Below are 56,651 nucleotides of genomic sequence, written 5' to 3' on the forward strand. Positions count from 1 at the left end.
TCGTCGCAGAGGATGACGCGGACGGTCATGACGGCGCTGCGAGGGAGGATGACTGCATGCTTCCACTCTACCGCGGTCACGGCCCGTCGGGCCAGCCCGTCGCAGCGGCCGCCTTCACCGCAGCATGTCCCAGGAGGTCGGGTCGTCCGGGTCGTCCTGCAGGCCGTCGAACTCGCCGGGCCCGGTATCCCCGCCGGCCTCGAGCGGCACCGACAGGATGATGGTGGTGCCGCCCGGTCCGCTGGAGAGGTCGACCCAGCCGCCGACCTGTGCCGCGCGTTCACGCAGTCCGCGGATGCCGAAGGAGCGGGCCTTGGCGAGGTCCTCCTGGATCAGGCCGCGGCCGTTGTCGCTGACCTCGAGCGACAGCACGCGGCCGGCGACCGTGAGATCGACTTCCACGCGGGTGGCGTAGGCGTGCTTGCTGATGTTGGTCAGGGCCTCCTGCGCAGTGCGGTAGGCAGCCAGCGGGACGCCCGCCGGCAGCGGCGGCAACTCGTCGCGGCTGGTGCGGAACACCGTCACCACGCCATTGCGCTTCTCGAAGCGCTGGGTCATCCACTGCAGCGCCGCGATCAGGCCTTGTTCCAGGATGGCCGGGCGCAGGTTGTGCATGATGCGCTGGCTCGACTCGATCGCCAACGTCACGGTCTCCAGTGCGCCCTGCGCGCGCTGCGCCACCGCCGGGTCGCGGGCGTGCCGCTCGATCCACGCCAGGTCGAACTTCAGCGCGGTCAGCGAGCCGCCCACGTCGTCGTGGATCTCGCGAGCGATCGCCGTGCGTTCGGCCTCGATGTTCGCTTGCAGGTGCTGGGCCAGTTCGCGCAGGCGCTGCTCGCTCTGGCCCAGGGCCAGGTCGGCTTCCTGCTTGGCACGCAGCGCCTCGGTGCCTTCGATCGCGTGCAGCAGGGCCGGCACCAGCCGCGCCAGGTTTTCCTTCAGCAGGTAGTCGTTGGCGCCGGTCAGCATGGCCTGCACCGCCACCTGCTCGCCGATCTCGCCCGAGACCAGGATGAAGGGCAGCAGCAGCCGGCTGTCGCGCAGGATCTCCAGGGCGCGCAGGCCCGAGAAGCCCGGCAGGTTGTAGTCGCTGACCACCACGTCCCAGGGTTCGGCCAGCGCAGCCCGGTACCCGGCCTCGGATTCGACGCGCAGCGCGTCGGGATCGATGCCGCCACGCCGCAGGTGGGCCAGCATCAATTCGTGATCGAGTTCCGAATCCTCCAGGTGCAGCACCCGCAGCCGCAGCGGCACGGTGGACAGGGCGGGGGGCAAAGGGGACAGGTCGGGTGCCGGCATGGGTGGAAGGGTCGAACTGGCGGTCGTTTGGCCCCGTGATCTTGACACCGCGGAACGGAGGGCTGGCGAAGAATTGTGCCAAGCCGCACCCGACCGGAGGCAGCGCGCCCCGGGCGCGTGAGGACGGGCGCACGCCCGCAGCGTTCGCGCTGCGCCCACTTGCGAAGACAACGATGCCACAAGCCCAGATCTCCGCCGAACCGGCGTTGCCGCTGCTGCTGGCTGCGGACCTGCAGGACCATCTGATGATGGCCAGCAACGATCTCGACCGCCTGCAGCGCCTGCTCGCCGACACCTGCGATGCGCTGATGCAGCGCTTCCACGGCGCCGTCGGCCAGCTGGACGGTGGCGACGCGATCGACGCCGGCACCGTGCGCGACGTGCGCCGCCTGCTCGGCGAAGCCGTCACGGCCCTGCAGTTCCAGGACATGGCCTCGCAACTGATCGCCCACACCCACCAGCGCCTGCGCAACTGCGCCGACCAGCTGGCGCGCGACGCGTTCGGCGCCGACGGCGACGGCGAGGCGGTGATCGCCCCCCCGCCGCTGCGTCCGAATCCCGTGACGCAGGACGAAATGGACGCCGGCACCGTCGAGCTGTTCTAGCGCGGTGTCGCCGCACTCAAGTAGTTCCTCCAGCAACCGATAAGTCACCGAGAAATCCGGAGAGCGCAATGCATTCAATCCTGGCCGTGGACGATTCCGCATCGATGCGGCAGATGGTGTCCTTCACCCTCAAGAGCGCAGGCTACGACGTCACCGAGGCCGTCGACGGCCAGGACGCGTACGACAAGGCCGCGCAGCGCCAGTTCGACCTGGTGCTCACCGACCAGAACATGCCCCAGCTCGACGGCATCGGCCTGACCAAGAAGCTGCGCGAGCACCCGAGCTTCAAGGCCACGCCTATCCTGATCCTGACCACCGAGTCCAGCGACCAGATGAAGCAGGCCGGCCGGGCCGCCGGTGCGACCGGATGGATGGTCAAGCCCTTCGATCCGGCCAAGCTGCTCGAGGTGATCAAGAAGGTCATTCGCTGAGCCCCGTCAAGACGAGACACGAGGAATCGACATGGGCGACACGAACACGGCCAGTGCCAACCAGGGCGCCGGCATCGACCTGAGCCAGTTCTACCAGGTCTTCTTCGAGGAAGCCGGCGAGAACCTCGATCGCATGGAGCAGCAGCTGCTCGCGATCGACGTGGCCGCGGCCGACGACGAGGAACTCAACGCCATCTTCCGCTGCGCCCACTCCATCAAGGGCGGCGCGGCGACCTTCGGCTTCGCCGACGTGGCCGAGCTGACGCACCAGATGGAGACGCTGCTCGACAAACTGCGCCGCCACGAGCTGCAGCCGACCGCGGCGATGGTCGACGTGCTGCTGCAGTCGGGCGATGCGCTGCGCTCGCAGCTGGCGCGCCACCAGGGTGCGGGCGGCGATGTGCTCGACACCTCGGAGCTGCTGACCAGCATCCGCGCCTTCGTGGGGGGGCAGGCCCCGGCGCCGGCTGCCAAGGCCGCGCCGGTCGCGGCCGCCGCGCCGGCCGCCGTCGTGGCGGCGCCGGCACCGGCGCCGGCCTCCGCTGAGGCGGCGGACGACGTGCCGGTCACGATGAACGGCGACCGCATCCTCGAGCTGACGCTCGGGCCGCTGCAGAAGCCCGAACTGGCCGACAGCATCGTCGAACTCTTCAAGGAGATCGAGGGCCTCGGCACCATCGATCCGATCGACGGCGGCATGCCGCAGGACGGCTTGCGGCGCTTCCGCGTCACCACGCCCAGCAGCGACGCCGACCTGCTCGACCTGTTCGGCTTCCACGTGGCGCGCGAGGAGGTGCAGCTGCGCCCCTGGAGCGGCGAGCGCGTCGCGCCGGGTTACGGCTTCTATCCCAACGCACCCGGATCGCCGATGACCGAGGAAGACCCGGGCTTCGGCTTCTTCGACAACGCGCCCGGTGCGCCTGGCGCCTCCGCCCAGCCGCCCACCGAGGCCGCAGCACCGGCGGTGGCTGCAGGCGCTCCGAAGGCGGCCGGCAAGGCCGAGGGCAAGGCCCCGGCCGCCACGCTGGAGGCATCGTCGATCCGCGTGTCGGTCGAGAAGGTCGACCAGCTGATCAACCTGATGGGCGAACTCGTCATCACCCAGGCCATGCTGGCGCAGAACAGCACCCACCTCGATCCGGTGCTCTACCAGAGCATGGTCTCGGGCCTGACGGCGCTGGACCGCAACACCCGCGACCTGCAGGAAGCGGTGATGTCGATCCGCATGATCCCGATGCAGACGGTGTTCAGCCGCTTCCCGCGCATGCTGCGCGACCTGGCCAGCAAGCTCGGCAAGCAGGTCGAGCTGGTGACGCAGGGCGAAGCGACCGAGCTGGACAAGAGCCTGGTCGAGAAGATCACCGACCCCCTGACCCACCTGGTGCGCAACTCCTGCGACCACGGCATCGAGATGCCGGAGGAACGTCGCGCCAAGGGCAAGCCCGAGGTCGGCACGATCACGCTGGCGGCGTCCCACCAGGGCGGCAGCATCGTCATCGAGGTGCGCGACGACGGCAAGGGCCTGTCGCGCGAGAAGCTGCTGAAGAAGGCGCGCGAGCGCGGCCTGCATGCCCCCGACTCGCTGAGCGACGGCGAGGTCTGGGCGCTGATCTTCGAGCCCGGCTTCTCCACCGCCGAGGTGGTGACCGATGTGTCCGGCCGCGGTGTCGGCATGGACGTGGTCAAGAAGAACATCGCTTCGCTCGGCGGTACCGTCGAGATCGACTCGGCCGAAGGCTACGGCATGCGCGTCGCGGTGCGCCTGCCGCTCACGCTGGCCATCATGGACGGCATGAGCGTGGGTGTCGGCGACGAGGTCTACATCCTGCCACTGTCCAGCGTGGTCGAGAGCTTCCAGGTCGGCGAGAACGTCATCAAGACCGTCGGCGGCAGCGGCCGCGTGGTCGAGGTGCGCGAGGAATACATGCCGGTGCTCGAGCTCGAGCAGCTGTTCCATGTGCCGCGCTCGAACGACGAGCACGCCAGCGAGATCATGGTCGTGATCGAGGCCGAGGGCGGCCGCATCGCGCTGCTGGTGGACGAGCTGATCGGCCAGCAGCAGGTCGTGGTGAAGAACCTCGAGGCCAACTACCGCAAGGTCGACGACATCTCCGGCGCCACCATCATGGGTGACGGCCGCGTCGCCCTCATCCTCGACGTGGGATCGCTGGTGCGGCGCTCGCGCCACTGAGGGGCCGTCTCCGCCCGAACCGATTCCCGCTCTCCCGGAAAGACTCCAAGATGAAACTCGACCAACTGAAGATCGGCGCCCGACTCGGGGCAGGCTTCGGCACCGTGCTGTTGTTGCTGGTGCTGATCGTCATGCTCTCGTTCTCGCGACTCGTGATGACCGAGCGGGGCTTCGACAGCGCGCTCGACGTGGAGCATCGCGTGGCGCGGGCCGACGAATGGAAGAACCTGACCACGCTCAACGTCAGCCGCACCATCGCGATCGTGAAGTCGGGCGGCCTGCCGCAGATGAGCGCGTTCCTCACGCCGCAGATGAAGGACACCAGCGAGCAGATCACGCGCGTGCAGAAGGAACTGGAGGCCGAGCTGAGCCATGAGCGCAGCAAGGCACTGTTCGCCGACATCTCCGGCAAGCGCAAGGCCTACATCGACCAGCGCGAAGCGGCGCTGGCACTGCTGAAGGCCGGCGACGTCACGGCGGTCGAGCTGCTCCTGGAGAAGAGCCTGCTGCCGGCCTCCAAGGTCTACCTGGCGGCCATCGAGGACTTCAGCAACTTTGAGCGCGAGCTGGCCGTGCAGAGCGCCGCTGCGGTGAAGGCCGACGTGCAGCGCAGCAAGCTGATGCTGCTGGTGCTGGCCGGTGTGTCCATCGTCCTCGGCAGCCTGAGCGCCTGGGTCCTGACCCGGTCGGTGACGGCGCCGCTGCGCCGCGCTGCGGCCAGCACGCAGGCGATCGCCGCCGGCGACCTGTCGCAGCCCATCGAGGCCACGGGCCGCGACGAGGTGGCCGACCTGCAGCGCAGCCTGGGCAAGATGCAGACCTCGCTGCGCGACATGGTGAGTGCGGTGCGCCTGAGCACCGACAGCATCACCACCGCCAGCAGCGAGATCGCGACCGGCAACCAGGACCTCAGCGCCCGCACCGAACAGACCGCGAGCAACCTGCAGGAAACCGCGAGCTCGATGGAGCAGCTCACCGGCACGGTCAAGCAGACCGCCGAGTCCGCCCGCACCGCCAACCAGCTCGCGTCGTCGGCCCAGGCCACGGCGGCCAAGGGCGGCCAGGTGGTGTCGCAGGTCGTGTCGACGATGGACGACATCAACGCGAGCAGCAAGAAGATCGCCGACATCATCGGCGTGATCGACGGCATCGCCTTCCAGACCAACATCCTGGCGCTCAACGCGGCGGTGGAAGCCGCCCGTGCCGGCGAGCAGGGCCGCGGCTTCGCGGTGGTGGCCGGCGAGGTGCGCAACCTGGCGCAGCGAAGCGCCCAGGCCGCCAAGGAGATCAAGGACCTGATCGGCGCGAGCGTCGAGCGGGTCGAGTCGGGCAGCAAGCTGGTGGCCGATGCCGGCCGCACGATGAGCGAGATCGTGGGTTCGGTGCAGCGTGTGTCCGACATCATCTGCGAGATCACGGCCGCCGCCGCCGAGCAGTCGGACGGCATCGGCCAGGTCAACACCGCGGTGACCAACCTCGACCAGATGACGCAGCAGAACGCCGCGCTGGTGGAGGAGAGCGCCGCCGCCGCCGAGAGCCTGAAGGACCAGGCGATCCGTCTGGCCGCTTCGGTCTCGGTGTTCCGCGTCGATGCGCATGCCACGGTGTCGCGGCCGGCCGCTGCCACGCCGAGCCTGCCCGCGCCCAGCGCGCCGCGCGCACCGGTGCAGGCCGCGCCGGCACCCCAGCGCGCCGCCAAGGCGCCGCCGGTGCTGCGCGATGCCGTGGCCGCCGCCGGGCCGGCCCCGGTCGTGGCGGCTGCCGCGGCGACCGCCACGCCGGGCGACGACTGGGAAACCTTCTGATCCGGGTCCGGATGCGCACGCAGGCCTTCAGTCCGCGCCGCAACTGCCGTAAACCACTCTGACATCCCGCGCAGCGCCGCGTCCGCGGCGCTCCGACACCGCACCGAGAGGATCCACCATGGACATGATCGACGCCACCCAAGTGGCCCGCCACGAAGCCCAGCGCCAGGGCAACCGCGCCGGCGCTGGCGCCCAGCCGGGCCGTGAGTACCTCAGCTTCCGCCTCGGCACCGAGGAGTACGGCATCGACATCCTGAAGGTGCAGGAGATCCGCAGCTACGAGCCGCCGACCCGCATCGCCAACGCCCCGAGCTTCCTCAAGGGCGTGATCAACCTGCGCGGCGTGATCGTGCCGGTGGTCGATCTGCGCGTGAAGTTCGGCTGCGATGCTCAGATCACGCCCATCACGGCGGTGATCGTGCTGGCTGTCAAGGGCCGCGTCATCGGCGCCGTGGTCGACTCGGTGAGCGACGTGCTGGACCTGCCGCACGACGCCATCAAGCCGGCACCGTCGATGGGCGCGGTCGTCGACACCAGCCACCTGATCGGCATCGCCACCGTGGCCGAACGCATGCTGATCCTGATGGACATCGAATCGCTGATGACGAGCGCCGAGCTCGGCGTGATCGACGCGGTGGGCTGAGTCCGGCCACGCGCGGCGGCTCCGCCGCGCTCCCCGCCGACGGCGCCCCGAGGGGCGCCGTTGCTCATGGGGCCGACCGGAGGCGCAGCGCGGACCCGCGTGAAACGCGCGACACTCGCCGCAACGCGACTCCCGGACGCCCGGCATGCCCCTGCAACTCCTGACCCCTCACAGCAAGGACCTCGGCGGCGGCTTCACGGTGCGCCGCCTGCTGCCGTCGGCCGCCCGGCAGGCCGTCGGCCCCTTCGTGTTCTTCGACCACTTCGGCCCGATCACCGCCGGCCCCGCCGACGACCACGACGTGCGGCCGCATCCGCACATCGGCCTGGCGACGGTGACCTACCTGTTCGAGGGCGCGATGCAGCATCGCGACTCGACCGGCGTCTCGCAGCGCATCGAGCCCGGGGCGATCAACTGGATGACTGCCGGCCAGGGCATCGTGCACTCGGAGCGCACGCCCGAGGACCTGCGCGGCGTCGCGCGGCGCAGCCACGGCCTGCAGCTGTGGGCCGCGCTGCCGGCCGAGCACGAGGAAACCGCGCCGCGCTTCGAGCACACGCCGGCCGCGCGGCTGCCGCAGCTTCAGGACGGCGGCGCCACGCTGCGGCTGCTGATCGGCCGCGCGCATGGCCTGGCCTCGCCGGTCGGCACGCTGTCGCTGACGCTCTATGTCGATTACGCGCTGGCGCCGGGTGCGGCGCTGGCGCTGCCGACGCCCGCCGAGGCCACGGAGCGCGCGCTCTACGGCATCGACGCGCCCTACGAGCTGGTGATCGACGGCAACGTCGCGCGCATCGAGCCGTTCACGTTGGCGGTGCTGCCGGCCGACGCGTCCACGGTGACGCTGCGCTCGGCCGACGGCGCTGCCGCGCGGGTGGCGCTGATCGGCGGCGCGCCGCTCGGGCCGCGGCACATCTGGTGGAACTTCGTGTCCTCGCGCAAGGAGCGCATCGCCCAGGCCGCCGACGACTGGGAAGCCGACCGCATGGGCCGCGTGCCGGGCGAGACCGAGCGCATCCCGCTGCCGGCGCGACGGCCGGCCTGAGCCGCGCTCTCAAGGAAACGCCGGGCCGCCCCAGGTTTCCTTGACCCCCGCGGGGGGCGGGCTGGGCGCAGACCAGCCCTTGGGGGGTGGTCAGAACCGGATGCTCGCGCCGCCGACCTGCCCGACGCGCAGCACGCACTCCAGGCCTTCGACGATCACCGCGTTCATGCCGAAGCTGATCGCGCCGCCCACGCGCTCGTCGGCGCGGTAGCCGGCCAGCGTGTCGCCGGGCTCGGTGCCCGGGACGCCGGTGGCCGGGTCGACGTTCGGGATCGGGCAGCGCGGGCAGGGCTTCACCAGCTTCAGGCGCACCGGGCCCTCGGGCGTGTCGAAGGCGATCTCGTCGAGGTGGTCCTCGCCGTGCGCGTCCAGGCCCGTCAGCACCAGGTTGGGCCGGAAGCGCTGCATCGTCACCGGCGGCAGGTCCTTCGCCGCCAGCCGCTCGTTCAGGCCGGCGAGCGAGGCCTCGGAGATCACCAGGATCGGATAGCCGTCGCTGAAGGCGTTCTCGGCCTCGATCGTGCCGGTCCAGGCGCGGTTCGACAGGCGCTTCTGCTCGGGGTCGAAGCGCACCAGCCGCAGCGGCTGGCGCAGGAAGTCGCTGAACCACTGCGCGGCCAGGTCGCCCATGTCGTAGGCGGCGACCTCGTCGTCCCACACGCGCACGCGGGTTGCGGCCTCCGCGGTGTCGAGCGCCAGATGCAGCGCCAGCATGCCGGGTGCGCGCAGCACCAGCTCGCTGTGGCGCAGCTCGGTGGCCACCAGCGCCATGCGCGGCAGCTCGCGCTGGCTGAGGAACTCGCCGTCGGCGTCGACCACCATCCAGGCGCGGTCGAACTCGAAGCCGGTCTCGATCAGCAGCACTTCCGGCAGGCTCACGCCTGCGCAGGACTTGACCGGGTGCACGTGCAGGCCGGCAATCGTCACGTCGATATCGCTCATCGCATCAGCGTCCGAACAGCTTCTTCAGCTCGTCCTTCGCCTTCTCCTTCGCCTTGTCGCGGGCCTGTTCCTTCACCGAGGGCGCCGAGGCGCCGCTGGCTGCGGCCGACGGCGCGGCGCTGCCGCCCAGCAGGCCACCCAGTGCGCCCTTGGCCCGGTCGCCCAGCGCGCCGCGGGCCGCGCCGCTCAACAGGTCGGCGCTCACCGCCGACCATTGCACCTTGTAGTCGACCGCCTCGAAAGGCCCGACCAACTGCACGGGCACAGTCACGCCCTTCAGCAACGCGAGATCGGCGCCGCCCTGGCCCTCGGCGGTGCCGGTGACGGTCGCCTTGGCGAGGTAGTCGACGCGGCCGCGGCCGATATCCACCAGCCCTTCGCCGCCCACGCGCAGGAACGGGCTCTTGCCCGACAGATCCTTGCTGCGCGCCACGCCGTCGGCGATGTCGAAGCTGGCGGAGATCTCCGAGAAGTCGGTCTTTTCCTCGGCGCTCGAGGCCTGTACGGCGTCCTTGTTCAGCGTGACCGCCGAGCGCCACTGCCGCAGCGTCTTCGCGAGGTTGATGCCGCGCACCGCGCCGTCGCGCAGCTGGAACGCGGCCTTGCCGTCGAGCGCCTGCTTGAGGCGCTGCACGCTGGCGCCCTGCGTCGTGACGTCGGCCGTCACGCGGCCCTTGCCCTCGAGCTTCCTGAACTGCGCCACGTCGGTCAGCAACGCGGCGATGTCGACGTCGGTCGCGTCGAGCTTCAGGCCGATGCGCTGCGCCGCCGGGTCAGCGGCCGCCTGCGCGCTGGCCTGGGCCGCGAAGCGCCCGCCCCAGGCGCGCCCGCTCAGGTCGCTGACGCGCAGCACGCCGCCGGCCAGCGTGGCCTCCAGCGCCGCATCGGCAACGCTGTAGGGCGGGTAGACCAGCGTGCCGGCGCGGAAACTGAAGCGGCCGTCGAGTGCCTTCAATCCGCCCAGATCGACCGGCGAGTCCGCGCCGGGCTTGGCGCCGGCCGGCGGGGGCTTCGGGCCGGTCGATGGCGCGACGAAGCGGGTCAGGTCCAGCGCCGCGAAGCGGGCCTGGGCATCGACGTAGGGCACCGGCTTCGACAGGTCGGCGCGGCCGCCGGCGGTGAACTTCTGGTCGTTGATCGCGCCGTCGAAGCGCCAGCTCGCGTCCTGGGCGCCGGCCTGGGCCTGGCCCTGCAGCGCCAGGTTCACCGGCGGCAGTGCCGGGTCGGTGAAGGCGAGCTTCAACTGCAGCGCATCGAGCGCGGCGGCCAGCGGCTGCGGTGCCAGCGTGAGGTCGCTGCGCACCTCGCCGTTCACGCTGCGGCCGGCGCCGCTGCCCTGGACGGCAAGCCGCAGCCCCGGCACGCGGATGCGTTCGAAGCGGCCGCTCGGCGCCTGTGATTCGAAGTCCATCTGCAGCTTGCCGACCGCCGGGCCGCCCTGCAGCGAGGCGCTGCCCTTCAATGCGCTGCCGTTCAGCGTATCGCCCGTGACCTCGAGTTTCGGCCAGGCGAGCTGGGCGGCCACGCTGTCCTCGCCGCGTTGGCCGGTCAGCTTGACGTCGAGCGCGTCGAGCCGCAGTGCGCGTTTCGGCGGATCCAGGCGCAGCGCGTCGAGCGCCACCGTGCTGTCCTTCAGCGCCACCCCCAGGCGTTCGCCCGACAGCGTGAGCCGAAGCTTGTCGGCCTGCAGCGCACCGCTCGGGCCGTCGTAGGCCAGCGTGCCGGCAAGGCGGGCATCGAGCTGCTTCACGTCGAAGCCGTCGCCGCGCAGCGACAGCGCCAGGTCGCGCAGCGCCACGCTGGCGGGCGCGCCGGCCGGCAGGCTCAGCTTCAGCTGCCCGGTGAGCTCGACGTCGGCGTTCAGCTTCGGTTGTGCCAGCGCGGCCTGGCCGACGAAGCGGATCGGTGACTCGGCGCCGTCGGCCAGGCGGCCGGTACGGAGCTCCTTGACGACGAAGCGGCCGTCGAGACCCAGTGGCACGTCCTTCACCGTCGCCTGCAGGTCCTTGAATTCGATCGCGCTGATATCGAATGCCAGCGCCTGGGAGGAGGCGTTGGCGGCGGGGGCGTCCTTCGCGTCGGTGGCGGGGCTCAGCAGGTCGTCGATGTTGCGGCGGCCATCGGCGTCGCGGCGGTAGTTCACGCGCACGCCGCGCGCCGACACGCGATCGACCGCCAGCCGCTGCTTCAGCAGCGGCATCACCTGCACCGCGAGCGTGGCTTCCTGCAGCGCAGCGAACTCGTCGGGGCGCCGGTGCTCGCTGAGCTTCACGTCGCGCAGCGTCACCTCGAGGCGGGGAAAGACCGACAGCCCGATCGGTCCGTCGATCGCCAGCGTGCGGGCCTTGTGCTCGCGCATCCAGTCGATCAGCAAGCCCTTGTAGCGATTGGGGTCGAAGCTTGCGACGAGGTAGGCCGCGGCGGCCACGGCCAGGCCCAGCAGCACGGCCAGGGCGATCAGCGAACGACGGAGCCAGACGGGCATGGCATGGGCCAGGGCAGAAGGCCCCGTGCAGTGGCGGTCGGGGCATTGTGCCGCCGGCCCTGTTGCAACGAGGGGCTCCCTACAATGTGAATCGCAATGAAGCATTTCGACGTGAGCGTGCGGGGCCGCGGCGCGGTGGGGAAGGCGCTGGCCTTGTCGCTCGCTCGCCTCGGGCTGCGCGTGGCACTGTCCGGTGCCCCGGCGCCCGAGGGCCCCGATGTGCGCACCTACGCGCTCGGCGCCCGATCGGTGGCCTTGCTGCAGCAGTTGCGGGTCTGGGAGGCGCTGCGTGCGGCCACGCCGTCGGCCGCGACCCGCGTGCTCGACATGCAGGTGGCCGGCGACGCCGGCGGCACGCTGGCCTTCAGCGCGTGGCAGCAGTGCGTCGGCGAGCTGGCATGGATCGTCGATGCCGCCGCGCTGGAGCGCGAACTGGCGACCGCACTGCGCTTCTCGCCGCACGTCGCGCTGCTCGACGAGGCCCCGCCGGCGGCGCTGGTCGCGCTGTGCGAGGGCAAGGATTCGCGTGAGCGCGAGGCGCTCGGCATCGAGGTCGAACGCCACGACTATGGCCAGCGCGCGATCGCCGCGCGGCTGGCCAGCGACCGGCCGCACCAGGGCATCGCCCGGCAATGGTTCCGCGCACCCGACGTGCTGGCGCTGCTGCCCTTCGACCTGCCGGGCGAGGCGGGCGGCTACGGCCTGGTCTGGTCGCTGCCGGACGCGCGCGCGGCCGAACTGCTGGCGCTGGACGACGGCGCCTTCGAGCGCGCACTGAACGAGGCCAGCCATGGCCAGGCCGGCCGGCTGGCGCTTCGCGGCGCCCGCGCGGCCTGGCCGCTGCGACTGGCGCGTGCGACGCGCTGGCACGGGCCCGGCTGGGTGCTGCTGGGCGACGCCGCCCACGTGGTGCACCCGCTGGCCGGCCAGGGACTGAACCTGGGGCTGGCCGATGTCGACACGCTGTGCGCGGTGATCGCCGAGCGCCAGCAGCACGAGGCCTGGCGCTCGCTGGGCGACGAACGGCTGCTGGCGCGCTACGCCCGCCGCCGCGCCGCTCCCACCTGGGCGATGGGCCGCGTGACCGACGGCCTGCTGCAACTTTTTGCCCACGAGAGTACCCCGGTGAAGGAACTCCGCAACCGCGGCCTGACTCTCGTGAATCACCTGCCGGTGCTCAAGCGCTGGCTCACCGACCGCGCGTTGCGGGGCTGACGCCCCTCCCTCCCGCGCGCACCGAGGATCACCATGAAGTTCAAGACAGCCGCGCTGGCGGCGGCAACGGTCGCAGCCATCGCCACCACCCTTGCGTTGACGGCCGTGGCCCAGGTGCCGCAGGAGGCGGCGATCCGCAAGGCGCTCGGCGAGCGCCTGAACAGCAGCGCGAAGATCGACGAGGTCAACAAGGCCCCGATCGCCGGCCTGTTCGAGGTGCGCATCGGCAACGACGTCTTCTACACCGACGCCGAGGGCGCCTACCTGATCCGCGGCGAGATCCTCGACCTGAAGACCAAGCGCAACCTGACCGAGGAGCGTGTCGCCAAGCTCACCGCGATCGACTTCGCCTCGTTGCCGCTGAAGGACGCGGTGGTCTGGAAGACCGGCACCGGCGCACGCAAGATTGCCGTCTTCGCCGACCCGAACTGCGGCTACTGCAAGCGCTTCGAGAAGGAGCTCTCGAACGTCAAGGACCTGACGGTCTACACCTTCCTGCTGCCCATCCTGGGCGGCGATTCGCCGGACAAGGCGAACGCGATCTGGTGCGCCAAGGACGCCTCGGTGGCGTGGCGCGCCTGGATGGTCGACGGCGTGCAGCCGCCCAAGCTGCTGGGCGCCTGTGCGTCGCCGGTGGAGCGCAACGTCGAGCTGAGCCGCAAGCACCGGGTCAACGGCACGCCGGCCATCGTGTTCGAGGACGGCACCCGCGTGCCGGGCATGCTGACGGCGCCGCAACTCGAGAAGCAGCTCGCCAGCGTCGGCAAGTCCTGAGCCGGGCGAGCGGCGTGCCGCCGCACGCGTGCGCGGCTGCGGCGACAATCCGCCCGCGCTCCGAACTTCCTCGATGGCCCCCGTGGGATCCGCCTCTTCCGCCGACGTCAACCTGCCTCCGCACCCGTTGGCGCTGCGCCTCGGCTATGCCGGCCTGATTCCCTTCGTGCTCGGCGCGCTGCTGACCTGGCTGGTGCGGCCCGATGCGCACCCCTACGTGACCGATGCGCTGGCCAAGTACGCGGCGCTGATCGTGTCCTTCCTCGGGGGCGTGCACTGGGGCCTGGGCCTGCGGCAGCGGGTGCCGTCGCCGAGCCGGTTCGCCTGGGCCGTGCTGCCGATGCTGCTGGCCTGGATCGCCGTGGTGATGCCGCCGTACGCCGGGCTCGCCCTGCTCGGTGCGCTGCTGGTGATCTGCTACCTCGTCGATCGCCGCATCTACCCGGCGCACGGCCTGGGAGCCTGGCTGGTGCTGCGCTTCCGGCTCAGCGCGGTCGCCAGCCTCAGCTGCTTCATCGCCGCGGCCGGCAGCTGATGCCCGCCGCCTCCCATTGCCTTCCGGAACCGAGTTCTCGATGATCCGTTACCGCCTCGAGGTGGCCGACGCCCTGGCCCACCAGTTCCGCGTCACCCTCACCATTGCGCAGCCGGCCGAAGAGCAGGCGCTGAGCCTGCCGGTGTGGATTCCCGGCAGCTACCTGGTGCGGGAGTTCGCCCGCCACCTGTCCCAGCTCGAGGCGCGCCAGGGCGATCGCAGCGTGCCCCTGATCCAGAGCGACAAGGCCGGCTGGGTAGCGCACTGCCGCGGCCGTGGCGCGCTGGTGGTGAGCTACGTGGTCTACGCCTTCGACACCTCGGTGCGCGCGGCCTACCTCGATGCCCGGCGCGGCTTCTTCAACGGCACCGGCGTGTTCCTGCACGTGCACGGCCGCGAGCACGAGCCGCACCGGCTGCGGATCGCCGGGCTGCCCAGGGGCTGGCAGGTCGCGACAGCGCTGCCGCTCGCCGGTGCCGACCACGAGGCGGCCGACTACGACGAACTGGTCGACCACCCGGTGGAGCTGGGCCGCTTCTGGCGCGGCAGCTTCAAGGCGGCGGGGGTGCCGCACGAGTTCATCGTGGCTGGAGCGCTGCCCAGCTTCGACGGCGAGCGCCTGCTGGCCGACACCCGGCGCATCTGCGAGGCGCAGATCGCCTTCTGGCACGGCGGCAAGAAGCCGCCGTTCAAGCGCTACGTCTTCCTGCTCAATGCGGTGGACGACGGCTACGGCGGCCTGGAGCACCGCGCCAGCACCGCGCTGATCGCCAACCGCCGCGACCTGCCGCGCAGCGGCATGAAGTCGGCGGGCGATGGCTACGTGACGTTGCTGGGCCTGATCAGCCACGAGTACTTCCACACCTGGAACGTCAAGCGGATGCGGCCGCGCGACTTCGAGCGCTACGACTACACGCGCGAGAACTACACCGAGCTGCTGTGGTTCTTCGAGGGCTTCACGTCCTACTACGACGACTTGGTGCTGCGGCGTACCGGCCTGATCGACGAGGCACGCTACCTCAAGCTGCTGGCCAAGACCGTCAACAACGTGCGCGGCACGCCGGGGCGCACGGTGCAGAGCGTGGCCGAGGCCAGCTTCGACGCCTGGGTCAAGTACTACCGGCCCGACGAGAACACCGTCAACGCCACGGTCAGCTACTACACCAAGGGCTCGCTGGTCGCGCTGGCGCTCGACCTGACGCTGCGCAGCGAGGGCGCCGGCACGCTCGACGACGTGATGCGCGGCCTGTGGGTGCGCAGCGGCGGTGGGCCGATCACCGAGACCGACATCGCCGCGGTGCTGGCCGAGGTCGGTGGCCGCTCTCTGGCGAGCGAATTGACCGCCTGGGTGCACGGCACCGGCGAACTGCCGCTGCAGCCGCTGCTGGCGAAGTTCGGCGTGGCCTGGAGCGAAGAGCTGCCCGTGCTGGCGCAGCGGCTCGGCGCGCGGCTCAGCGACAGCGGCGGCCTGCTGAAACTGCAGTCGGTCCTGCGCGGCGGCGCGGCCGAGCGCGCCGGGCTGGCGGCCGGCGACGAGCTGGTGGCACTCGACGGCTGGCGCCTCAAGCGCATCGACGACCTGAGTGCCCTGCAGGCCTGCGAGCGCCCGATGCCGCTGCTGGCGGCACGCGACCAGCGTCTGCTGGCTCTGACGCTGCCGGCGGCGCAGGCCGGCGGCGCGGTGACGCTGGTCGCGGCAGCGCAGGCCGACGCCGGAGACCGTGCGCGCCGCCACGCCTGGCTCGGCGGCGCCTGACCGTCCGGCCGTGAGCACCAGCTCGCAGCCTGCGCGCCGGCCGGTGCGGCGCGGCGTCTTTGCGCTGCTGGCCGGCCTCAGCCTGCTGCTGCACCTGTGGCTGGCCGATCGCATCGGCGGGCTGCTCGGTGAGGGCGCGGCCGCTGCGGACAGCCCGCCCCGGATGCAGGCCGCCTTCGTACGCGAGCTGCAGCCGGCAGCACCTCCGGCCGTTGCCCCGGCCCCGGCCGCACCGGCGCGACGTGCGGCCCCGGCCGCGCCGGAGGCGACACCGGTACCGGCGTCGGCGCCACAACCCGGGCCGGTCGATCCCGTCGACCCGATCGCCGACAGCGCGCCCGCGCCCGCGTCGGCGCCGGACGCCGCTGTGGCCGAGTCGATGCCGGCGCCGGCACAGGCCGATGACGCAGCGGCGGCGGCCGTGTCCGAAACGGCCGCGAGTGCGCCCACCGGTCCGCTGCCGGGCCCACCCTCCTTCGCCTGGCCGGCGTCGACCCGCCTGAGCTACACACTCACCGGCTACGTGCGCGGCGAGGTGCTCGGCACCGCGCAGGTCGAGTGGCTGCGCGACGGCGACCGCTACCAGGTGCACCTGGACGTGGTCGTCGGGCCGGGCTTCGCCCCCCTGATGCAGCGGCGCATGACGAGCGACGGCGAGATCACCCCGCAGGGCCTGGAGCCGCGCCGCTACGACGAGCGGACCCAGGTGGCCTTCGGCCGCACGCGAACGGCCAGCCTGCACTTCGACGCCGACGGCGTGACGCTCGCCAACGGCCAGCGCCATCCCGGTCTGCCGGCGCTGCAGGACACCGCGAGCCAGTTCGTGCAGCTGACCTACCTGTTCACCACCGGCGCCGAGCGCCTGCAGCCCGGCGGACGCATCGAGATGCCCCTGGCGCTGCCGCGGCGCGTGGACCGCTGGGTGTACGACGTGATCGGCGAGGAGGTCCTGGCCACCCCGTTCGGTCCGGTGCCGGCCTGGCATCTGCGGCCGCAGCGGGAAGGCGACGCCAGTTCGCTCAGCATCGAGGCCTGGTTCGCGCCCAGCCTGCAGTACCTGCCGGTGCGCATCGTGATCCGTCGCGGGACCGATGAATTCATCGACCTGATGATCGAGCGCCTGCCCCTGCAGGCCGCCGACGAGCCCTTGGGCGGATCGGCGCTGCGCTGACCGTTCAGCTGCCGGTGCGGGCGAGGCCGACGTGCTGCTCGAACTCGGCCGCCTTCGCCTCGCCGAGCTGCTGGCGGACGACGGTGACGGCCAGCGCGAGCGCGGCCTGCATCGCCTCGGGCGTCTTGGCCTTCTCGACACGGATGTTCGTCGAATCGGCGTAGGGGCCGAGGTGCGCGCTCATCCAGCGCACGGCCCGTTGCCGCGTCTCCTGGAGTGTCAGCACCACGGCATTGACCAGCGGCGTCGCCGGGGCGGCTTCGGCCGGTAGCACCACATGCACCGCCGTGACGGCGATCACCTCGATATGACCCTGCTCGAGCAGCGCCTGCAGCGTGTCGTCGGCGGGTGGGGCGATCAGCTTCCTGAGTTCTTCGTCCGAGCGCTTGCCGTCGACGAGGATCAGTGCCTGACGCAGGCGCGGCACCAGCCGCAGTGCGCGGGTGGCAATCTCGTTGCGACCTTGTTCCGTCTTGCGGTAGATGGTGCTCATGCGTTCCGACGAAGAAAACTTCGCAAGTTTGTAAGACTAGCGCAAGCTGATGTCCCCGGCTGCGTCACCCGGTCGGCTGCGCAGCAGCAGGTGCGAAGGACAGCACGCCGCTGCCCGTTACAGTGTCACCTACTGCGAAAGGACGCCCTGACATGGACTACCAGCATCTGCTGACCGAAGTGCGCGGCAGCGCCGCGCTGAAGACCGGGTGGATCACTCTGAACCGGCCCAAGGCGCTGAATGCGCTCAACGATGCGCTGATGGACGAACTGGGCGACGCGCTGCGGGTCTACGATGCCGACGCCTCGATCGGCTGCGTGGTGATCACCGGCAGCGAGAAGGCCTTCGCCGCCGGCGCCGACATCGGCGGCATGGCGTCGCAGACCTACATGGACGCCTACAAGGGCGACTTCATCACCCGCAACTGGGAGGCGGTGCGCAGCGTGCGCAAGCCGGTGATCGCGGCAGTGGCCGGCTACGCGCTGGGCGGTGGCTGCGAGCTGGCCATGATGTGCGACCTGATCATCGCCGCGGACACGGCGCGCTTCGGTCAGCCGGAGATCAAGCTCGGCATCATCCCCGGCGCTGGCGGCACGCAGCGGCTGCCGCGGGCGGTCGGCAAGGCCAAGGCGATGGACCTGGTGCTGACGGCACGCATGATGGATGCGGCCGAGGCCGAGCGCGCCGGCCTGGTGTCACGCGTGGTGCCGGCCGATCGCCTGCTGGCCGAGGCCCAGGAGGCGGCGGACGCGATCGGCGCGATGGGGTTGCCGGCCATCCTGGTGGCCAAGGAGTGCGTGAACCGCGCCTACGAGTCGCCGCTGTCGGACGGCGTGTGGTTCGAGCGGCGCATGTTCCAGTCGCTGTTCGGCACCGAGGACCAGAAGGAAGGCATGGACGCCTTCGCGAACAAGCGCAAGCCGGTGTTCCGTCACCGCTGAGCGGCAGCGCGCTCGTCCTCCAGGATCTGCGCGAACTCCTCGTCGGTGAACAGCCTCGACCGGGTGTGGAAGGCCTTGCCTTCCGGCCCCTCGAGCGAGAAGGTGCCGCCGCCGTGGCCGTCGATCACGTCGATGATCAGCTGGGTGTGCCGCCAGTACTCGTACTGCGACTTGCTGATGTAGAACGGGCAGCCGCCGATGTCGCCGAGGTACACGTCACCGGCACCGATGGTGAGTTCGCCCGGCAGGTAGCAGTTGGCGGCGCTGTTGTCGCAGCATCCGCCCGACTGGTGGAACATGAGTTCGCCATGTTTCCGCTTGAGCAGCTCGATGAGCTCGACCGTCGCGGGTGTGGCAATGACTTTGTCGACCATGTGGATCACCCATGGAAAAAGGGGGTGGATGCCCACCCCCTCTGGTTTGCAGGCGCAGCGCCGGCTTCGCGATCAGAAGAAGCCGAGCTTGTTCTCGCTGTAGCTGACCAGCAGGTTCTTGGTCTGCTGGTAGTGGTCGAGCATGACCTTGTGGTTCTCGCGGCCGATGCCCGACTCCTTGTAGCCGCCGAAGGCGGCGTGCGCGGGGTAGGCGTGGTAGCAGTTGGTCCACACGCGACCGGCCTTGATGGCGCGGCCCATACGGTAGGCCACGTTGCCGTTGCGGCTCCACACGCCGGCGCCCAGGCCGTACAGCGTGTCGTTGGCGATGGCGAGGGCTTCCGCCTCGTCCTTGAAGGTGGTCACGGCCAGCACCGGGCCGAAGATCTCCTCCTGGAAGATGCGCATCTTGTTGTGGCCCTTGAAGATGGTGGGCTGCACGTAGTAGCCGCCGTCGAGGTCGCCGCTCATCTGGGCCTGCTGGCCGCCGATCAGCACCTGCGCGCCTTCCTGCTTGCCCAGGTCGAGGTAGGACAGGATCTTGGTCAGCTGTTCCTTCGAGGCCTGCGCGCCGATCATCGTGTCGGTGTCGAGCGGGCTGCCCTGCTTGATCGCGGCCACGCGCTTGAGGGCGCGCTCCATGAACTTGTCGTAGATCGACTCGTGGATCAGCGCGCGCGACGGGCAGGTGCAGACCTCGCCCTGGTTGAACGCGAACAGCACCAGGCCCTCGATCGCCTTGTCGAGGAAGGCGTCGTCCTTGTCCATCACGTCGGCGAAGAACACGTTCGGCGACTTGCCGCCCAGCTCCAGCGTGGCCGGGATCAGGCTGTTGGCGGCGGCCTGCGCGATCACGCGGCCGGTGGAGGTGGAGCCGGTGAAGGCGATCTTGGCGATGCGCTTGCTGGTGGCCAGCGGCATGCCGGCTTCACGACCGAGGCCGTTGACGATGTTCAGCACGCCCGGCGGCAGCAGGTCGGCGATCAGCTCGGCCAGCACCAGGATGCTCACCGGGGTCGACTCGGCCGGCTTCAGCACCACGCAGTTACCGGCGCCCAGGGCCGGCGCCAGCTTCCAGGCGGCCATCAGGATCGGGAAGTTCCAGGGAATGATCTGGCCGACGACGCCGAGCGGCTCGTGGAAGTGGTAGGCCACCGTGGTTTCGTCGATCTCGCTGACGCCGCCTTCCTGCGCGCGCACGCAGCCGGCGAAGTAGCGGAAGTGGTCGGCGCTCAGCGGGATGTCGGCGTTGAGCGTTTCGCGCATCGGCTTGCCGTTGTCCACCGATTCCGCGTAGGCCAGCAGTTCCACGTTGGCGTCGATGCGGTCGGCGATCTTCAGCAGCACGTTGGCGCGCTCGGCGGCCGAGGTGCGGCCCCACTTGTCGGCGGCGGCGTGGGCGGCGTCGAGCGCCAGCTCGATGTCCTCCGGGCCCGAACGGGCGGCGCGGGTGTAGGTCTTGCCGGTGATCGGCGTGATCACGTCGAAATACTGTCCCTTCACGGGGGCCACGAACTTGCCGCCGATGAAGTTGTCGTACTGGGCCTTGAAGGCGACCTTGGAATCGGAGGAGCCGGGAGGGGCGTAGCGCATGGGGTGTCTCCAAAGAAAGTGGGATGAGCGGGTAATCCGTCGTTTGCGACTGCAGGGGCCGCGTGCCGGTTGCCTTGGGGTCTGACAGGGCAGGGTTCGTGCCACGCGGCACACGGGGCCGCGCAACGACCGATCCATTGCAGTAATCGCGAAGAAGGATTGCTACCGGCTGCGCCATCCAGGGTCGCGGCGGCGTCACTTGCTACCTGGTGGAGCAACAGCGGAGCAGGCGCGCAGGAAATCAACCTATGCGATCAACTGCATAGGATGAGGCGACGAAGATCCGCATCGATGCGGGCATCGGCGCCCTGCATCGATGCGACGCCGTGGCGTGCGCGGTTCGGCTCGGCTCAGCCCTCGCGCCGCAGCGCGGGGAACAGGATCACGTCGCGGATGTTCGGCGAGTCGGTCAACAGCATCATCAGTCGGTCGATGCCGATGCCGCAGCCGCCGGTGGGCGGCAGGCCGTGCTCGAGCGCGCGGATGTAGTCGGTGTCGAAGTACATCGCCTCCTCGTCACCGGCGTCCTTGTTCGAGGCCTGGGCCGCGAAGCGCGCGGCCTGGTCCTCGGGGTCGTTGAGCTCCGAGAAGCCGTTGCCGAACTCGCGGCCGGTGATGAAGAGCTCGAAGCGCTCGGTGATCGTCGGGTCGGCATCGGAGGCGCGGGCCAGCGGCGACACCTCCACCGGGTAGTCGACGATGAAGGTCGGCTGCCACAGCTTTTCCTCGACGGCCGCCTCGAACAGGCCGAACTGCAGTTCGGCGAGCGACCAGTGCGCCGGAGCCTTCTCGCCATGCGCTTCGAGCTTCGCGCGCAGCACCGTGGTGTCGGCGGCTTCCGCCGCGCTCAATCCTGCATGGGCGATCAGCGAGTCGCGCACCGAGAGCCGCGCGAACGGCGATTCCAGGTCGACGGCCTGCCCACCGTAGGCGAGCTGCGCCGTGCCCACCGCCTTGCGCGCGGCGTGGCGCAGGATCTGCTCGGTGAAGTCCATCAGGTCGTGGTGGGTCCAGTAGGCCGCGTAGAACTCCATCATCGTGAACTCGGGGTTGTGCCGGACCGACACGCCCTCGTTGCGGAAGTTGCGGTTGATCTCGAACACCCGCTCGAAGCCGCCCACCACCAGCCGCTTCAGGTAGAGCTCGGGCGCGATGCGCAGGAACATCTGCTGGTCGAGCGCGTTGTGGTGCGTCACGAAGGGCTTGGCGTTCGCGCCGCCGGGGATGGGGTGCAGCATCGGCGTCTCGACCTCGAGGAAGCCGTGCTCGACCATGAACTGCCGGATCGAGCTCACGGCCTTGCTGCGCGCGCGGAAGCGCTCGCGCGAGGCCTCGTCCATGATCAGGTCGACCTCGCGCTGGCGGTACTTGAGCTCCTGGTCGGCCATGCCGTGGAACTTGTCGGGCAGTGGCCGCAGGCTCTTGGTCAGCAGCCGGATCGTGCCGACCTTGAGGCTCAGCTCGCCGGTGCGGGTCTTGAACAGCGTGCCCTCGGCGCCGAGGATGTCGCCCAGGTCCCAGTGCTTGAAGGCGGCCAGCGCCTCCGGGCCGACGGCGTCGGACGTGATGTAGAGCTGGATGCGGCCCGAGCCGTCCTGCAGCGTCGCGAAGCAGGCCTTGCCCATCACGCGCTTGAGCATCATGCGGCCGGCGATGCGGGCCGGGATGGCCAGCGCCTCCAGCTCCTCGGCGCTCTTGCCCTCGTGCAGGCGGTGCAGGTCGACGGCATGGTCGCCCGGCTTGAAGTCATTGGGGAAGGCGGCTCTCCCCGTGGCCTGGGCCTGCGCACGCAGTGCAGCGAGCTTCTCGCGGCGTTCGGCGATCAGCTGGTTGTCGTCGGTGCCGGGCGTGGCGGCGTTCGGGGGCGTGGTGGTCATGGGGTGGTCCTGGGAGCGGCGGCACGCGGGCAGGGCGCACGCGGCGGGCAAGCGGCGGATTTTAGAGACTGGCTCCGTGCCACCGGCCGGGGCCACCGGTCGAGGCGCGGCCGGGCCGCGCCGTCCCCGACAATCGGACGCCGCCCCTTCCGTCGCCGACCGCCCCGATGCCGCCCCGCTCGCTCGCCCGTGGCGCCGCCCTGAATCTGGCGGCGCGCTTCGCCGCGGTGTTGCTCGGCCTGGCCATCCTGGTCACGGTGGCCCGGCTCGGTCCGGCGGTGCAGGGGGCGTTCGCGCTGTTCGTGGCGGTGGAGGCCGCGCTGCTGACGTTGTTTTCCGGGCTGGGTCTGCTGCTGGCGCGCGAGGTGTCGCACCGCGAGGTGCCGCCGGCACCGCTGCTCGCCGCGCTGTTGCGCGCGGCGCTGGGGCTGGGGCTGGCGGCTGCCGCGGGCCTGCTGGCCGTGTCGGCCGGTTCGGAGGCGGCGCCCTACCGCCACCTGTGGCTGCTCGCGCTGGCTGCCCCCTTCCTGCTGCTGGTGCCGACCGCCAGCGGCCTGTGGCTGGGCCAGGGGCGCATGGGCCCGCTCAACGTGCCGCAGGTGGCGGCGCCGGTCCTCGTGCTGGCACTGTTGCTCGCCGCAGGGGCCGCGTGGCCGTCGGCGGGCGCGGCGCCGACCGTGCTCGCGGTGCTGGCGGCCTGGGTGCTCGGCAAGGCGCTGGTCGGCATCGGCACCGGCTGGGCTGCGAGGCGCGATGCCGGCCCGGCCGCGCCGCAGCGCGGCGTGCTGCGCGATCGTTGGCGCTTCGTGGCGACGATCGGCGCGACCAACCTGGTCAGCCTGCTGAACTACCGCGCCACGCTGTTCCTGCTGGAGCGCCACGGCGGGCTCGCCGAGACGGGCGTCTACTCGGTGGCGGTGCAGGTGGCCGAACTGCTGTGGCTGCTGTCGTCGGCGGTCACCGTGTCGGCCTACCACCGCATCGGCGCGCCCGACGCGCAACAGGCTGCCTGGACCACGCTGCGCGCCGTGCAGGTGAACCTGCTCGCGACGCTGCTGGCAGCGCCGCTGTTGTACGCGGGTGCCGCGTTCGCACTGCCGGCCGTGCTGGGCCCGGCCTATGCCGGCGCGGTGCTGCCGCTGGCGCTGCTGCTGCCGGGCGTCGCCGGCTACGCCGCGGCATCCAGCCTGTCGGCCTACTACACCAACCACCGCGGTCGGCCGCAGTGGTCGGCCGGCATCGCCGGCCTGTCGCTCGTGCTCACGCTGGGCATCGCAGCCTGGAGCATCCCCCGCCACGGCGCGGCGGGCGCGGCGCTCGCCACCTCGCTGGCCTACGGCGTGGCGATCGCGGTCGCGCTGGCGCTGTTTCTTCGCGATACGAAGTTGCCCTGGACGGCCTTGTTCAGCGGCTGGCGCGCGCCACAATCCGGGCCGGCATGAACGGCTTGAAGCGACCTCTGATCGGACTCTGGCAGCGCCTCGTCGCGCCCCGCATGGTCTATGGCGTGCGCAGTGCCGACGGCGGATGGCGTGCCCACAGCCGCATCGGCAGCCACACCCACGTGGAGGCCCGCGAGCGGCTCGTGCTGGGCGACCACGTGTTCATCGGCCAGTTCAACTTCATCGACGCCTCGGGCGGCCTGCGCATCGACGAGGGCTGCCAGATCACGAACTTCGTCTCGGTGCTGACGCATTCCAGCCACCTGGCGCTGCGCCTGGAGCGCGAGCGCTACTGGGGCCACGCGGCGCCGGCCGGCGTGCAGCGCGCGCCGGTGGCGCTGGGCGCCTGGAGCTTCATCGGACCGCACAGCGTGATCGCACCCGGCAGCACGCTCGGCCGCGGCGTGCTGGTCAAGGCCGGCGGCTACGTGAGCGGCGACGTGCCGGCCTTCGCCATCGTCGAGGGCCAGCCGGCGCGGGTGGTCGGCGACACGCGCGAACTCGACCGGGCGTGGATCGAGCAGCACGAGGCCAGCTACGGCGAGCCGGCGCGCCTCGCCTACGAGGCCTGGGCGCGCGGGGAGGACGCGTGAGAGATCCGGTGTCGATTCTTGCGGCGAGCGGGGTGTCGTCATGGACCCGGGCCGCAGCGCCGGGCCGCCCCAAGCAAGGCCCGACCCTCACGGAGGGTCGCTTGCCGTACACGGCGAGCGGGGTGTTGTCATGAACCGCATCCTTTTCTTCGCCGACGCGAGCAACCTGCACACGCAGCGCTGGGTGCGCGAGATCGCCGACCGCGGCTTCGACTGCGTGGTGCTCACGCGCCGTCCGGCCGAGGTGCCGGGCGCCAGCGACGTGATCGCGGTGCGCCCCGGCAGCGACGGCGCCGGCTGGTTCCTCGCGCTGCCCGAGGTGCAGCGCATGGCTCGCCGGCTCTCGCCGCAGTGGTTGCACGGCCACTACGTCACGTCCTACGGCCTGTGGGCGGCGGCCTGCTCGCTGGGCGCACAGGTGCCGCGGGTGCTGACGGCCTGGGGCTCCGACATCCTGGTCACGCCGCGCGCCCCGGGGCTGCGCGGCGGTGCGATGGCGGCGCTGGTGGGCTGGTCGCTCCGGCGCGCGCGGCTCATCACCGCCGACTCGCAGGACATGCTGACCGAGATCCGCCGCTACGGCGTGACGGGGCGCTGCGAAGAGGTGCTGTGGGGCGCCGACACCGACCGCTTCCGCCCCGGCAAGCCGGCCGCCGACTTCGAGATCGCCAGCCTGCGCAACTGGGAGGCCAACTACAACATCGACACCGTGCTGCGCGCCTTCGCGCGGCTGCGCGCGGTGCGTCCGCAGGCCAACGCCACGCTGCACCTGCTCGGCGGCGGGCCCGACGAGGCGGCCCTGAAGGCGCTGGCCGCCGAGCTGGCGCTGCCGGCGGAATCGGTCCGCTTCCTGGGGCGGGTGGGCGAGGCGACCCTGATCACGACGCTGCAGCGTTCGCGCGTGTCGCTGAGCGTGCCGAGCAGTGACGCCACCTCGGTCTCGCTGCTGGAGTCGATGGCCTGCGGCCTGCCGGTGGTGGCGAGCGACCTGCCCTCCAACCGGCAGTGGATAAGCGGCGACGCCGACCTGCTGGTGCCGGCGCGCGACGCGAGCGCGCTCGCCGCGGTCCTGCTGCGGCTCCACGACGAGCCGGAGTTCGCGCGTGGCGAGGGCCTGCACAACCGCGCGCTGGCGGTGGAGCGCGCCTCGCGCCGGGTGCAGATGGACCGCATGGCGACGCTCTACGAATCGCTGCGCCCGCGGGTGGCGGTACCCGTCGCGTGAGCCGGATGAACCGAGAGGCCTTGCCATGACCCAACGCCGCATCAGCGTGATCGCCCCCTGCCGCAACGAGCAGGCGCATGTGGTGGCCTTCTGCGACGCGGTGGCCGCGCAGGCGCTGCCGGAGGGTGTGGCGCTCGAGGTGCTGGTGGCCGACGGCATGAGCGACGACGGCACGCGCGAGCTGCTGGCACAGCGCTGCGCGGCCGACCCGCGCTTCGCGATGATCGACAACCCGCGGCGCATCGTCTCGAGCGGGTTGAACCGCTGCATCGAGCGCGCACGCGGCGAGGTCATCGTCCGCATGGACCTCCACACCCGGTACGAAAGCGACTACATCGTCGAGTGCCTGGCCGCGCTGGAGCGCACCGGCGCGGCCAATGTCGGCGGGCCGTGGCGTGCCGAAGGCGAGGGCGCCACCCAGGAGGCCATCGCCGCGGCCTTCCAGTCGCGCTGGGTCACGGGCGGCGCGCGTTCGCGCGCGCTCGACCACGAAGGCCCGGTCGACACCGTCTACCTCGGTTGCTGGCCGCGTGCCACCTTCGACCGCTACGGCCTGTTCGACGAGGACCTGGTGCGCAACCAGGACGACGAGCACAACCTGCGTCTCACGCGTCGCGGCGCGGTGGTCTGGCAGAGCGCGCGCATCGTGTCGGTCTACCGCCCGCGCGAGACGCTGGCCCAGCTGTTCCGCCAGCAGCTGCAGTACGGCTACTGGAAGCCCTTCGTGATGCGCAAGCACGGGCAGGCGGCGGCATTGCGCCAGCTGGCACCGGGCGCCTTCGTCGCGGCGCTGGCGCTGTCGCTGCTGCTCGGCCTGGTGTGGCCGGCCGCCGGCCGCGGTGCCGTGCTGCTGGGCAACCTGTACGGCGTGTACGTGCTGGCTGCGTCGCTGGCCATCGCGCGCGACGAGGGCTACGAGCTCCTGCTGCGCCTGCCGCTGGTGATCGTGACGTACCACGCGGGCTACGGACTGGGCACCTTGTGCGGCTGGTTCGACGTGCTGCGCGGCCGCTCGCCGTCGCCTGCCTTCGGCACGCTGACCCGATGAGCCGGCCGGCCGCGCCAGACGACGAGGCTCGCGCGGTCGCCGAGCGCTATGCCCGCCGCGACGCGCAGGCCGATGCGCGGCGCTACGGCCTGTTCGACGCGGCCGCGCTGCAGGCCCAGCAGGAGCGGCTGCGCGTGATGGTGGCGCTGTGGCGTGCGCACGGCTGGGACGACCTGGCCGGGCGCGACCTGATCGAGGTCGGCTGCGGGGCCGGCGGCAACCTGCTCGACCTGCTGCGGCTGGGCGCCGAGCCGGACCGGCTGGCGGGCATCGAACTGCAGGCCGAACGGGCCGCCGCGGCCCGCCGGCTGCTGCCACCGGCGGTAAAGCTGATCGAGGGGGATGCGACCGTCGCCGATGTCGCGCCCGCGAGCCAGGATGCGGTGCTGGCCTTCACCGTGTTCTCGTCCGTGCTCGATGACGCCGCACAAATACGGCTCGCGCATGCAATGTGGCACTGGGTGCGCCCAGGTGGGGGGGTGCTGTGCTACGACTTCGCGGTAGACAATCCGTACAACCCCGATGTACGCGGTGTGCCGGTCGCTCGATTGCGGGCCCTGTTCCCGCGGGCGCGAGCCGAGGTGCGGCGCGTGACGCTGGCGCCGCCGGTCGCGCGTGCCGTGGCCCGGCTGAACCCTCGCCTGCCCGCCTGGTTGAACGCCCTGGCGCCGCTGCGCACGCACCGGTTGTGCTGGCTCGAGAAACTCTGAAGAACCGAAAGGGATGAAGCGATGAAGATCACCGTGGTGGGTACCGGCTATGTCGGACTGGTCACTGGCGCGTGCCTGGCCGAAATGGGCAACCACGTGCTGTGCCTGGACCTCGATGCGCGCAAGATCGAGATGCTCAATGCCGGCGGCATCCCGATCCACGAGCCGGGGCTGGAAGAGGTGGTCCAGCGCAACGCGGCCGCGAAGCGGCTGGAGTTCACCACCGACGTCGACCGCGCGGTGGCGCACGGCACGTTGCAGTTCATCGCGGTCGGCACGCCGCCCGACGAGGACGGCTCAGCGGACCTGCAGTACGTGGTGGCGGCGGCACGCGCGATCGGCGAGCGCATGACCGACTACAAGGTCGTCATCGACAAGAGCACGGTGCCGGTCGGCACCTCGGACAAGGTGCGCGCGGCCATCGACGCGGCGCTGGCGGCGCGCGGCGTGACGCTCGAGTTCGCCGTCGTCAGCAACCCCGAGTTCCTGAAGGAGGGTGCCGCGGTGGCCGACTTCATGCGGCCCGACCGCGTGGTGATCGGCGCCGACGACGAGCGTGCCATCCTGCTGATGCGTTCGCTTTACGCGCCCTACGTGCGCAATCGCGACCGCGTGCTCGTGATGGACCTGAAGAGCGCCGAGTTCACCAAGTACGCCGCGAACTCCATGCTCGCGACCCGCATCAGCTTCATGAACGAGCTGTCGCGCGTTGCCGAGGCGGTGGGAGCCGACATCGAGCTGGTGCGCCAGGGCATCGGCAGCGATCCGCGCATCGGCACCCAGTTCCTCTACGCCGGCTGCGGCTATGGCGGCTCCTGCTTCCCGAAGGACGTGAAGGCGCTGATCCGCTCGGCGAGCGAGGCGGGTCAGGAGCTCGAGCTGCTGAGCGCCGTGGAGTCGGTCAACGAGCGCCAGAAGCAGGTGCTGGGCGACAAGATCATCGCCCGCTTCGGCGCCGACCTGAGCGGACGGCGCTTCGCGCTCTGGGGCCTGGCCTTCAAGCCCGGCACCGACGACATGCGCGAGGCGCCCAGCCGTGTGCTGATCGAGCGGCTCACCGCGGCGGGGGCGGAGGTCACCGCCTACGACCCGGTGGCGATGGCCGAGGCCCGCCGCGCGATGCCCGGGCAGGCCGGGCTGCGCTATGCCGATTCGGCGGTGGCCGCGCTGGAAGGGGCTGACGCGCTGGTGATCGTGACCGAGTGGAAGGAGTTCCGCAGCCCCGATTTCGACGCGATCCGGAGCACGCTGCGCACGCCGCTGGTGTTCGACGGGCGCAACCTGTTCGAGCCGGCGCTGATGAAGCAGCTCGGCATCGAGTACCACGCGATCGGCCGCCCGAGCGCATGACCGCGCCGCCCTTCCTGCCCTTCGCGCTGCCCGAGATCGGCGAGGAGGAGATCGCCGAGGTCGTCGACACGCTGCGCTCGGGCTGGGTCACCACCGGGCCGAAGGCGCGGCGCTTCGAGCAGGACTTCGCGGCCTTCCTCGGCGATCCGACGCTGCAGGCCATCGCCGTCAACTCCGCCACCGCCGGCCTGCACCTCGCGCTCGAGGCGCTGGGCATCGGCCCGGGCGACGAGGTCATCACCACCACCCACACCTTCACCGCCACGGCCGAGGTGGTGCGCTACCTCGGCGCCGACGTGGTGCTGGTCGACATCGACCCGGCCACGCTGAACATCGACCCGGCCCGGGTCGAGGCCGCGATCACGCCGCGCACCCGCGCCATCATCCCCGTCCACTACGCCGGCCTCGCGGCGAACGTGGACGCGATCCTCACCCTGGCGCGCTGCCACGGCCTGAAGGTGGTGGAGGACGCGGCGCACGCGCTGCCCACCACCTGCGGCGGCGCGCTGGTCGGCACGCTGGGCAGCGACGCCACGGTGTTCAGCTTCTACGCCAACAAGACCATCACCACCGGCGAGGGCGGCATGGTGGTCACGCGCGACCCGGAGCTCGCGAAGCGCGTGAAGGTGATGCGCCTGCACGGCATCAGCCGCGATGCCTTCGACCGCTTCACCGCCAAGACGCCGAGCTGGCACTACGAGATCGTCGCGCCGGGCTACAAGTACAACCTCACCGACATCGCCGCGGCGCTGGGCATCCACCAGCTCCAGCGCGCACGCGGCTTCCAGCAGCGCCGGGCGGCGATCGCGCAGCGCTACCGCGCCGCCTTCGCCGACCTGCCGGTGCAGCTGCCGCCCGAGCCTGCGGCCGGCGAGCTGCACGCCTGGCACCTCTACGTGCTGCGGCTGGCCGACGCGGCACCGCTGGCGCGCGACGCCTTCATCGAGCGGCTGTTCGCGCTGGGCATCGGCGTCAGCGTGCACTACATCCCGCTGCACCTGCACCCCTACTGGCGCGAGCGCTACGGCCTGGATGCGGCGCAGTTCCCCCACAGCCAGCACGCCTACGAACGCATGCTGAGCCTGCCGCTGTACACGAAGATGAGCGAGGCGGACATCGAGCGCGTGATCGCGGCCGTGCGGCAGCAGCTGCTGCAGGGCTGACCGGGCGCGGGTCCGGCATGGCCAAGCGACTGGTCGATCTGGTGTTCGCGGTGGGCGGCCTGCTGCTGCTGTCGCCGCTGCTGCTGCTGACCGCGCTGGCGATCCGGCTCGACTCGCCCGGGCCGGTGTTCTTCCGCCAGGAGCGCGTGGGACGCCACGGCCGGCCGTTCCGCATCCACAAGTTCCGCACCATGGTGGCCGACGCGCCGCTGCTCGGCCCGGCGCTCACGGTGGGCGACGACGCCCGCATCACCCGCGTGGGGCGCTGGTTGCGCGAGCGCCGGCTCGACGAGCTGCCGCAGCTGATCGACGTGCTGCGCGGCGACATGAGCGTGGTCGGCCCGCGCCCCGAGCTGCCGCGCTACGTGGCGCAGTACCCATCGGCACTGCGCGAGCGCGTGCTGGCGGTGCGGCCCGGCATCACCGATCCGGCCTCGCTGGCCCACCTGGACGAGAGTGCGCTGCTGGCGCGGGCGGCCGACCCCGAGCGCGAGTACGTCGAGGTGGTGTTGCCGCGCAAGCTGCAGCTGGCCGCCGATTACGCGGACCGCGCCTCGACCGCGACCGACCTGGGCGTGCTGTGGCGCTCGGTGAAGCTGCTGCTGGGAAGCGGAAAACGATAATCGCAGCCGTTCCGTCTTCCCGCCTTTCATGACCCCGACGCCTTCCGTGTGGCACTGGCTCGACGCCCGGCTGAGCCGCGTGCGCCCGCATCGCGAGCGGCTGGCGCTGCTGATCGACGCCGCGGTCATCGCCGTCTGCTGGCAGTTCACCTACCTGTTCCGGCTCGGCTTCGAGCGCTGGTTCAGCGCGCGGCCCGTCTACGACGGCTGGGTGCTGCTGGGTATCGTGAGCCTCTACGTGGCGGTGTTCCTGGTGCTGCGCGTTCCGCGCGGCATGTGGCGCTTCTCCGGCTTCGGCGAGATCAAGCGCCTGACGATCGCCTGCACGCTGGCGGGCGGGCTGGCCGCCGCCGCGGTGATGGGGGCCGAGCTGCGCGCCATCCCGCGCGCGGTGCTGGCGCTGCACCCCATCGTCGCGCTGATGGGCCTGGCCAGCGTGCGCATCGCCTACCGCATGCTCTACGAGCACCTGCGCGCGCGCATCTCCGGCAGCGCCCGCGAGACGCGCCGGGCGCTGGTGCTCGGCGCGGGCGACGCGGCGCGCCTGCTGCTCGCCGGCCTGCAGCACCAGGGCTGGGTGGTGGCGGGCCTGCTCGACGACCACCCGGCCAAGCAACGCGCCCGCATCGGCGGCGTGCCGGTGATCGGCCCGCTCGCGAGCGTGGTCGAGCACGTGCGGCTGCTCGACATCAGCCACGTCATCATCGCCATGCCCTCGCTGCGCGGCGCGGCGCGCCGTCGCGTGATCGATCTTGCAGCCGAGACCGGCCTGCCGGTGCTCACCGTGCCCTCCGCCGAGGAACTGCTGGAAGGCGCCGCCGTCAGCCGGGTGCGCGACATCGAGCCGGAAGACCTGCTGGGCCGTGAGCCGGTGGTGCTCGACGAAGCCGGCATCTCCGAGTGCCTGAAGGGCAAGTGCGTGATGATCACCGGCGCGGGCGGCAGCATCGGCAGCGAGCTGTGCCGGCAGGTGGCGCGCTACGGGCCGTCGATGCTGGTGCTGTACGAGCTGAGCGAGTTCAACCTCTACACCATCGAGCAGTCGCTGAGCGACAGCTTCCCCGCGCTGCCGCTGGTGCGCCTGATCGGTGACGTGAAGAACGCCGCGCACCTGCGGCAGGTGATGGCGCGCTGGCGGCCGCAGATCGTGTTCCATGCCGCGGCCTACAAGCACGTGCCGCTGATGGAGGAGGAGCACAACGCCTGGGCGGCGCTGCAGAACAACACGCTGGGCACTTGGCTGGCGGCCAGCGAGGCGGCGCGAGCCGGGGCGGAGCGCTTCGTGCTCATCAGCACCGACAAGGCGGTGAACCCGACCAACGTGATGGGTGCGACCAAGCGCGCGGCCGAGATGATGATCTCGCACCTGGCCTCGCAGGGCCATGCGACGCGCTTCATGGCCGTGCGCTTCGGCAATGTGCTCGGCTCCAGCGGCAGCGTGATCCCCAAGTTCAAGGAACAGATCGCCAAGGGCGGCCCGGTGACGGTGACCCATGCCGAGATCACGCGCTATTTCATGACCATCCCGGAGGCCGCGAGGCTGGTGGTGCAGGCGGCCGCGATCGGCGAGACCGGGCAGGTGTACGTGCTGGACATGGGCGAGCCGGTGCGCATCGTCGACCTGGCGCGCGACCTGATCCGCCTGGCGGGCCACACGGTCGAGGAGATCGGCATCGTGTACAGCGGCCTGCGAGCCGGTGAGAAGCTCTACGAGGAACTGCTGGCCGACGCCGACCACACGTTGCCCACGCCGATCGCGCGGTTGCTGATCGCGCGCATCGAGGCCGACGTGTCGCGTGTGTCGGTGCTGGTCGACCGGGCGCTGCATCCCGACAGCGCGACGGCCGACGAGGTGCGGCGGCAGCTGATGTGCGCAGTGCCGGAGTACCGGGCTGTCGGCGAGACCATCGCGGCCGCTTCCTCGGGTGACGTGCCTTTTCCTGTGGACCCGGAATAGATCGCTCGGCATGAATGTCGCCTATCTCGACCCTCCTTACAGCCGCTACTTCCACGAGCTGGCGGCGCGGTTGGCTCGGCCTTCGGGCGGCAGTGTCGTCGCCCTGCTGTCCTGTCCGGCCTATCGCCTGTACGCGGGGGGCGACCGCGCGCAGGTCTGGGAGCCGGGTGCGCCGGCGCAGGCGCACGACGTGCCACCGGCCTTCGAGCGGGCGGGCTGGGCGCAGACCGACTCGCCGGAATTCCGGCGCGCCTTCTCGCACGCCGTGGAGTGGTTCAAGGAGCGTTTCACCGCTGAACACACCGACGTCTGCCTGGTGTTCTCCGATGCCCGGCCGTTCTCGCAGGCGGCGCACCTGGCGGCGCAGCAGCTGGGCGTCGTCTGCGTGTTCTTCGAGCGCGGCGCCTTCCGCTACCGCACCGCGAGCCTGAGCACGCAGGGGCTCAATGCGCGCTTCTGCCTGCAGCAGGCGCAGCAATCGCCCCTGCTCGAGGCGCTCCCGCTCTTCGATCTGCCGCCGCGCCGGGCGATCGAGCCCTGGTTGAAGCTGCGTTTCGTGGGCTTCATGGCGCTCAACGGCCTGCTCGGCGCGCTGCAGCCGCAGCGCCGGCCGATGCAGCACAAGAGCTACCACTTCTTCAACTACCTGCGCATCGCCCTCAAGCAGTTCGGCGCCGAGCATCCCGAACTGCCGCTCGCGCAGGCCCCGGAACCGCCGGCCACCGACGGGCCGGTGGTGGTGCTGCCGCTGCAGCTGCCGACGGATTCGCAGTTCGTCATGTACTCGCCGTTCCGGCACAACCAGGAACTGATCGATTTCGTGGCCCGTCAGATGCGGAACGCGCTGCCCGGGACCCCGCTGCTGGTGAAGAAGCACCCGATGGATGTGCGCAGCTACCGGCTGCCGGCCGGCGCGCGCTGGATCGACGGCAGCCTGGCGCGCTTCAACGAGCGTCCCGCGGTGTTCGTCTGCCTCAATTCGAACGTGGGCTTCGAGGCGGCGATCCATGGCAAGCCGGTGCTGTGCTTCGCCGACAGCTTCTACACCGGCCACCCGAGCGTGACGCGGGTGAGCCGCGAGGACTTCGCACCACAGCTCGCGGCCGCGGCGGCGCGGCCCGATGACCTGGCGGCGGGCAGGGCACTGCGCGCGGCCGTGCTGCGGCATTGCCAGGCGCCGGGCGACGTGTGGGCCTACAGCGCCGAAGACTTGGCACTGACGCGGGACATCGTGGCGACGCACTACGATGCGGCCCGGCTGTCGTCCGGGGCTGCGCCGCCTGCCTGACGCGGTCCGGCCGCCCCTCAGTCGTCGAGGCCTGCCAGGGTCGCGGCCACTTCCGCGGGCAGCGGCGTGAACAGCGCGTCGCCCCGCAGGAGGTGAGCGAGATGGCGCTCGGTCCAGGCCTCCTGGTAGGCGATCCGCGGGCCCGACCAGCCCTGCCGGTCGAAGCCGGCCTCGCCCGAGGTCGTCAGGGAGCCCGCACGCTGGCCGAACAGCGACAGCGGTTGCGCGACGAGGCGGTGGTGCCGTTCGCCCAGCAGCAGCCTGAGCCGCGCGACGTATTCGCTGTCGGCGCCGAAGCGCAGGTCGTCGAAGTAGCCGACCCGGTGCAGCACGACCTCGCGCCGCATGAGTAGCGAGATCGGCGTCCAGCGCGTCAGGGGCCAGGTGCGGGCCTCGCCGAACTGTCCGTCGTCGGCCAGCCGGACGCAGCGGCTGGTCGTCGCGTGGAGCTGCTCGTCGGCCAGCAGCGGGGCCAGGGCGAGTTCGAGGCGTTGCGGGTGCGCGTAGTCGTCGGCGTCGTGAAAGGCGACGAAGCGGCCGCGCGCGGCTGCCAGGCCGAGGTTGCGCGCGAAGTAGGCGCCGCGGTTGTGCGGCAGCCGGAGCAGGCGCACGACGCCCGGGTACACCTGCGCCAGGGCCGCGACGATCGCGGCGGTGTCGTCGCGGCTGGCGTCGTCGATCACCAGCACTTCGTCGGGCCTGCGCGTCTGCTGCAGCATCGACTCGACGGAGGCCCGGATGTGCAGTGCGTTGTCGAAGGTGGGGATCACCACCGACAGCCGGGCCTCGCCGACGGCCGTCGACGCCGGCGCGGCGTTCGGCCCGCACGGCGTGAGCTGGGTCACGCCCAGTGGCGCGTCGGACCGGCGCAGCCGCAGCGCGGCGAGGCCGTGGCGCGCCAGATAGCGGTTGAGGAAGGCCAGGCCTTGCGGTCCGTCGCCGGCCTGGTTGGCCGCCAGCAGCAGGTAGTCGGCATGCAGCCGCCACGGCCATGCACGCAGCCAGGTGGCGGCGGTGTCCGGATCGCCGGCCCGCAGCGCGACGGCCGGCGCGCAGGCCGGGCGCCGCGGCATCGCCCGCACCACCGCGAGCGCGGCCTGCGGCGCGCGCGAGGCCAGGATCGACAGACAGCGGTTCTGCACGCCCTGCGACGCGCGAGCGAGCGCCGCGGCAGTGGCCGGATCGGCGGCGCAGCGGTCGAGCGCGTCGAAGTCGCCCTCCAGCCAGGCGAGCTGGATCGCCGCGGGCAAGGCCAGCGGAGCACGCGTACGCTCCATCAGCTGCCGCGCACGATGGACCAGGCCGAGGTCGATGCACAGCGCGAGCGGACGCTCGGGCGGCGCATGGGCGTCACGCAGCAGGATCGCCAGCTGCTGCAGCGGCGAGGGCTGACGGGCGGCGCGGCGTTCGAGCAGGCGGTGCTCGAGCCGCTGCAGTCCCTGCAGCGGCAGCCTCACGTCGCGGCGCTCCGGCGGCGGATGCCGATCCATTCGATCAGCCGCTCGGCCTCGCAGCGCCGACCGGTGTCGGGGTCGAGGTAGCGCGGGTAGTCGATCAGAGCCGCATGCACCAGGCCGGCCAGCGCCACCGGCTGCGGCGTGGCGCGCCGGGTCGGAGCCGGCAGGTCGTCCCCGGTCAACCCCCAGCCGGCGTAGAAGGGCATGCCGAAGCTGCGCACCGGCCGACCCCACAGCAGGGCCTCGAAACCCATCTGCGACGTCACCGTGTAGACGGCCTGCGCCGACTCCAGCAGCGACGGCGGGTGCGCATCGGTAGCCAGCACATGCACCCGCGATGCAGCGGCACCCAGGTCGTCGAAGTGTCCGCGCTTGCGGCCGGCCACGACGTCGGGGTGCACCTTCAGCAGCACCGGGAACCGGGGATGCTCGTCGAGTGCTGCCTCCAGCATGCGTCGGAAGCTGCGCTCGTCGGCCAGGCCGCAATGGATCGAAGCGTCGCCGCGTGTCTGGTCGACCACCAGCACGCAGGGCTCGCCGGCCAGCGGCGCGGCGGCCTCCGGAGCGTGGTTGTACTTGGACACCCGGGCCGCCCGCCACTGGCGCGCCAGCGCCTCGCCGCGGGCCTGCTGCGCGGCGTCATGGCCGGCGCGTACCAGGGCCTCCAGGCCCGACGGCGCGGTGGCATCGTAGTAGATGCCGATCGGGTCGAGCACGATCGACAGCGGCGGATCGCGGTGTCCCAGGCCGACCGAGCGCAGGAAGCCGTCCTCGGCGTACCAGACCGGCAGGTCGGTGGCCCAGGGCCAGCGCAGCGCACGCGCCGTCCCGCGCTTGCGGCCCCAGGCCAGCAGGGCATCGACCCGGCGGCCGAGCAGCGGCGGATGAACCACGCGGGCCTCCAGCAGCGCCTCCAGCGTGGTCATGCGGCGGCGGTACCAGCACAGGCCGTAGCGGTGCGGCAGCGGCGGACTCACGGAGGGGCATCCTGCAGGCAGCGTGCGAGGCTGGCCGGATCGGCCAGCAGCGCCGCAGGCACCGCGAAAGGGCGCGTCGCCGGCGGGGTGTCGGGCATGCGCGGATTGCGCCCGGCTCGCAGCTCGTCGATGTGCCAGCGGCCCCAGCCCTCCCAGTAGGCCAGGCGCTTCGACGGGATGCCGTTCGCGTCGAAGCCGGTCTCCGGGGCCGTCACCAGCGAATTCGGCCGGTGCGCGCCCAGAGCCAGCGGCTGCCGGATCCGCCGCATCGCGAGGCGGCCGAACACCAGGCGCAGCCGTGCGGCGAACTCGCTGTCCGCGCCGGTCCGCACCCAGTCCCAGGCGCCGGTCCGCTCCAGCACGAGCTTGCGGCGGAACAGGGGCGATGAAGGGTTCACGCGCATCAGCGGATGCACCGGCCGCGCGTAATAGTGACCGTCGTCCTGCATCCGCACCCACTCGGACACTGAGTACACCAGCCGGCGGTCGTTCAGCAGCGGTTCGACCTGGCGCTCGATCTTGAAGGGATGGGACCAGTCGTCGGAATCGTGGCAGGTGGCGAACTCGCCGGATGCGTGGCGCAGGCCGATGTTCTTGGCGGCGTAGGTGCCTACGTTGTGCGGGAGCCGGATCGGCTTGACCCGTGCGTCACGCGCTGCCCAGCCGGCGATGACGGCCGCGGTGTCGTCGTCGCTGGCATCGTCCACCACGATCAGTTCGATGTCCTGGTACGTCTGTTCCAGCACCGAACGGATCGCTGGTCCGATACGCTCGCCGGACTGGTAGGCTGTCATCACGACGCTGACCTGTGGGCCGCGGCGTGGTGGCAAGGCCTCGGCGATCTGCAGGTTGGTCGGCCCTGGAGGGCGATCGGTGTCGAGCAGCGTGAGCGGCGGCAGGCGGTAGCCTCCAAGAAAGGCATTCAGGTGCGCCAGCTGTTTCGTCGGCGACCCGGGATCGGCATTGCTGGCCAGCAGGTGCCACTGCGCAGAACGTCCGCTCGCTGAGGACTGCTGGAGTGCCTGCTGCACCAAACTGCGGGCCTCGCGCGTGGCGTCCGTCCTCAGCAGCAGTGCGGCGCGCAGCAGTGTGGAGCGTTCGATCCCGTCAAGCAGGTGCAACGCGAACTCCGGAACATAGGGTGCCAGGGCATTCGCCAGGGCCGTGCGCAGACTGTCGCGCGGCCAGCGCCGGGTCAGTCGCGCCGCCTCTTGCATGGCGGCCGCAGGCTGGCCGCACGCGGCCAGCGAGACTGTGCGGGCGAAACCGCCACGCCAGCCGTCGTCGTGGCGCGCACTCGCAGACACGCTCTCGTACATGCCGAGTTTGTAGAATGACCAGAGCTCATGCGAGCTCTTACGGGTCAGCGTTTCCTGCGGCAGCGTCGCCAGGGCCTCCGCATGGCGGCGCTGCAGGTAGAACCAGAAAAACCGAGGCGAAAACGTCATCTTCTCCCATTCGTGGCGGCAACCTCGACCAGGCAGGCGGGCGCTGATCGAACGCCTCCCGGCAGGCGGCGCGGAGCGGCCCGGTAGTATGCCGTTCGACTCCCAGACGATTGCCACGAAGGCCACACGCCCCCGATGAACATCGAACACGACGTCCGGCCTGTCCCGGCTCCCGTGGTGCTGACGATCGGCATTCCGGCCTACAACGCGGCGGCCTCGATCGAGGCCGCGGTCCTTTCGATCCTGCGGCAGACCTGGCGCGGTTCGATGGAGATCCTGATCGTCGACGATGGCAGCACTGACCGGACGGTCCAGATCGCCAACCGCCTGGCACAGCAGTACGGTGCAGTCCGGGTCGTGCAACACGGCGAGAACCTGGGTCGGCCCGCGGCACGCAACACCATCCTGCGCGAGAGCCGGGGCGAGTACATGACCTGGGCGGATGCCGATGACGAGTGGTACCCGAACAAGCTGGCGGTGCAGTTCGACGAACTGCTGGCCAGCGCCGAGGCTCAGGCGGGCGAGCCGGTCATCTGCATGAGTTCGTTCGACTGGCGCTGGTCGCACTCGGGCAAGCTGCAGCACCGCGTGCCCGACGTCACCAGCGATCCGTTGAAGGCTTTTCTGAGCGGCCGCGTCGGCGCCTACCTCTGGACCATGCTGGCGCGCACCCAGACCTTCCGCGACGTGGGCGAGTTCGACGCTCAGTTGCCTCGACTGCAGGACCTCGACTTCCTGATCCGCTTCGCGGCCCGGGGCGGGAGATTGATCGTCAGCAACCCGGCCCGGCCGCTGTGCGTGTATCACAAGAACGACGACGACAAGCCCGGGCGCGTGATCGCGCAGTCGATGTCGCACATCTGGCGCAAGCACTATCCGCTGTACCGGCAGTACGGCCGCGGCTTCTGCCGTGGCGCGCGGCGCAGGCACTTGTTGCTGGCTTCGCGCCACGCCTTCAGCAACGAAGGCCGCCTGCTTGAACGACGACGACAAGCCCGGGCGCGTGATCGCGCAGTCGATGTCGCACATCTGGCGCAAGCACTATCCGCTGTACCGGCAGTACGGCCGCGGCTTCTGCCGTGGCGCGCGGCGCAGGCACTTGTTGCTGGCTTCGCGCCACGCCTTCAGCAACGAAGGCCGCCTGCTTGGTACGGCCTACTACCTGCGCGCCGCGCTGGCCAGCCCGGGCTGGCTGCTAGGTCCTCTCAAGGCCAGGCTGCGAGGCGCCCCCCCAAGCCCACCGTCGAAGGTGCCGCGGACGGACCGGCTCGAGGCCGAAGGCTTCGAGCCCATCGTGCGGTCTGCGGCCGCCATCGTGTCCGTCGACGTGGTGATGTCGCTGTCGGCCCAGCACGATGCCGCCCTGGGTCGTCATTTCGGCGACTGGAGCGACATCACGCGCAGCCGCGGCATGCTTTATGTGCCTCGGACGATCGGCCTGCCCAAGGGAGCCGCCGACCACGCAGCCCTGCTCGACCTGCTGGACGCCGGCGACGATGCTTCAAAGCGGGCTGCGCGGCGTTTGCTCGAAGCCGCGGTGCTGTCCAGCACCGATGGCGCGAGTTCGGTGCTCTACCTTGGCGCGCCGGTCGAACTGGACCGCCATTCGGTGGCCACGGTGCGTTCGGGCGTGGAGCGCTGCGTGCGTCTGCTCGGTCGCCTGGCCGCGACGCTGGCTGCTCAGCCGCGGCCCGTGCGCGTGAGGCTGCATCTGCTGGTGCCTGACACCGAGACGCTGCTGTGGCGTCGCTATTTGATGGCGATCGAGAACGGCCGCGAGGCCAACCTCGAGCGCTGGGTGCAGGCCCTGAGCCCATCCGACGCAGCGTTGCTGGACCATCGAGCGATAGCTCCGCTGTGCAGCGTCGACGGCTACGAGTCGACCCACGTCCACCTGCTCGGCGACGGAAGTCTGCTGAGCTCGTTCACTGGCGGCCTGGCCACGCTGTGCGGTGTCGATCCGGCCGCCCTGCCGCCGGCGCCGCCGCAGCCTCTGGCCGCTCCGGCGCGGAACCACGGCCTCGTGGGCGCCGAGGGCGTGCTGGCAGCGCACGTGGTCACGCTTGGGCCGCAAGCCGTCGCGCAGATCCGTCAGGGGTTCTGGAAGGCATCGCCGTCGCGGCACCTGCGTGCGGCGCCGGCGGCGCTTGCGGCGGCACTGGGCACTCACTGCGTGCTCGGCTCGCCGACGCAGCGGTTCGCGCCGGCCCAGGTGGTGCACCACGCATCGCCGGGTGCGGTGGCGCGCTGCACAGCCGAGGAACTGGTCTATCCACAGGCGCAGCCTGAGGATTTCGAGCAACTGGCGCGGGATCTGCACCTGCTGGCCGCGGCGATGCAACTCGGGCGCAGCGAGGTCGAGCCGCCGGCGCCGATACGGACACGATGAACGGCCTGGACGACCGGAACGCCACCGGCCTTACTGGCGCGACCCCGAGGGTGGCCTTCGTCATCAAGACGATCGTGGGGCGGGCCGGTGGCGCCGAGAAGGTGTTGTGCAACGCTGCCAACGCGTTGGCCGATGCCGGTGCACGCGTGACCGTCTACCACGGCGACGAGCCGGGCCGTCCGTTCTTCGCGCTGCGTTCGTCGATCGACGTGATCTCGGTACGGCCGAAGGACCGCCCGATCCGGGCCGCTGCACCCTCCGGCGCGGCGGCCCTCGCCCCGGGCGGGCGCTTGGCCGCGCGCCATCGCTTCCCGCGCAGCCTGCTGACGTGGTGGCGTGAACACGCCTGGTGGATCGCTGCGCTACGCCGCTTTCTGCGTGCTGCCCGGCCCGACGTGGTGATCGCCTTCCAACCCAGCGCGACCACCGACACGCTGATCGCCGCCGCCGGCACCGGCATTCCCGTCGTGCCCTCGCTGCACAACGTGCCGGAGCAAGACTTCGAGCGGCCCGAGCGCTGGGATCCCAACCCGCTGGACCGCTGGCTGCGCAAGCGCATGCTGCGGAGGGCGGCCCGCATCACTGTGCTGCTGGACGAGTTCCGCGCCTGGTTTCCGCGCGCGCTGCAGGACCGAATCGTCGTGCTGCCCAACGCCGTTCACGTGCAGGGGCCGCCGGCCGAGCCGACGCGCGAAGACCCCGAGCGCAACCGCATCATTGTCGTGGGGCGGCTCGCGCCGGCCAAGGACCATGCCTGCCTGGTCGAGGCCTGGTCCCGGATCCACACGGCCCACCCGCGCTGGCAGGTCGAGATCTACGGCGGTGGGCCGCTGCGCAAGGCGCTGCAGGCACGCATCGCGGAGCGCGGCGTGGGCTCCTCGTTGCTACTGTGCGGCGAGTCCGACGCGGTGATGGCGCACTATGCCCGCGCCAAGATCTTCTGCATCCCCTCGCTGTTCGAGGGCTTCGGCCTGGTGACCGCCGAGGCGCTGGCCAAAGGGCTGCCGGCGGTCGGCTTCGCTGATTGCCCGGGCACCAACAGCCTGATCCGGCACGAGCACAACGGCCTGCTGGCCGATCCGTCGGATCACAGTGGCGACCGCGCTGCGGCGCTGGCCGCCGCACTGGAACGGCTGATGGTCGATGCCGAGCTGCGCGCGCGCCTGGGTGCGGCCGGGCCGGCCTCGATGCTCGACTACCGGCCCGAGGCGGTGGCGAAGCGTTGGGTGACGCTGATCGAAGACATCCTGAGCGACCGACACGAAGTCAGTTCAAACCCCTGAGACAAACTTGAAGAGCCCGCACACGCCATGTCCGACGTCTACGACTATCTGAAGGAGTCATTGCCCGGTGACCACAGCCGCCAAGCCACCGCGGAGGCCGTGCTGCAGGCGCGGGTGGCCAAGGGCTTCGCGCCGGCGAAAGTGCTGGACTTCGGCTGTGGTGACGGTCGCTCGATCGACCTGTTCCGCCGCATGCTGCCGCAGGTCGACTGGACCGGCGTGGACATCGAGGCCTCGCCGGAAGTGGCCAGCCGGCGGCGGCAGGACGGGCGTTTCGTCACGTACGACGGTTACGAACTGCCGTTCCCTGATCGGAGCTTTCCTCTGGTGTACTCGCACCAAGTCCTCGAGCATGTACGTAAGCCCGAACTCGCGCTGCGCGAGATTGCAAGGGTTCTGGAGCCGGACGGCCTGTTCATCGGACAGACCTCCCAGTTCGAGCCCTACCACTCGTACAGTCTCTGGAATTTCACGGTCTATGGTTTCAAACGCATCGTCGAGGACGCGGGGATGCAACTCGCAGAGTTGCGTCCCGGGATCGACGGTTTCACGCTGATGCGGCGGACCTACGAGGGCCGGCCACCCGAGATGTCGAAGTACTTCTCGCAGGAGTCGCCGATCAACGAAGAGATCGAGAAGGCGGCCGGCGACAAGAGAACCCAGGTCCGCAACTTCAGGAAACTCCTGTTCTGCGGGCAGTTCATCTTCGTCGTGCAGTTGCGATGATGCCTAGATGGAGAAGAGCACGCCGCGCCACTTGTTGAAAGTGTCGGCGAACTCTTGATCGAGCGGATTCGGCGAGAACAGCCAGTTGCGACCATCACCCTCCAGTGAGGTTTCGATGGGACTCAATTCCTGAAGCCGAAGCCCACCGCCGATCGCATAGCAACGGTATCCCAGCGGAAGCAGTAACTTGCGTACCTTGCCGGCAATTGCCTCGTTGAGCAACTCAACGATGATCGATGGCCTGTGGTGGGCGATCTGATTCAGTCCGCCGGTAATGACTTGATCTTCGGTGGTTTCCGTGTCGATCTTCAGGACGGCGGGCTTGTCCCGCTTTAACTCGATCTCGAGCGTGGTGACTTCGACGTCGAGGACTCCGCGGTGCTTCCGGAAGTTTGGATTGAGGCTGTTGCTCATGTCCGAGCGATCGGAAAGATAGAACTGAGCTTGGCCAGCAGTCTGCCCAACACCCTTTCGATGAACGGCGATCGGCAACTGGTAGCGGACTTGGAGTTCATCTAGAACCGTCGCCGCGTCCGGAAATGGCTCGTATGCGTGGCATCGCCGACGCAAAGCGCTTGCGACACACAGCGAGAAGACACCGATGTTTGCGCCGATATCGTAGAACGCTCCTTCACTCCTTTCCATGAGAGCAAGTGCTGCTGCAGTGGAGTGAACTTCATAGTTCTTGAGTCCACCGTCGGCGAGTACTCGCGGGATGTGGAAACTGCCGGGTGCGACGATCTCGATCGTCGATCCACAGGGCATAGGAACTGAGACGATCGTCGGTGGTTTGCTCACGATGGATTCCTAGTTCAACCTTGCTGGCGAGTCGCCCGAACTGCTTACGGGATAGGCTTCCGGTATACGAACAGCGAATGCGAATTGTTGAGGGTCAGCGCTCGCGGCGGGATGTTGCATCGCGCCGCAGCTTCTACTTCGATCAACCTGGAAAGCGGGATGGCCTCCATCCCCTCGAAGGCGCCGCCAAACATGACTGTGAAATCCTGATCGCCGAACGAGCGGACATGGTCCTCATGACCGAACCGGGACAGCCGATCCGCGTCGGTCAGTTCACTCGACAGGTCTTCCCGATACTGCCGGCTCCAGAACGGCACGCCGAACACGTGATAGCCGCCCGGCGCCAGGACCCGGTTGATCTGCTGCAGCACCAGCGCGGCGTTGCAGCGCACGTGCTCCAGAACGTGCACATGGCAGAAGCCACCGACGGATCCGGTCGCCATGCCGCTTAAATCGGAGCACAGGTCGAGTCGACCGACGGGGATCTTCGCCTTGGCGTAGATGTCAGGCGAGAAGTCGAACGCACGGTAACGCTCGCCGAGCCGTGCGTGGAGCAGCTTCGCGATGCCGATCTCCGGTGCCACGTGGAAGAAGGGCCGGCCGGTCGCCTCGAGCTCGAGTTGGCTCAGGACCAGCCACAGTAGCCGCGAACGCTCGAAGCTGCCGCAGCCGCTGCAGCGAACGTTGACACGGCTGCGGAAATCGCCAAAACGCTCACTGCCGCAGATCGGGCATTGCAGGCGAGTAGGTGGGGTGGAGACGGCGGTGCTCACGGGGGTGCTCCGACTGCGGGGGGGCCCGGCAAGGGTGATGAAAGGGAGAGGTCTCGGTCAGCGCTGCGGGGTCGGGCAGGCCGCCAGCCGCTTCTCGAGGAAGCTGTCATTGTCGTCGTCCGGCGCCGCGCCGGCGCTGAGCCTCGGGCAAGCGTAGTCTCGTCCGGCAGTGGGCGTCGACCACAGCCTGGGGTCGGTGGCGTGGGTGGACCGCAGACGCGCGGCGCGCTCCATCTCGACGAGCGCGGAATCACATGCCAGCAGAGGTGTCTCGTAGCGGGCCAGGAAGCCCTGGGCCTTGGCCCGCTGCAGGATCTGCGACAACAGGTCGAGCACGTGCAAGTGGTAGTTGCAGTCCTTGCCGCCGAAGCCCAAAAAATAGGCTCGCCGTCCGTCGGCCGCAGTGGGATTCAAGCCGTAATAGGCCCAGCGCACGCGCGCCTGGCCGGCTGGCGGTGAAAGGAAATCGCGCAGGTTCGGCATGGCACCGGGCCTCGTGCTGCCGGCCGAGAAGGCGAGTTGGTCGAGGCCCTCCGCGATCGCGCGGTTGAAGTCGATACCCTCGTTCCAGCGCTGTTTGCGCACCAGGTCGGCGATGAGACCGAGGTCGCGGACCGCATGAAGGTGCTGATTCAGCGTGGCACCGGCCTCGGTGGGCTGATCGCGGCGTGTGATCGAGTGGTACCAGGTGCAGCGCCGTGCCGCGTCGTCGTCGCAGGGACGCGAGGCGGCGAGGCCGCCTTCTGCGACCGGTGTCAGCACGGTAGCAATCGCGCCGTGAGCGAGGGCTCGATAGAACGCCGTGTCGGTGGCGGCCTGGGGGTAGCCGCCGCGGTCGGCGAGCGCGGCCATCTGATACAGGAAATAGGCCAGCCCGCTCTGGCCCATCGCGTTGTAGGCCATGCCGCGATCGTTCAGCAACACGGCGCGGTCGAAGCCGCGCCGCGGCGTGCCGCGGGCGTCGAAGATGTCGTCGAGGCGCAGATCGGCAACGGGGCGGCCCTGGGCGGCGAAGCGCACCGGTCCGGTGGCCATTTCCAGCATCACCTGGCGCCGCACCAGGGTCGCGACGCCGACCTCGGCATCGCCGGCGGCACCGACCGGGACCGGTGCGTCCGGACCGTCGCGCGACCAGCGGTCGCGCAGGCCACGCAGGCACTGCGCGAGACCGTGCCAGTAGTCCGGCACGTCGTAGGCGGCGACCCGTTCGCAGCGCTGCCGGCCGTCGTCGCAGCGCTCGAAGGACTTCACCACGCCGCAGGCCGGCGGTGCCGCCGGCGAGGCGGCCAGTGTCAGCGAGGCCAGCGCCGGCAGCAGCAGCAACCCGGCCATCGCGGCGATCCGCGCGCCGGCGCGAGAAAGCGAGACCGGTCCGATCATGTTCGGCTCCGACGGGTTCGGCGCGTGCCGTCGCCTCAGAGGTCGAGTGCGACCTTCGCCGCGATGGCGATCTGGTACAGGATCTGCGTCAGGCCGCGCGCGATCTCGATGCTCTTGGTCTGGATCTTCGGCATGACCAGGATCTCGTCGCCGGGCATCAGCTGACGGGTATTCTCGACCACGCTGCCGTCCTGCCGCAGCACCAGCACGCGGGCCTCATTGGCGCCCTGCGTGTAGCCGCCGGACCGACGGATGTAATCCTCGACGCCGGCGCGCGGGTCGTACACCAGCGCATTGGGCAGGATCACCTCGCCGCTCACCAGCACCAGGTTGCTCTGCTCCGGCACCTTGATCACATCGCCATCCTCGAGCAGCGTGTTGCCGGCCTCTTCGCGCTGGGCCAGCAGCACCTGGCCCTTGGGTTGGACCATCCGTGCGCGCTCGATGAACTTCAGGATCAGCTCGGCCTCGCGGGTGCGCAGGTTGGCCTCCTCGCTGGTGGCGCTGCGCGCGGTCAGCGCGTAGGTCTCGAGGTTGCGCAGCGAGGCATCCAGCATCTCCTTCTGCCGCTGCGCGACCGAGCGGCGGAACAGCTGCACCGCGGCGACGTTGGCCTGCGGGGCCGGCTGCATCTGAGCGATCGCGTCGCGCAGGCGTGCGCCGTACGGCAGCACCAGCGTGCGCGGGCCGAGGTGGGCGCCGTCTATGCGGACCAGCAGCGTGCCGGGGTACTTGTCGGAGGTGACCAGGACCTCGTCGCCGTTCTCCACGCTCACGCCCGACAGCGCCGACAGCGGGTGGTACTCGCTGCGGCGCTCAAGACCGACCTGGCGTGCGATGCTGATATGCGTCGCGCCCGGTTTGGGCCGTGCTACCGCCAGCACCTGCGAGGCCGGTATGCGTTCACTACCGAACTCGAAGATGTAGGGGTTGAGCACCTCGCCGCCGACCTGCACCGTGAACTTGCGCGGATGGGCCACGATGGTGTCGCCGTCCTGCAGTTGGACGTGCTCGATGCGGCCATCGAGCAGGAAGCTGTAGAGGTTGAACTTCGCGCGCAGCTTGCCGCCGCGCAGCACATCCACTTCGAGGTAACTGCCGCGGTCTGGATCGATGCCGCCGGCCTTGTCCAGGTAATACAGCACCGAGTCCGACGACAGGCCGCCGTACAGACCGGGGGCGCGCACGAATCCGGTGACGTAGACCTTGACCGGCTGGGCGGCTGCCAGCGTCGCGTAGACGCCGACATTGCTGCGGAACACGCGCTTGACCTGTGCCGAGAACTGGTCGTTCAGGTCGGCGTTGCGCACGCCGAGCACACGCACCGGACCGATGTTGGGCACGAACACGTTGCCCTGCGCATCGACCTGCTGCGTCGCCTCGAAGTTGAACGCACCCCACATGCGCACGTTGATGCGGTCGCCCACAGCGATCTGGTACTCCGGGTTGAAACCGGTGTAGGGCGACACGCCGAAGCGCCCGACGAAGATCTGCGACCCGAACACGATCGGCGTGAGCGCGGTCGCGGGGTCGGGCGGCATGCGCAGCGGCGCGGAGGCCGCGGGCAGCGGCGGCACCGGCGGCAGGCCGTTGCGCTGCTGCGGTGAAGCTCCTGCCGGTGCCCGCGACGCGGCGCCGGCGGGCTGCGACCACATCAACTCGGGCGTGGGTACGCCGGTGGCGCCGTAGGGCGAGGACGGGTCGACGGCCTCAGGGCTGCTGGCGGCGGAGGAGACCTGCGCGGCGGCTGGCGCTGCCGCCAGCAGCACGGTGCTCGTCAGCAGCAGCGCCGCAACGGCACGGCGCAACGCAGGACCAAAGTTGGCAAGCCGCAGGGCGGGGGCGGAACGGTTCATGGCGTTCGGTCAGTCTTGGTGGTCGCGGACCGTCGTGACGACAAGGCGCGTCACGCCGTAAAGCAGGCAGCACACGACGAACAGCGTGGCCAGGTTGTACAGACGCCGGGGGTACTCGGCCACTTCGGCGCGCACCGGCGCCTCGATGACGACCAGGCTCTTGATCTTTCGGGTGGCGTCGATGCGCGCATTCTCGACTGCAGCCAGCGACAGCTTGTAGGCGTCCTCCGCAAAGGCGGCCTGGAGTCCGAGGTCGCGGAACTGCGAAGCCAGCTCGTTGAGCCGGTCGCTGTTTCGGCCGGAGGTGCCGCGTCCGCGCTCGATGTCGAGCTGGGCCTTCAGCGCCGCGATCTGGCCGCGAAGGCCTTTGACCTGGTACGAGTCGTCGTTGAGATAGCTGCGCAGGTTGCGCATCTCGGCCTCGAGCTTGGCCAACTCAGCCTGCAGCTCGGCGGTGAGCACGCCGCTGGCCCGCGCCTGGGCCGTCGGGTCGAGGATCTTGTGCTTGTTCTGGAAGGCCACGACCTTGGCCTTCGTGTCGCGCAGCCGCACGCTGGCGCCCTTGAGTTCCTCTTCGGCGAAGCGCATCTGCTCGCGCGCCATCTGGTGAGAGAAGCCGTTCACGAACTGCTCGCTCTCCTCCAGGATGGCCTGAGTGACCTGCTGCGCGAACTCGGGCTCGAAGCCCTGCACGCGCACGGTCAGCAGCGAGGCGATCTCGTCGAAAAGCACCTCGACGCGGCTGCGGTAATACTCGAGGAACCACTCCTGGCTGGTATCGCGGTACAGGCGAAACAGTGGGTCGCGGGTCTCGGCCTCGTAATGTGCGCGCAGGTTCAGTCGTGCATCCAGGCGCTTGAGCATGCCCATCGAATGGACGTATTCGCGCAAGTACAGCGTGTCGTCGCGGGAGGGCGGGTTGATGCCGCCCAGCAGCAGCGCGACACCCGGCAGCGGGCCTGATTCCTGGTTGGCTTGCCGCACCGTGAGGGTGGCCTCGCTGACGTAGCGATCGGCGGCGAAGAAGGTGTAATACACGCCGGCCAGCAGCATCGGTGCGGCGATCAGGGCGAGCTTGAGTCGCAGGGGAGTCAGCGCAGGAAGAAGGCTCATCGCGGGGTGGCAGAAGGAGGAGTCGGGGTAGCCGCGGTAGGAGGCGTCGCGTCGGAGCTTGAGGCCGGAAGAGGAGCAGCATCTGCGTCCGGTTCATCACTGGGAATACCGGACGCCTGGGCTTCCAGTTGATGGAGATAGCGCAGCGCGGCGGTGCGCGTGCGGATGTAGGGTGGGAAGTTGGGTAGCGCTGCGCTGTCGGCATCGCCCTGATAGGCGGCGATGCCTTCAGCCACGTCCTCGAAGATGCGGACCTGGCCCCGGGCGACCAGCACGACGACGTCGCAGAACTCGTTGATGTCGCGCATGCTGTGAGACACCAGGATCAGCCGGGAGGTGGCAAGCTTCTCGCGGAACATCTGCTGGCACTTCAGGCGGAACTGCGCGTCGCCGACCGCCATGACCTCGTCGATCAGGTAATAGTCGAAATCGAAAGCCATGCTGAGCCCGAACGCCAGCCGTGAGCGCATCCCCGACGAATACGAGCGCACCGGCAGGTCGAAATACTCGCCGATCTCGGCGAACTCCTCGGTGAAGCGGACCTTTGCGCGCATGGCGCTGCCCGTGGCGCCGTAGACGCGGCAGACGAAGCGCACGTTGTCGCGGCCGGTCAGCGCGCCCTGGAAGCCGCCCGCCAAGCCGACCGGCCAGGAGATGCGTCGGTCGCTGCGCACCACGCCGTGGTCGGGCGAGTCAATGCCGCCGAGCAGGCGCATCAGCGTGGATTTGCCAGCACCATTGGGGCCGATCAGGCCGATGCTGGCGTTCTCGGGGAAGGTGAAGCTGAGGTCGCGGAAGACATAGCGACGCCCGTGCGGTGTCGGGTACGACTTGGTGACGGACTGCAGTTCGATCATCGAGGGCTCAGCTGGCCAACAGCCGGTGCCGGCGTACGCGGTAAAGCATCAGTCCGAGTGTCAGCGCCACCAGCGCGCAGCCGATCGGGTACAGCAGGCTGACTTGCGGAATGACGTGGTAGCCGGTGAAGAAGAAACCGCGCGAGATCTCGATCGCGTGCAGCATCGGGTTCCAGAGCAGCCAGGGCAGCACCGACTCCGACAGCGTGGCGACCGGGAACATCACGCCCGACAGCAGGTAGAGCGGCACGAACACGATGCGAACGAAGCTGCGCAGTTCTGGCAGGTCGTCGGTGCATACAGCGAACACCAGCCCCAGCGAAAACCCGAGCACAACCACGACAGCGAACACGCCCAGCCATTCGAGCGGCCGATGCGGCGCGACCTCGATGTCCAGCCAGCCCATCACGGCGAGCATGGTCACGAAAATCAGTCCGTAGAGACTAACCTCCAGCAGCGCGCGCGCAAGCATCGGATCGATGGGCTTGACCTGTCGGTATCCGAACAATCCGCGGTTGCTGTCGATTGCATCCATCCCGCGCAGTGTCAGGTTCCTGAAAACGAAGAACGGCACCAAGCCGGTCAGCAGGAACACCGGGAATTCGAGTCCCGGCAGCAGGCGGTGCCGGATGAACGCAAAGATCACCAGCAGCATCGCGAGGTGGGCGGTGGGCTCCAGCAACACCCAGAACACGCCCAGCCAGCGGCCGCCGAAGCGAGTCTTGAGCTCTCGCACGAACAGCGCGAGGAAGACCGCGCGTTGGATATCCCAAGCGGTCCGCTTGCGCGAGTGTGGGTTGCTGAGGGGGGCGTGCATCGGTGATTTGGCATTCAATTGTGGCGCAGAGATCGGGGCGGCGGATTTCTTGCTGGCGGAACCACAGGCCGCAGAGCCTCCTATTCGAACAGCACGCTCGCTTGCGCCAACGTCGGCGCGGCAGCGTCCTTTAAAGACAGTAGCGGCTGGATGTCTAGCGCCGGCCACTTGATATCAATCAATGGGTCGTCCCACCGTATGGCTCCTTCCGCATGCGACTCGTAGTAGTTGGTCGCCTTGTATTGCACTTCTGCCGATTCGCTCAGCACCAGGAAGCCGTGTGCAAAACCCTGCGGAATCCAGAGCTGTTGTGCGCGCTCGGCACTGAGCTCGATGCCTGTCCATTGACCGAAGCACCGGCTGCTCCGGCGCAGATCCACGGCAACGTCGTACACACTGCCGACGCTCACACGTACCAGCTTGGCCTGGGTATGCGGTGGACGCTGGTAGTGCAGACCCCGCAGCACCCCGCGCTGCGAGCGGGAGTGGACGTCCAGCACGAAGTTCGCGGCGTGACCCACTGCCGCTTCGAACGCACGCTGGTTGAAGCTTTCCACGACGAACCCGCGTGCATCCCGAAACATATCGGGTTCGAACAACAAGACCTCGGGCAGGGCCGTGGGGCTCACCTTCATCGGTAGACCTTCTCTCGCAGCACGCGCAGCAGGTACTGGCCATAACTGTTCTTCAGCATCGGAGCAGCCAGCGCCTCGAGTTGTTCCGCGCTGATCCAGCCTGCGCGAAACGCCACTTCCTCAGGGCAGGCGACCTTCAGGCCCTGGCGCTTCTCGAGCGTGGCGATGAATTGTCCCGCGTCGAGCAGGCTGTCGTGGGTGCCGGTGTCGAGCCAGGCGTAGCCTCGCCCCAGGATCTCCACGTCCAGCCGGCCGTCGAGCAGGTAATGCGTGTTGATGTCGGTGATCTCCAACTCGCCGCGCGCGCTAGGCTTCAGCCCGGCGGCGATGTCGCAAACCTGCTCGTCGTAGAAGTACAGCCCGGTCACGGCGTAGCCGCTTTTCGGGGCGCGGGGCTTTTCCTCGATGCTGACGGCTCGGCGTTGCGCATCGAACTCGACCACGCCGTAGCGCTCGGGATCGTGCACGTGATAGGTGAACACGGTGGCTCCGGCCGGCCGCTGCGCGGCACGGACGAGCACAGACTGGAGATCGTGGCCATGGAAGAGGTTGTCGCCGAGCACCAGGGCGCTCGGCGCGCCTGCGATGAAGTCGCGTCCGAGCACGAAGGCCTGCGCCAGGCCGTCGGGGCTGGGCTGCACGCAGTAGCTGATGTTCAGGCCCCAGCGCGCACCGTTGCCGAGCAGCGCTTCGAAGCTGAGGCGGTCCTGCGGGGTGCTGATGACGAGGATGTCGCGGATGCCGGCCAGCATCAGCGTGGTGAGTGGGTAATACACCATCGGCTTGTCGTACACCGGCAGGAGCTGCTTGCTGATGGCCAGCGTCGCCGGGTGCAGCCGGGTGCCGGCTCCGCCGGCGAGGATGAGGCCTTTTCGTTGCATGGGCGTTCTGGGGTGGGCCCGCTGCTGTCAGTGCCCCAGCACTTCGATCAGCAGGCGCTCGACGCCCTCCTGCCAGGGCGGAAGACGCAGGCCGAAGCGCGATTGCAGCCTGCCGGTGTCGAGGCGCGAATTGAGCGGTCGCCGAGCGCGTGTCGGGAAGACGCTGGTGGGGACCGGACGGACGGCGTCGGCTGCCACATTCAGCGGATGACCGTGGGCGCGCGCCCGCTCGATGACGAAAAGGGCATAGGCATGCCGACTGGTTTCGCCGCCAGCGGTCACGTGGTAAGTCCCGGCGAGCGAAGGTTCCTGTCGAACCGACCACAGGGCGTGCGCGGTGACGTCGGCCAGCAGCTCGGCGCCGGTGGGAGCTCCGATCTGGTCGTCGACGATCTCGAGGTGCTCGCGTTCGGCGGCCAGGCACAGCACGGTCTTCGCGAAGTTGCTGCCGCGCGCCGCATGAACCCAGCTGGAGCGCAGGATCAGGTGGCGGCAGCCGCTGGCGCGGATCGCCATTTCTCCCTCGAGCTTGCTCTCACCATAGACGTTGATCGGGGCGGTCCGGGCGCTTTCGTCTCGCGGCGCGCTGCCCGAGCCGTCGAACACGTAGTCGGTGCTGAAGTGCACCAAGGTGGCGCCCAGCATTGCGGCCTCGCGGGCCAGCACCGCGGGCGCGATGGCGTTGACGGCTCGCGCGAGCGCCGGCTCGCGCTCGGCCCGGTCGACGGCGGTGTAGGCCGCTGCATTCACGATGATGTCCGGGCGCACGTGGCGCACCGTCGCCACCAAGGCCTCGGGGCAGCCGAGATCGGCCGCGAGTGGCGCGCTGTCGCGCGCCAGCGCGAGCAGTTCGCCGAGGGGGGCGAGCGCGCGCTGGAGCTCCCAGCCCACCTGGCCGTTCTTGCCGAGCAGCAGGATCCTCATGCGGGGCCTGGGGTTCGCGTGGCGTAGTTCTGTGCCACCCAGTCGCGGTAGCTGCCGCTTTGCACCTCGCGCACCCAGCCGGCATGAGCAAGGTACCACTGGACCGTCTTGCGGAGCCCCGTCTCGAAGGTTTCGGTCGGCCGCCAGCCCAGCTCCCGTTCGATCTTGCGGGTGTCGATCGCGTAGCGCCGGTCATGACCGGGACGGTCGGCGACCAGGCGGATCAGGCGTTCGTACGGGCCGGCGGGATCGGGCTGCAGTTCGTCGAGCAGCGCGCACACGCGCCGCACGGTGTCGATGTTGGCGAACTCGCTCCCTCCGCCGATGTTGTAGGTCTCGCCGACACGGCCTCGTTCGAGCACGGTACGGAGCGCCCGGCAGTGGTCGCCGACGTGCAGCCAATCGCGGATCTGCAGGCCATCGCCGTAGACCGGCAGTGTCTGGCCGGCGAGCGCATTGACGATCGTCAGCGGGATCAGTTTCTCGGGGAAATGGTAGGGCCCGTAGTTGTTCGAACAGTTCGACGTCACCACCGGCAGATCGTAGGTGCGATGCCAGGCTCGGGCGAGGTGGTCGCTTGCGGCCTTGCTGGCCGCGTAGGGGCTGCTCGGATCGTAGGCGTGTGTTTCGGTGAAGGCCGGTGCCCCGGGCTCGAGCGAGCCGAACACCTCGTCGGTGCTGACGTGGAGGAAGCGGAACGATTCCCGCCTGCCGGCGGCTAATCCGGACCAGTACGCGCGCGCGGCTTCGAGCAGCACGAACGAGCCTTCGACATTGGTGTGCAAGAAGGCCCCGGGCCCGTGGATAGACCGATCGACATGGCTTTCTGCGGCCAGATGAACGATCGCCCGGGGCCGGTGGTCGGCCAGCAGCCGGTCGAGCAACGGCCGATCGCGGATGTCGCCGCGCACGAAGACATGCCGGGCATTCCCTTGCAACGAGGCGAGATTGCGCAGGTTGCCGGAGTAGGAGAGGACGTCGAGGTTGACGACCGGCTCGTCGGTCGATGCGATCCAGTCGAGAACGAAGTTGCTGCCGATGAAACCGGCACCGCCGGTCACGAGGATCATTTGCGGTCCGTGCCGACTCCGTCCGCTCTGCCGTAGGTGTCGGAGAAGCGCACGATGTCGTCCTCACCGAGATAGCTGCCGGACTGCACCTCGATGATCTCGAGGGGGATCGAGCCCGGATTCGCCAGCCGGTGCACTTCCCCGAGCGGAATGTAGGTGCTTTGGTTCTCGGTCAGCAGCTTCTTGCTCTCGCCGCAGGTCACTTCGGCCGTCCCGGAGACGACAATCCAGTGTTCGGCGCGGTGGTGGTGCATCTGCAGGCTCAGCGTGGCGCCGGGCTTGACCAGGATGCGCTTCACCTGAAAGCGGGCGCCCGCGTCCACGCTGTCGTACCAGCCCCAGGGCCGGTGGACGCGCCGATGCAGCGTACCCTCGCTGCGGCCCTCGCGCTGGAGGCTGGCGACGATCTGCTTGACCTGCTGGCTGCGCGAGCGATCGGTCACGAGCACGGCGTCCGGCGTTTCCACGATGATCACGTCGTCGAGGCCGATGGCGCCGACCAGCCGGCTGGTCGCGTGGACCAGCGTGTTGCGGCTGTCCTCGATCAGCGCGTCGCCGTGCGAGGCATTGCCCTGAGCATCGCGCTCGCTGACCTGCCACACCGCGTCCCAGGCCCCGAGGTCGCTCCAGCCGGCGTCCAGCGGCACCATCTTCACACTGAAGCCGCTGGCCGCGTCGGCCGGGCAGGGCTCCATCACCGCATAGTCGATCGATTCACCGGGGATGGCCGCGAAGGCGGCCTTGTCGGGCCGCACGAAGCTCGCGTCGGTGCTGCGGCCGGCCCACGCGGCTTCGGTGGCTTGTGCAATGTCGGGCCGGAAATGCGCCAGCGCGGCCAGCCACACCGACGCGCGCAGCACGAACATGCCGCTGTTCCAGGCGTAGCCGCCGTCGTCGAGGTAGCGCTCGGCGGTGGCCCGATCGGGCTTCTCGACGAAGGCCTTGACGCGTCGCACCGCGTCGGCGCCTTCGCTGTGGATGTAGCCGAAGCCGGTCTCGGGGCGGTCGGGCACGATGCCGAGCGTGACGAGGCTGCCGTCGGCCGCGGCGGCCACTGCCTGCCGCAGGGCGCGTGTGAAGGCCGGGCCGTCGGTCACGGTCTGGTCCGCCGGCGTGACGACGAGAATGCTGTCGTCGCCGTGGGCGGCGCGGCTGGCGAGCGCGGCCAGGGTGAGGGCGGGCGCCGTGTTGCGGCCGATGGGCTCGAGCAGCAAGGTTGACTGGCTCGTGCCGATCTCGCGCAACTGCTCCAGCAGCATGAACCGGTGTTCCTCGTTGCCGACCACCAGCGGCGCGGCGATGGTCGTGTGCGGGTCGGCCAGGGCGGCCAACCTCAGGCAGGCCTGCTGGAACAGGGTCGACGTACCGGACAGGGCCAGGAACTGCTTAGGGTAGAGCGCGCGGCTGAGTGGCCAGAGCCGCGTGCCGGAGCCGCCGGCGAGGACGACAGGCGTGATGTGATGCATGGTGGCAAAAGTGAGGGGCAAGCGCAGTCCCACTATAGCGGCGCGCCTCAAGGGGTCCGGATGTGCGCGCTCGGTAAACTGCCCCGATGCTTCTGTTTCTCTGCGCGTTCGCCGCGTCGGCCATCCTGACCTTGCTGGTGGTCCGCTCGAACCGCACTCATGCCCGGTTCTCCGCCGATCCGGACCAGGGCGGCCCGCAGAAATTCCATGCACGCTCCGTGCCGCGGGTGGGTGGGATCGGCATCGTCGGCGGGCTGCTGTTCACGGCCACGCTGCTGTGGTGGATGCGCGGCGGCGAGCCTGCGCACTATGCCGTCTGGTTGCTGCTGTGCGGCCTGCCGGCCTTTGCCGCAGGCCTGGCCGAAGACGTGACCAAGCGTGTCTCGGCCACCTGGCGCCTGCTGGCGACGGCGGCCGCTGCGCTGCTGGGGGTGTTGTTGCTCGGCGGGACCATCACGCGCACCGACCTTTGGGGGCTGGACTGGATCGCATCGTTCGCGCTCGGTGCGGCCTTTCTCGCGATCTTCACCGTGACGGGCATCGCCAATGCCATCAACATCATCGACGGCTTCAACGGGCTGGCATCGATGTGCGTGATGATGATGCTGCTGGCCATCACCTATGTGGCCAACCAGGTGGGCGACAGCACCATCGCGCTGCTGGCGCTGGCCGGCGCCGGGGCCGTGCTGGGGTTCTTCGTCTGGAACTTCCCGGCCGGACTGATCTTCCTGGGCGACGGCGGCGCCTATTTCCTGGGCTTCTACCTGTCCGAGCTCAGCATCCTGCTGCTGCACCGCAACCCCGAGGTGTCGCCGCTGTTCCCGCTGCTGATGGCCATCTACCCGGTGTTCGAGACCCTGTTCTCGATGTACCGGCGCCGGGTGGTCCGCGGGCGCGGCGTGGGCATTCCCGACGGCGTCCACCTGCACAGCCTGATTTACCGGCGCCTGCTGCGCTGGGCCGTCGGCAGCCGCGACGCGGCCGCGCTGACGCGGCGCAATTCCATGACCGCGCCCTACCTGTGGCTGCTGTGCATGCTGGCGGTGGCGCCCAGCGTGCTGTTCTGGGACAACTCTCGGGTCCTGGGCATCTTCATCCTGTTGTTCGGACTGTCGTACACCCTGCTGTACGGGATGATCGTGCGCTTCAAGGCCCCCCGCTGGCTGGTTCTGAGACGCTGAAACCCGGCTGGCCGATAATGGCGGCCAATGCAAGACGATCTCACAATGGCGTCACCGGCCCTGCCGGCCGAGGCGCCGCCCGCCCGTTTCGACACCCTCGCGCTCGATCCGAAGCTGCTCCGCGCGGTGGCCGAATCCGGTTACCTGCTGATGACGCCGATCCAGGCCAAGGCGATTCCACTCGTGCTGGCCGGCCGCGACGTCATGGGCGCCGCGCAGACCGGCACCGGCAAGACGGCGGCCTTCTCGCTGCCCCTGCTGCAGAAGATGCTCAAGCACGAGAGCAGCAGCACGTCGCCGGCCCGCCACCCGGTGCGGGCCCTGGTGCTGGCCCCGACTCGTGAGCTGGCGGACCAGGTTGCCAACAACGTCAAGACCTACTCCAAGCACACCCAGCTGCGCGCCACGGTCGTGTTCGGCGGCATCGACATGAAGCCGCAGACGGCCGAATTGAAGCGCGGCGTCGAGGTACTGATCGCGACGCCGGGGCGGCTGCTCGACCACATCGAGGCCAAGAACTGCTCGCTCAGCCAGGTGGAGTACGTGGTGCTCGATGAGGCCGACCGCATGCTCGACATCGGCTTCCTGCCCGACCTGCAGCGCATCCTGAGCTACCTGCCCAAGAGCCGGCAGACGCTGCTGTTCTCGGCCACGTTCTCGCCCGAGATCAAGAAGCTGGCCAACAGCTACCTGCAGGACCCGATCCTGGTCGAGACGGCGCGGCCCAATGCCACGGCGTCGACGGTCGAGCAGCGCTTCTATCGTGTCGAGGACGACGACAAGCGCAATGCCGTGAAGCAGCTGCTGCGCACGCGAGCCATCACGCAGAGCATCGTCTTCGTCAATTCCAAGCTGGGCGCGGCGCGCCTGGCGCGTGCCTTCGAGCGCGACGGCCTGCGCACCCAGGCCCTGCACGGCGACAAGTCGCAGGACGAGCGCCTGAAGGCCCTGGCCGCGTTCAAGGCCGGCGAGGTGGATCTGCTGGTGGCCACCGACGTGGCCGCACGCGGACTCGATATCGCCGACCTGCCGGCGGTGTTCAATTT

At 69.9% G+C, this 56,651-nt stretch carries 50 protein-coding genes and 1 pseudogene (2 of these 51 cut by a window edge); 28 read left to right on the top strand and 23 right to left on the bottom strand.

All coding sequences use genetic code 11. From position 1 onward, the window contains the following. On the bottom strand, window positions 1–29 hold the beginning of the coding sequence (locus MPE_RS02920; RefSeq protein WP_011828181.1) for a response regulator. It extends 604 nt beyond the left edge of the window; the window shows 29 of its 633 coding nt (coding positions 1–29); it begins with the start codon at window positions 27–29; its stop codon lies beyond the left edge, outside the window. A gap of 85 nt (window positions 30–114) precedes the next feature. Then, window positions 115–1,299, bottom strand: a complete 1,185-nt coding sequence (locus MPE_RS02925; protein ID WP_011828182.1) for a hybrid sensor histidine kinase/response regulator — start codon at window positions 1,297–1,299, stop codon at window positions 115–117. A gap of 173 nt (window positions 1,300–1,472) precedes the next feature. Here MPE_RS02925 and MPE_RS02930 point away from each other — a divergent pair, with 173 nt between their 5' ends. The 6 genes from MPE_RS02930 (at window position 1,473) to MPE_RS02955 (ending at window position 8,019) form a co-directional block, all read left to right on the top strand. Then, entirely contained in the window at window positions 1,473–1,904 is a 432-nt protein-coding gene (locus tag MPE_RS02930; RefSeq protein ID WP_011828183.1) for a hypothetical protein, read from the top strand. A 68-nt stretch (window positions 1,905–1,972) separates the two neighbouring features. Next, the gene (locus MPE_RS02935; RefSeq protein ID WP_011828184.1) at window positions 1,973–2,335 is read left to right on the top strand and encodes a response regulator; all 363 of its coding nucleotides are present in this window, start codon (window positions 1,973–1,975) and stop codon (window positions 2,333–2,335) included. A 31-nt stretch (window positions 2,336–2,366) separates the two neighbouring features. Then, window positions 2,367–4,526 (top strand): chemotaxis protein CheA, encoded by a 2,160-nt coding sequence (locus MPE_RS02940; protein ID WP_011828185.1) that lies wholly within the window; start codon window positions 2,367–2,369, stop codon window positions 4,524–4,526. Between the two features lie 50 nt (window positions 4,527–4,576). After that, window positions 4,577–6,331, top strand: coding sequence for a methyl-accepting chemotaxis protein (locus MPE_RS02945; RefSeq protein ID WP_011828186.1), 1,755 nt, complete (start codon window positions 4,577–4,579; stop codon window positions 6,329–6,331). Between the two features lie 118 nt (window positions 6,332–6,449). Further along, window positions 6,450–6,974: a chemotaxis protein CheW gene (locus MPE_RS02950; protein ID WP_011828187.1), complete on the top strand. Its 525-nt coding sequence runs from the start codon at window positions 6,450–6,452 to the stop codon at window positions 6,972–6,974. A 145-nt stretch (window positions 6,975–7,119) separates the two neighbouring features. After that, window positions 7,120–8,019, top strand: a complete 900-nt coding sequence (locus MPE_RS02955) for a pirin family protein (protein ID WP_011828188.1) — start codon at window positions 7,120–7,122, stop codon at window positions 8,017–8,019. Window positions 8,020–8,109: 90 nt separating this feature from the next. Here the strand turns inward: MPE_RS02955 and MPE_RS02960 are convergent, their stop codons facing one another. Both MPE_RS02960 and MPE_RS02965 read right to left on the bottom strand, forming a co-directional pair. Then, complete coding sequence (locus tag MPE_RS02960) at window positions 8,110–8,961, bottom strand: MOSC domain-containing protein (RefSeq protein WP_011828189.1); 852 nt, start codon at window positions 8,959–8,961, stop codon at window positions 8,110–8,112. Window positions 8,962–8,965: 4 nt separating this feature from the next. Further along, complete coding sequence (locus MPE_RS02965) at window positions 8,966–11,446, bottom strand: AsmA family protein (RefSeq protein ID WP_011828190.1); 2,481 nt, start codon at window positions 11,444–11,446, stop codon at window positions 8,966–8,968. A 96-nt stretch (window positions 11,447–11,542) separates the two neighbouring features. On the opposite strand from MPE_RS02965, the gene MPE_RS02970 reads away from it, so the two are divergent. The 5 genes from MPE_RS02970 to MPE_RS02995 all read left to right on the top strand — a co-directional run bounded on the left by MPE_RS02970 (window position 11,543) and on the right by MPE_RS02995 (window position 16,897). Then, a complete protein-coding gene (locus MPE_RS02970) occupies window positions 11,543–12,661 on the top strand; it encodes an FAD-dependent monooxygenase (protein ID WP_011828191.1) in 1,119 nt (372 codons plus the stop codon). A 33-nt stretch (window positions 12,662–12,694) separates the two neighbouring features. Next, window positions 12,695–13,435, top strand: a complete 741-nt coding sequence (locus MPE_RS02975; RefSeq protein WP_011828192.1) for a DsbC family protein — start codon at window positions 12,695–12,697, stop codon at window positions 13,433–13,435. Window positions 13,436–13,508: 73 nt separating this feature from the next. Next, a complete protein-coding gene (locus MPE_RS02980) occupies window positions 13,509–13,970 on the top strand; it encodes a DUF3429 domain-containing protein (RefSeq protein WP_011828193.1) in 462 nt (153 codons plus the stop codon). A 40-nt stretch (window positions 13,971–14,010) separates the two neighbouring features. After that, complete coding sequence (locus tag MPE_RS02985) at window positions 14,011–15,726, top strand: M61 family metallopeptidase (RefSeq protein ID WP_011828194.1); 1,716 nt, start codon at window positions 14,011–14,013, stop codon at window positions 15,724–15,726. Between the two features lie 10 nt (window positions 15,727–15,736). Beyond that, on the top strand, window positions 15,737–16,897 hold the full coding sequence (locus tag MPE_RS02995; RefSeq protein WP_148210878.1) for a DUF3108 domain-containing protein: 1,161 nt from the start codon (window positions 15,737–15,739) through the stop codon (window positions 16,895–16,897). 4 nt (window positions 16,898–16,901) lie between these two features. Here MPE_RS02995 and MPE_RS22615 read toward each other — a convergent pair whose 3' ends face one another. Then, a complete protein-coding gene (locus MPE_RS22615) occupies window positions 16,902–17,390 on the bottom strand; it encodes a hypothetical protein (RefSeq protein WP_011828196.1) in 489 nt (162 codons plus the stop codon). A 152-nt stretch (window positions 17,391–17,542) separates the two neighbouring features. Here MPE_RS22615 and MPE_RS03005 point away from each other — a divergent pair, with 152 nt between their 5' ends. Then, the gene (locus MPE_RS03005; RefSeq protein ID WP_011828197.1) at window positions 17,543–18,331 is read left to right on the top strand and encodes an enoyl-CoA hydratase; all 789 of its coding nucleotides are present in this window, start codon (window positions 17,543–17,545) and stop codon (window positions 18,329–18,331) included. Here MPE_RS03005 and MPE_RS03010 read toward each other — a convergent pair. The 3 genes from MPE_RS03010 to lysS all read right to left on the bottom strand — a co-directional run bounded on the left by MPE_RS03010 (window position 18,322) and on the right by lysS (window position 22,175). Next, entirely contained in the window at window positions 18,322–18,705 is a 384-nt protein-coding gene (locus tag MPE_RS03010; RefSeq protein WP_011828198.1) for a DUF779 domain-containing protein, read from the bottom strand. The two genes, MPE_RS03005 and MPE_RS03010, sit on opposite strands and share 10 nt — an antisense overlap. Before the next feature lie 72 nt (window positions 18,706–18,777). After that, the gene (adh, locus tag MPE_RS03015; protein WP_011828199.1) at window positions 18,778–20,298 is read right to left on the bottom strand and encodes an aldehyde dehydrogenase; all 1,521 of its coding nucleotides are present in this window, start codon (window positions 20,296–20,298) and stop codon (window positions 18,778–18,780) included. 350 nt (window positions 20,299–20,648) lie between these two features. Beyond that, complete coding sequence (gene lysS, locus MPE_RS03020; protein WP_011828200.1) at window positions 20,649–22,175, bottom strand: lysine--tRNA ligase; 1,527 nt, start codon at window positions 22,173–22,175, stop codon at window positions 20,649–20,651. A 167-nt stretch (window positions 22,176–22,342) separates the two neighbouring features. Between lysS and MPE_RS24510 the strand changes: the two genes are divergently transcribed. The 10 genes from MPE_RS24510 (at window position 22,343) to MPE_RS03070 (ending at window position 33,574) form a co-directional block, all read left to right on the top strand. Then, window positions 22,343–23,617, top strand: a complete 1,275-nt coding sequence (locus tag MPE_RS24510; protein ID WP_011828201.1) for a lipopolysaccharide biosynthesis protein — start codon at window positions 22,343–22,345, stop codon at window positions 23,615–23,617. Continuing rightward, window positions 23,614–24,210: an acyltransferase gene (locus MPE_RS24515; RefSeq protein WP_011828202.1), complete on the top strand. Its 597-nt coding sequence runs from the start codon at window positions 23,614–23,616 to the stop codon at window positions 24,208–24,210. Before MPE_RS24510 ends, MPE_RS24515 begins: the two co-directional genes overlap by 4 nt. Window positions 24,211–24,340: 130 nt before the next feature. Continuing rightward, window positions 24,341–25,435 (top strand): glycosyltransferase, encoded by a 1,095-nt coding sequence (locus MPE_RS03035; protein WP_011828203.1) that lies wholly within the window; start codon window positions 24,341–24,343, stop codon window positions 25,433–25,435. 25 nt (window positions 25,436–25,460) lie between these two features. After that, the gene (locus MPE_RS03040; protein WP_011828204.1) at window positions 25,461–26,483 is read left to right on the top strand and encodes a glycosyltransferase family 2 protein; all 1,023 of its coding nucleotides are present in this window, start codon (window positions 25,461–25,463) and stop codon (window positions 26,481–26,483) included. Then, a complete protein-coding gene (locus tag MPE_RS03045) occupies window positions 26,480–27,193 on the top strand; it encodes a methyltransferase domain-containing protein (RefSeq protein WP_011828205.1) in 714 nt (237 codons plus the stop codon). Before MPE_RS03040 ends, MPE_RS03045 begins: the two co-directional genes overlap by 4 nt. A gap of 21 nt (window positions 27,194–27,214) precedes the next feature. After that, window positions 27,215–28,543 carry a UDP-glucose dehydrogenase family protein gene (locus MPE_RS03050; RefSeq protein WP_011828206.1) on the top strand — a complete coding sequence of 443 codons (1,329 nt, stop codon included), beginning with the start codon at window positions 27,215–27,217 and terminating at the stop codon, window positions 28,541–28,543. Beyond that, complete coding sequence (locus MPE_RS03055) at window positions 28,540–29,706, top strand: DegT/DnrJ/EryC1/StrS family aminotransferase (RefSeq protein WP_011828207.1); 1,167 nt, start codon at window positions 28,540–28,542, stop codon at window positions 29,704–29,706. The genes MPE_RS03050 and MPE_RS03055 overlap by 4 nt, the downstream gene beginning before the upstream one ends. Window positions 29,707–29,723: 17 nt before the next feature. Continuing rightward, a complete protein-coding gene (locus MPE_RS03060; protein ID WP_011828208.1) occupies window positions 29,724–30,329 on the top strand; it encodes a sugar transferase in 606 nt (201 codons plus the stop codon). 28 nt (window positions 30,330–30,357) lie between these two features. Next, window positions 30,358–32,286: a polysaccharide biosynthesis protein gene (locus MPE_RS03065; RefSeq protein ID WP_011828209.1), complete on the top strand. Its 1,929-nt coding sequence runs from the start codon at window positions 30,358–30,360 to the stop codon at window positions 32,284–32,286. Window positions 32,287–32,296: 10 nt separating this feature from the next. Continuing rightward, complete coding sequence (locus MPE_RS03070; RefSeq protein ID WP_011828210.1) at window positions 32,297–33,574, top strand: capsular polysaccharide export protein, LipB/KpsS family; 1,278 nt, start codon at window positions 32,297–32,299, stop codon at window positions 33,572–33,574. Between the two features lie 17 nt (window positions 33,575–33,591). Here MPE_RS03070 and MPE_RS22620 read toward each other — a convergent pair whose 3' ends face one another. From MPE_RS22620 to MPE_RS24955, 3 genes are read right to left on the bottom strand one after another with little or no spacing between them, the layout of a single operon-like run. Next, a complete protein-coding gene (locus MPE_RS22620; RefSeq protein ID WP_011828211.1) occupies window positions 33,592–35,064 on the bottom strand; it encodes a glycosyltransferase family A protein in 1,473 nt (490 codons plus the stop codon). Further along, window positions 35,028–36,008, bottom strand: coding sequence for a capsular polysaccharide export protein, LipB/KpsS family (locus tag MPE_RS03080; RefSeq protein WP_011828212.1), 981 nt, complete (start codon window positions 36,006–36,008; stop codon window positions 35,028–35,030). Before MPE_RS03080 ends, MPE_RS22620 begins: the two co-directional genes overlap by 37 nt. Continuing rightward, entirely contained in the window at window positions 36,005–37,456 is a 1,452-nt protein-coding gene (locus MPE_RS24955) for a glycosyltransferase family 2 protein (RefSeq protein ID WP_049820748.1), read from the bottom strand. The genes MPE_RS03080 and MPE_RS24955 overlap by 4 nt, the downstream gene beginning before the upstream one ends. Window positions 37,457–37,591: 135 nt before the next feature. On the opposite strand from MPE_RS24955, the pseudogene MPE_RS24960 reads away from it, so the two are divergent. From MPE_RS24960 to MPE_RS03100, 4 genes and pseudogenes are all read left to right on the top strand, one after another. Then, window positions 37,592–38,152 (top strand): annotated as a pseudogene (locus MPE_RS24960) (glycosyltransferase family 2 protein); the annotation flags it as partial. Between the two features lie 280 nt (window positions 38,153–38,432). Beyond that, on the top strand, window positions 38,433–39,845 hold the full coding sequence (locus MPE_RS24525) for a hypothetical protein (RefSeq protein ID WP_041929510.1): 1,413 nt from the start codon (window positions 38,433–38,435) through the stop codon (window positions 39,843–39,845). After that, window positions 39,842–41,128 carry a glycosyltransferase gene (locus MPE_RS03095; RefSeq protein ID WP_011828216.1) on the top strand — a complete coding sequence of 429 codons (1,287 nt, stop codon included), beginning with the start codon at window positions 39,842–39,844 and terminating at the stop codon, window positions 41,126–41,128. The genes MPE_RS24525 and MPE_RS03095 overlap by 4 nt, the downstream gene beginning before the upstream one ends. Window positions 41,129–41,155: 27 nt before the next feature. After that, on the top strand, window positions 41,156–41,854 hold the full coding sequence (locus MPE_RS03100) for a class I SAM-dependent methyltransferase (RefSeq protein WP_011828217.1): 699 nt from the start codon (window positions 41,156–41,158) through the stop codon (window positions 41,852–41,854). A 3-nt stretch (window positions 41,855–41,857) separates the two neighbouring features. Here the strand turns inward: MPE_RS03100 and MPE_RS23140 are convergent, their stop codons facing one another. From MPE_RS23140 to MPE_RS03160, 12 genes are all read right to left on the bottom strand, one after another. Next, the gene (locus MPE_RS23140) at window positions 41,858–42,652 is read right to left on the bottom strand and encodes an FkbM family methyltransferase (RefSeq protein ID WP_011828218.1); all 795 of its coding nucleotides are present in this window, start codon (window positions 42,650–42,652) and stop codon (window positions 41,858–41,860) included. A 44-nt stretch (window positions 42,653–42,696) separates the two neighbouring features. Further along, complete coding sequence (locus MPE_RS03110; RefSeq protein WP_011828219.1) at window positions 42,697–43,425, bottom strand: class I SAM-dependent methyltransferase; 729 nt, start codon at window positions 43,423–43,425, stop codon at window positions 42,697–42,699. Window positions 43,426–43,482: 57 nt separating this feature from the next. Continuing rightward, window positions 43,483–44,805 carry a hypothetical protein gene (locus MPE_RS03115; RefSeq protein ID WP_011828220.1) on the bottom strand — a complete coding sequence of 441 codons (1,323 nt, stop codon included), beginning with the start codon at window positions 44,803–44,805 and terminating at the stop codon, window positions 43,483–43,485. Window positions 44,806–44,840: 35 nt separating this feature from the next. Continuing rightward, window positions 44,841–46,661: a polysaccharide biosynthesis/export family protein gene (locus MPE_RS03120; RefSeq protein ID WP_011828221.1), complete on the bottom strand. Its 1,821-nt coding sequence runs from the start codon at window positions 46,659–46,661 to the stop codon at window positions 44,841–44,843. A 9-nt stretch (window positions 46,662–46,670) separates the two neighbouring features. After that, window positions 46,671–47,774 (bottom strand): KpsE/RkpR family capsule polysaccharide export protein, encoded by a 1,104-nt coding sequence (locus MPE_RS03125; protein WP_011828222.1) that lies wholly within the window; start codon window positions 47,772–47,774, stop codon window positions 46,671–46,673. Beyond that, entirely contained in the window at window positions 47,771–48,631 is an 861-nt protein-coding gene (locus MPE_RS03130; RefSeq protein WP_011828223.1) for an ABC transporter ATP-binding protein, read from the bottom strand. Before MPE_RS03130 ends, MPE_RS03125 begins: the two co-directional genes overlap by 4 nt. A gap of 7 nt (window positions 48,632–48,638) precedes the next feature. Then, window positions 48,639–49,448 carry an ABC transporter permease gene (locus MPE_RS03135; RefSeq protein ID WP_011828224.1) on the bottom strand — a complete coding sequence of 270 codons (810 nt, stop codon included), beginning with the start codon at window positions 49,446–49,448 and terminating at the stop codon, window positions 48,639–48,641. Window positions 49,449–49,528: 80 nt separating this feature from the next. After that, window positions 49,529–50,083, bottom strand: a complete 555-nt coding sequence (rfbC, locus tag MPE_RS03140; protein WP_011828225.1) for a dTDP-4-dehydrorhamnose 3,5-epimerase — start codon at window positions 50,081–50,083, stop codon at window positions 49,529–49,531. Continuing rightward, window positions 50,080–50,964 (bottom strand): glucose-1-phosphate thymidylyltransferase RfbA, encoded by an 885-nt coding sequence (gene rfbA, locus MPE_RS03145; RefSeq protein ID WP_011828226.1) that lies wholly within the window; start codon window positions 50,962–50,964, stop codon window positions 50,080–50,082. Before rfbA ends, rfbC begins: the two co-directional genes overlap by 4 nt. A gap of 27 nt (window positions 50,965–50,991) precedes the next feature. Next, window positions 50,992–51,888: a dTDP-4-dehydrorhamnose reductase gene (gene rfbD, locus MPE_RS03150; protein WP_011828227.1), complete on the bottom strand. Its 897-nt coding sequence runs from the start codon at window positions 51,886–51,888 to the stop codon at window positions 50,992–50,994. After that, complete coding sequence (rfbB, locus tag MPE_RS03155; RefSeq protein ID WP_011828228.1) at window positions 51,885–52,958, bottom strand: dTDP-glucose 4,6-dehydratase; 1,074 nt, start codon at window positions 52,956–52,958, stop codon at window positions 51,885–51,887. The genes rfbD and rfbB overlap by 4 nt, the downstream gene beginning before the upstream one ends. Next, on the bottom strand, window positions 52,955–54,424 hold the full coding sequence (locus MPE_RS03160; RefSeq protein WP_041929512.1) for a mannose-1-phosphate guanylyltransferase/mannose-6-phosphate isomerase: 1,470 nt from the start codon (window positions 54,422–54,424) through the stop codon (window positions 52,955–52,957). Before MPE_RS03160 ends, rfbB begins: the two co-directional genes overlap by 4 nt. 86 nt (window positions 54,425–54,510) lie before the next feature. Here MPE_RS03160 and MPE_RS03165 point away from each other — a divergent pair, with 86 nt between their 5' ends. Then, window positions 54,511–55,605: an MraY family glycosyltransferase gene (locus MPE_RS03165; RefSeq protein WP_011828230.1), complete on the top strand. Its 1,095-nt coding sequence runs from the start codon at window positions 54,511–54,513 to the stop codon at window positions 55,603–55,605. 45 nt (window positions 55,606–55,650) lie between these two features. Beyond that, window positions 55,651–56,651, top strand: the 5' portion of a protein-coding gene (locus tag MPE_RS03170; protein WP_148210880.1) for a DEAD/DEAH box helicase. It continues 466 nt past the right edge of the window; the window shows 1,001 of its 1,467 coding nt (coding positions 1–1,001); it begins with the start codon at window positions 55,651–55,653; its stop codon lies off the right edge, out of view.

This window comes from Methylibium petroleiphilum PM1, from assembly GCF_000015725.1.
Lineage (GTDB): Bacteria > Pseudomonadota > Gammaproteobacteria > Burkholderiales > Burkholderiaceae_C > Methylibium > Methylibium petroleiphilum.

Bases quoted from the DNA above. Each gene is read 5' to 3' on its own strand.
- MPE_RS03125 (WP_011828222.1), bottom strand. From the start codon at position 47,774: ATGAGCCTTCTTCCTGCGCTGACTCCCCTGCGACTCAAGCTCGCCCTG.
- MPE_RS02950 (WP_011828187.1), top strand. From the start codon at position 6,450: ATGGACATGATCGACGCCACCCAAGTGGCCCGCCACGAAGCCCAGCGC.
- MPE_RS03040 (WP_011828204.1), top strand. From the start codon at position 25,461: ATGACCCAACGCCGCATCAGCGTGATCGCCCCCTGCCGCAACGAGCAG.
- MPE_RS03115 (WP_011828220.1), bottom strand. From the start codon at position 44,805: ATGATCGGACCGGTCTCGCTTTCTCGCGCCGGCGCGCGGATCGCCGCG.
- rfbB (WP_011828228.1), bottom strand. From the start codon at position 52,958: ATGATCCTCGTGACCGGCGGTGCCGGTTTCATCGGCAGCAACTTCGTT.
- MPE_RS02935 (WP_011828184.1), top strand. From the start codon at position 1,973: ATGCATTCAATCCTGGCCGTGGACGATTCCGCATCGATGCGGCAGATG.
- MPE_RS03130 (WP_011828223.1), bottom strand. From the start codon at position 48,631: ATGATCGAACTGCAGTCCGTCACCAAGTCGTACCCGACACCGCACGGG.
- MPE_RS02940 (WP_011828185.1), top strand. From the start codon at position 2,367: ATGGGCGACACGAACACGGCCAGTGCCAACCAGGGCGCCGGCATCGAC.
- MPE_RS02970 (WP_011828191.1), top strand. From the start codon at position 11,543: ATGAAGCATTTCGACGTGAGCGTGCGGGGCCGCGGCGCGGTGGGGAAG.
- MPE_RS02960 (WP_011828189.1), bottom strand. From the start codon at position 8,961: ATGAGCGATATCGACGTGACGATTGCCGGCCTGCACGTGCACCCGGTC.
- MPE_RS02965 (WP_011828190.1), bottom strand. From the start codon at position 11,446: ATGCCCGTCTGGCTCCGTCGTTCGCTGATCGCCCTGGCCGTGCTGCTG.
- MPE_RS03095 (WP_011828216.1), top strand. From the start codon at position 39,842: ATGAACGGCCTGGACGACCGGAACGCCACCGGCCTTACTGGCGCGACC.
- MPE_RS03010 (WP_011828198.1), bottom strand. From the start codon at position 18,705: ATGGTCGACAAAGTCATTGCCACACCCGCGACGGTCGAGCTCATCGAG.
- MPE_RS22615 (WP_011828196.1), bottom strand. From the start codon at position 17,390: ATGAGCACCATCTACCGCAAGACGGAACAAGGTCGCAACGAGATTGCC.
- MPE_RS02975 (WP_011828192.1), top strand. From the start codon at position 12,695: ATGAAGTTCAAGACAGCCGCGCTGGCGGCGGCAACGGTCGCAGCCATC.
- MPE_RS03165 (WP_011828230.1), top strand. From the start codon at position 54,511: ATGCTTCTGTTTCTCTGCGCGTTCGCCGCGTCGGCCATCCTGACCTTG.
- lysS (WP_011828200.1), bottom strand. From the start codon at position 22,175: ATGACCACCACGCCCCCGAACGCCGCCACGCCCGGCACCGACGACAAC.
- MPE_RS03055 (WP_011828207.1), top strand. From the start codon at position 28,540: ATGACCGCGCCGCCCTTCCTGCCCTTCGCGCTGCCCGAGATCGGCGAG.
- MPE_RS03045 (WP_011828205.1), top strand. From the start codon at position 26,480: ATGAGCCGGCCGGCCGCGCCAGACGACGAGGCTCGCGCGGTCGCCGAG.
- MPE_RS03065 (WP_011828209.1), top strand. From the start codon at position 30,358: ATGACCCCGACGCCTTCCGTGTGGCACTGGCTCGACGCCCGGCTGAGC.
- MPE_RS22620 (WP_011828211.1), bottom strand. From the start codon at position 35,064: ATGGATCGGCATCCGCCGCCGGAGCGCCGCGACGTGAGGCTGCCGCTG.
- MPE_RS24955 (WP_049820748.1), bottom strand. From the start codon at position 37,456: ATGACGTTTTCGCCTCGGTTTTTCTGGTTCTACCTGCAGCGCCGCCAT.
- MPE_RS03070 (WP_011828210.1), top strand. From the start codon at position 32,297: ATGAATGTCGCCTATCTCGACCCTCCTTACAGCCGCTACTTCCACGAG.
- MPE_RS02985 (WP_011828194.1), top strand. From the start codon at position 14,011: ATGATCCGTTACCGCCTCGAGGTGGCCGACGCCCTGGCCCACCAGTTC.
- MPE_RS03005 (WP_011828197.1), top strand. From the start codon at position 17,543: ATGGACTACCAGCATCTGCTGACCGAAGTGCGCGGCAGCGCCGCGCTG.
- MPE_RS24510 (WP_011828201.1), top strand. From the start codon at position 22,343: ATGCCGCCCCGCTCGCTCGCCCGTGGCGCCGCCCTGAATCTGGCGGCG.
- rfbA (WP_011828226.1), bottom strand. From the start codon at position 50,964: ATGCAACGAAAAGGCCTCATCCTCGCCGGCGGAGCCGGCACCCGGCTG.
- adh (WP_011828199.1), bottom strand. From the start codon at position 20,298: ATGCGCTACGCCCCTCCCGGCTCCTCCGATTCCAAGGTCGCCTTCAAG.
- MPE_RS03120 (WP_011828221.1), bottom strand. From the start codon at position 46,661: ATGAACCGTTCCGCCCCCGCCCTGCGGCTTGCCAACTTTGGTCCTGCG.
- MPE_RS03135 (WP_011828224.1), bottom strand. From the start codon at position 49,448: ATGCACGCCCCCCTCAGCAACCCACACTCGCGCAAGCGGACCGCTTGG.
- MPE_RS02930 (WP_011828183.1), top strand. From the start codon at position 1,473: ATGCCACAAGCCCAGATCTCCGCCGAACCGGCGTTGCCGCTGCTGCTG.
- MPE_RS02980 (WP_011828193.1), top strand. From the start codon at position 13,509: ATGGCCCCCGTGGGATCCGCCTCTTCCGCCGACGTCAACCTGCCTCCG.
- MPE_RS03060 (WP_011828208.1), top strand. From the start codon at position 29,724: ATGGCCAAGCGACTGGTCGATCTGGTGTTCGCGGTGGGCGGCCTGCTG.
- MPE_RS24515 (WP_011828202.1), top strand. From the start codon at position 23,614: ATGAACGGCTTGAAGCGACCTCTGATCGGACTCTGGCAGCGCCTCGTC.
- MPE_RS02925 (WP_011828182.1), bottom strand. From the start codon at position 1,299: ATGCCGGCACCCGACCTGTCCCCTTTGCCCCCCGCCCTGTCCACCGTG.
- MPE_RS03035 (WP_011828203.1), top strand. From the start codon at position 24,341: ATGAACCGCATCCTTTTCTTCGCCGACGCGAGCAACCTGCACACGCAG.
- MPE_RS03050 (WP_011828206.1), top strand. From the start codon at position 27,215: ATGAAGATCACCGTGGTGGGTACCGGCTATGTCGGACTGGTCACTGGC.
- MPE_RS02945 (WP_011828186.1), top strand. From the start codon at position 4,577: ATGAAACTCGACCAACTGAAGATCGGCGCCCGACTCGGGGCAGGCTTC.
- MPE_RS03160 (WP_041929512.1), bottom strand. From the start codon at position 54,424: ATGCATCACATCACGCCTGTCGTCCTCGCCGGCGGCTCCGGCACGCGG.
- rfbC (WP_011828225.1), bottom strand. From the start codon at position 50,083: ATGAAGGTGAGCCCCACGGCCCTGCCCGAGGTCTTGTTGTTCGAACCC.
- MPE_RS02955 (WP_011828188.1), top strand. From the start codon at position 7,120: ATGCCCCTGCAACTCCTGACCCCTCACAGCAAGGACCTCGGCGGCGGC.
- rfbD (WP_011828227.1), bottom strand. From the start codon at position 51,888: ATGAGGATCCTGCTGCTCGGCAAGAACGGCCAGGTGGGCTGGGAGCTC.
- MPE_RS03100 (WP_011828217.1), top strand. From the start codon at position 41,156: ATGTCCGACGTCTACGACTATCTGAAGGAGTCATTGCCCGGTGACCAC.